At 71.1% G+C, this 55,162-nt stretch carries 56 protein-coding genes (2 of these 56 cut by a window edge); 31 read left to right on the top strand and 25 right to left on the bottom strand.

What is annotated here, in order from left to right:
• Window positions 1–907 carry the 5' portion of a hypothetical protein gene (locus tag EER34_RS03080; protein WP_127473094.1) on the bottom strand. Its footprint begins 110 nt before the window's first position, so the window shows 907 of its 1,017 coding nt (coding positions 1–907); it begins with the start codon at window positions 905–907; its stop codon lies beyond the left edge, outside the window.
• 107 nt (window positions 908–1,014) lie between these two features.
• Here EER34_RS03080 and EER34_RS17385 point away from each other — a divergent pair, with 107 nt between their 5' ends.
• On the top strand, window positions 1,015–1,191 hold the full coding sequence (locus tag EER34_RS17385) for a hypothetical protein (RefSeq protein WP_164743428.1): 177 nt from the start codon (window positions 1,015–1,017) through the stop codon (window positions 1,189–1,191).
• Window positions 1,192–1,194: 3 nt separating this feature from the next.
• Here the strand turns inward: EER34_RS17385 and EER34_RS03075 are convergent, their stop codons facing one another.
• A complete protein-coding gene (locus tag EER34_RS03075) occupies window positions 1,195–1,752 on the bottom strand; it encodes a phosphorylase family protein (RefSeq protein WP_127473093.1) in 558 nt (185 codons plus the stop codon).
• 126 nt (window positions 1,753–1,878) lie between these two features.
• Between EER34_RS03075 and EER34_RS03070 the strand changes: the two genes are divergently transcribed.
• The gene (locus tag EER34_RS03070; RefSeq protein WP_205791330.1) at window positions 1,879–3,384 is read left to right on the top strand and encodes an MFS transporter; all 1,506 of its coding nucleotides are present in this window, start codon (window positions 1,879–1,881) and stop codon (window positions 3,382–3,384) included.
• Here EER34_RS03070 and EER34_RS03065 read toward each other — a convergent pair.
• The gene (locus EER34_RS03065; protein WP_127473092.1) at window positions 3,368–4,867 is read right to left on the bottom strand and encodes a lipase maturation factor family protein; all 1,500 of its coding nucleotides are present in this window, start codon (window positions 4,865–4,867) and stop codon (window positions 3,368–3,370) included. The two genes, EER34_RS03070 and EER34_RS03065, sit on opposite strands and share 17 nt — an antisense overlap.
• 4 nt (window positions 4,868–4,871) lie before the next feature.
• Window positions 4,872–6,335 carry a phytoene desaturase family protein gene (locus EER34_RS03060; RefSeq protein ID WP_127473091.1) on the bottom strand — a complete coding sequence of 488 codons (1,464 nt, stop codon included), beginning with the start codon at window positions 6,333–6,335 and terminating at the stop codon, window positions 4,872–4,874.
• Between the two features lie 153 nt (window positions 6,336–6,488).
• On the opposite strand from EER34_RS03060, the gene EER34_RS03055 reads away from it, so the two are divergent.
• Window positions 6,489–7,067 (top strand): hypothetical protein, encoded by a 579-nt coding sequence (locus EER34_RS03055; RefSeq protein WP_127473090.1) that lies wholly within the window; start codon window positions 6,489–6,491, stop codon window positions 7,065–7,067.
• Window positions 7,068–7,201: 134 nt separating this feature from the next.
• Here the strand turns inward: EER34_RS03055 and EER34_RS03050 are convergent, their stop codons facing one another.
• A complete protein-coding gene (locus tag EER34_RS03050; protein WP_127473089.1) occupies window positions 7,202–9,256 on the bottom strand; it encodes an NAD(+) synthase in 2,055 nt (684 codons plus the stop codon).
• 99 nt (window positions 9,257–9,355) lie between these two features.
• On the opposite strand from EER34_RS03050, the gene EER34_RS03045 reads away from it, so the two are divergent.
• The 4 genes from EER34_RS03045 (at window position 9,356) to EER34_RS03030 (ending at window position 15,261) form a co-directional block, all read left to right on the top strand.
• Window positions 9,356–12,895 (top strand): TM0106 family RecB-like putative nuclease, encoded by a 3,540-nt coding sequence (locus EER34_RS03045; RefSeq protein WP_127473088.1) that lies wholly within the window; start codon window positions 9,356–9,358, stop codon window positions 12,893–12,895.
• 41 nt (window positions 12,896–12,936) lie between these two features.
• Complete coding sequence (locus EER34_RS03040) at window positions 12,937–13,257, top strand: DUF3467 domain-containing protein (protein WP_127473087.1); 321 nt, start codon at window positions 12,937–12,939, stop codon at window positions 13,255–13,257.
• Between the two features lie 190 nt (window positions 13,258–13,447).
• Complete coding sequence (locus tag EER34_RS03035; protein WP_127473086.1) at window positions 13,448–13,993, top strand: hypothetical protein; 546 nt, start codon at window positions 13,448–13,450, stop codon at window positions 13,991–13,993.
• On the top strand, window positions 13,990–15,261 hold the full coding sequence (locus EER34_RS03030) for a type III PLP-dependent enzyme (protein ID WP_240642090.1): 1,272 nt from the start codon (window positions 13,990–13,992) through the stop codon (window positions 15,259–15,261). Before EER34_RS03035 ends, EER34_RS03030 begins: the two co-directional genes overlap by 4 nt.
• Before the next feature lie 6 nt (window positions 15,262–15,267).
• Here EER34_RS03030 and upp read toward each other — a convergent pair whose 3' ends face one another.
• Complete coding sequence (upp, locus tag EER34_RS03025; RefSeq protein WP_127473085.1) at window positions 15,268–15,900, bottom strand: uracil phosphoribosyltransferase; 633 nt, start codon at window positions 15,898–15,900, stop codon at window positions 15,268–15,270.
• A 106-nt stretch (window positions 15,901–16,006) separates the two neighbouring features.
• Here upp and EER34_RS03020 point away from each other — a divergent pair, with 106 nt between their 5' ends.
• Window positions 16,007–16,438: a nucleoside deaminase gene (locus EER34_RS03020; protein WP_127474256.1), complete on the top strand. Its 432-nt coding sequence runs from the start codon at window positions 16,007–16,009 to the stop codon at window positions 16,436–16,438.
• 94 nt (window positions 16,439–16,532) lie between these two features.
• Window positions 16,533–17,267, top strand: coding sequence for a DUF2306 domain-containing protein (locus EER34_RS03015; protein WP_127473084.1), 735 nt, complete (start codon window positions 16,533–16,535; stop codon window positions 17,265–17,267).
• Window positions 17,268–17,269: 2 nt separating this feature from the next.
• Here the strand turns inward: EER34_RS03015 and EER34_RS03010 are convergent, their stop codons facing one another.
• The 5 genes from EER34_RS03010 to EER34_RS02990 form a co-directional block, all read right to left on the bottom strand.
• Window positions 17,270–18,199: an LLM class F420-dependent oxidoreductase gene (locus EER34_RS03010; RefSeq protein WP_127473083.1), complete on the bottom strand. Its 930-nt coding sequence runs from the start codon at window positions 18,197–18,199 to the stop codon at window positions 17,270–17,272.
• A gap of 3 nt (window positions 18,200–18,202) precedes the next feature.
• The gene (locus EER34_RS03005) at window positions 18,203–19,168 is read right to left on the bottom strand and encodes a cation diffusion facilitator family transporter (RefSeq protein WP_127473082.1); all 966 of its coding nucleotides are present in this window, start codon (window positions 19,166–19,168) and stop codon (window positions 18,203–18,205) included.
• A 50-nt stretch (window positions 19,169–19,218) separates the two neighbouring features.
• Complete coding sequence (locus tag EER34_RS03000; RefSeq protein ID WP_127473081.1) at window positions 19,219–20,331, bottom strand: alpha/beta hydrolase; 1,113 nt, start codon at window positions 20,329–20,331, stop codon at window positions 19,219–19,221.
• Window positions 20,332–20,439: 108 nt separating this feature from the next.
• Complete coding sequence (locus tag EER34_RS02995; protein WP_127473080.1) at window positions 20,440–21,114, bottom strand: SRPBCC family protein; 675 nt, start codon at window positions 21,112–21,114, stop codon at window positions 20,440–20,442.
• 1 nt (window position 21,115) lies between these two features.
• A complete protein-coding gene (locus tag EER34_RS02990; RefSeq protein ID WP_127473079.1) occupies window positions 21,116–21,505 on the bottom strand; it encodes an ArsR/SmtB family transcription factor in 390 nt (129 codons plus the stop codon).
• Between the two features lie 83 nt (window positions 21,506–21,588).
• On the opposite strand from EER34_RS02990, the gene proC reads away from it, so the two are divergent.
• Window positions 21,589–22,431: a pyrroline-5-carboxylate reductase gene (gene proC, locus EER34_RS02985; protein WP_127473078.1), complete on the top strand. Its 843-nt coding sequence runs from the start codon at window positions 21,589–21,591 to the stop codon at window positions 22,429–22,431.
• Here the strand turns inward: proC and EER34_RS02980 are convergent.
• Window positions 22,428–23,099 (bottom strand): potassium channel family protein, encoded by a 672-nt coding sequence (locus EER34_RS02980; RefSeq protein WP_127473077.1) that lies wholly within the window; start codon window positions 23,097–23,099, stop codon window positions 22,428–22,430. The two genes, proC and EER34_RS02980, sit on opposite strands and share 4 nt — an antisense overlap.
• Window positions 23,092–24,531 (bottom strand): TrkH family potassium uptake protein, encoded by a 1,440-nt coding sequence (locus EER34_RS02975; protein WP_127473076.1) that lies wholly within the window; start codon window positions 24,529–24,531, stop codon window positions 23,092–23,094. Before EER34_RS02975 ends, EER34_RS02980 begins: the two co-directional genes overlap by 8 nt.
• Before the next feature lie 65 nt (window positions 24,532–24,596).
• Between EER34_RS02975 and EER34_RS02970 the strand changes: the two genes are divergently transcribed.
• Window positions 24,597–25,001, top strand: coding sequence for an ArsR/SmtB family transcription factor (locus EER34_RS02970; RefSeq protein WP_127473075.1), 405 nt, complete (start codon window positions 24,597–24,599; stop codon window positions 24,999–25,001).
• A gap of 17 nt (window positions 25,002–25,018) precedes the next feature.
• On the opposite strand, the gene EER34_RS02965 is transcribed toward EER34_RS02970, so the two are convergent.
• Both EER34_RS02965 and EER34_RS02960 read right to left on the bottom strand, forming a co-directional pair.
• Window positions 25,019–25,825 (bottom strand): ABC transporter permease, encoded by an 807-nt coding sequence (locus EER34_RS02965; protein ID WP_127473074.1) that lies wholly within the window; start codon window positions 25,823–25,825, stop codon window positions 25,019–25,021.
• Entirely contained in the window at window positions 25,822–26,736 is a 915-nt protein-coding gene (locus EER34_RS02960) for an ATP-binding cassette domain-containing protein (RefSeq protein ID WP_127473073.1), read from the bottom strand. The genes EER34_RS02965 and EER34_RS02960 overlap by 4 nt, the downstream gene beginning before the upstream one ends.
• A gap of 122 nt (window positions 26,737–26,858) precedes the next feature.
• Here EER34_RS02960 and EER34_RS02955 point away from each other — a divergent pair, with 122 nt between their 5' ends.
• The 5 genes from EER34_RS02955 to EER34_RS02935 all read left to right on the top strand — a co-directional run bounded on the left by EER34_RS02955 (window position 26,859) and on the right by EER34_RS02935 (window position 28,934).
• Entirely contained in the window at window positions 26,859–27,788 is a 930-nt protein-coding gene (locus EER34_RS02955) for a TetR/AcrR family transcriptional regulator (RefSeq protein ID WP_127473072.1), read from the top strand.
• A gap of 98 nt (window positions 27,789–27,886) precedes the next feature.
• The gene (locus EER34_RS02950; protein ID WP_127473071.1) at window positions 27,887–28,078 is read left to right on the top strand and encodes a helix-turn-helix domain-containing protein; all 192 of its coding nucleotides are present in this window, start codon (window positions 27,887–27,889) and stop codon (window positions 28,076–28,078) included.
• Window positions 28,079–28,160: 82 nt separating this feature from the next.
• Window positions 28,161–28,259: a 30S ribosomal protein bS22 gene (locus EER34_RS02945; protein ID WP_003792170.1), complete on the top strand. Its 99-nt coding sequence runs from the start codon at window positions 28,161–28,163 to the stop codon at window positions 28,257–28,259.
• A gap of 80 nt (window positions 28,260–28,339) precedes the next feature.
• Window positions 28,340–28,633 carry a rhodanese-like domain-containing protein gene (locus tag EER34_RS02940; RefSeq protein ID WP_127473070.1) on the top strand — a complete coding sequence of 98 codons (294 nt, stop codon included), beginning with the start codon at window positions 28,340–28,342 and terminating at the stop codon, window positions 28,631–28,633.
• Window positions 28,634–28,673: 40 nt separating this feature from the next.
• Entirely contained in the window at window positions 28,674–28,934 is a 261-nt protein-coding gene (locus tag EER34_RS02935) for a glutaredoxin family protein (protein WP_127473069.1), read from the top strand.
• Window positions 28,935–28,995: 61 nt separating this feature from the next.
• Here EER34_RS02935 and EER34_RS02930 read toward each other — a convergent pair whose 3' ends face one another.
• From EER34_RS02930 to aspS, 3 genes are all read right to left on the bottom strand, one after another.
• Entirely contained in the window at window positions 28,996–29,175 is a 180-nt protein-coding gene (locus tag EER34_RS02930) for a YegP family protein (RefSeq protein WP_127473068.1), read from the bottom strand.
• Between the two features lie 110 nt (window positions 29,176–29,285).
• Window positions 29,286–30,068 carry a tyrosine-protein phosphatase gene (locus EER34_RS02925; RefSeq protein ID WP_164743427.1) on the bottom strand — a complete coding sequence of 261 codons (783 nt, stop codon included), beginning with the start codon at window positions 30,066–30,068 and terminating at the stop codon, window positions 29,286–29,288.
• A gap of 70 nt (window positions 30,069–30,138) precedes the next feature.
• Window positions 30,139–31,479, bottom strand: a complete 1,341-nt coding sequence (gene aspS / locus EER34_RS02920; protein WP_127473066.1) for an aspartate--tRNA(Asn) ligase — start codon at window positions 31,477–31,479, stop codon at window positions 30,139–30,141.
• Window positions 31,480–31,651: 172 nt separating this feature from the next.
• Between aspS and EER34_RS02915 the strand changes: the two genes are divergently transcribed.
• From EER34_RS02915 to ccsB, 6 genes are all read left to right on the top strand, one after another.
• Window positions 31,652–32,359 carry a DedA family protein gene (locus EER34_RS02915; RefSeq protein ID WP_127473065.1) on the top strand — a complete coding sequence of 236 codons (708 nt, stop codon included), beginning with the start codon at window positions 31,652–31,654 and terminating at the stop codon, window positions 32,357–32,359.
• Window positions 32,360–32,401: 42 nt separating this feature from the next.
• A complete protein-coding gene (locus EER34_RS02910) occupies window positions 32,402–33,031 on the top strand; it encodes a histidine phosphatase family protein (RefSeq protein WP_127473064.1) in 630 nt (209 codons plus the stop codon).
• Window positions 33,032–33,111: 80 nt separating this feature from the next.
• Window positions 33,112–33,666 (top strand): TlpA family protein disulfide reductase, encoded by a 555-nt coding sequence (locus EER34_RS02905; RefSeq protein ID WP_240642222.1) that lies wholly within the window; start codon window positions 33,112–33,114, stop codon window positions 33,664–33,666.
• A complete protein-coding gene (locus tag EER34_RS02900; RefSeq protein WP_127473062.1) occupies window positions 33,663–34,508 on the top strand; it encodes a cytochrome c biogenesis CcdA family protein in 846 nt (281 codons plus the stop codon). The genes EER34_RS02905 and EER34_RS02900 overlap by 4 nt, the downstream gene beginning before the upstream one ends.
• Window positions 34,489–36,198 carry a cytochrome c biogenesis protein ResB gene (gene resB, locus EER34_RS02895; RefSeq protein WP_127473061.1) on the top strand — a complete coding sequence of 570 codons (1,710 nt, stop codon included), beginning with the start codon at window positions 34,489–34,491 and terminating at the stop codon, window positions 36,196–36,198. The genes EER34_RS02900 and resB overlap by 20 nt, the downstream gene beginning before the upstream one ends.
• Before the next feature lie 4 nt (window positions 36,199–36,202).
• Window positions 36,203–37,255, top strand: a complete 1,053-nt coding sequence (ccsB, locus tag EER34_RS02890) for a c-type cytochrome biogenesis protein CcsB (protein WP_127473060.1) — start codon at window positions 36,203–36,205, stop codon at window positions 37,253–37,255.
• A gap of 217 nt (window positions 37,256–37,472) precedes the next feature.
• Here the strand turns inward: ccsB and EER34_RS02885 are convergent, their stop codons facing one another.
• Window positions 37,473–39,467, bottom strand: a complete 1,995-nt coding sequence (locus tag EER34_RS02885; protein WP_127473059.1) for a YhgE/Pip domain-containing protein — start codon at window positions 39,465–39,467, stop codon at window positions 37,473–37,475.
• On the bottom strand, window positions 39,464–42,310 hold the full coding sequence (locus tag EER34_RS02880) for an MMPL family transporter (protein WP_127473058.1): 2,847 nt from the start codon (window positions 42,308–42,310) through the stop codon (window positions 39,464–39,466). Before EER34_RS02880 ends, EER34_RS02885 begins: the two co-directional genes overlap by 4 nt.
• A 127-nt stretch (window positions 42,311–42,437) precedes the next feature.
• On the opposite strand from EER34_RS02880, the gene EER34_RS02875 reads away from it, so the two are divergent.
• Entirely contained in the window at window positions 42,438–43,091 is a 654-nt protein-coding gene (locus tag EER34_RS02875; RefSeq protein ID WP_127473057.1) for a TetR/AcrR family transcriptional regulator, read from the top strand.
• A 50-nt stretch (window positions 43,092–43,141) separates the two neighbouring features.
• Here the strand turns inward: EER34_RS02875 and EER34_RS02870 are convergent, their stop codons facing one another.
• The 3 genes from EER34_RS02870 to EER34_RS02860 all read right to left on the bottom strand — a co-directional run bounded on the left by EER34_RS02870 (window position 43,142) and on the right by EER34_RS02860 (window position 46,869).
• A complete protein-coding gene (locus tag EER34_RS02870) occupies window positions 43,142–44,143 on the bottom strand; it encodes an o-succinylbenzoate synthase (RefSeq protein ID WP_127473056.1) in 1,002 nt (333 codons plus the stop codon).
• A 102-nt stretch (window positions 44,144–44,245) separates the two neighbouring features.
• Complete coding sequence (locus tag EER34_RS02865) at window positions 44,246–45,907, bottom strand: alpha-amylase family protein (protein ID WP_127473055.1); 1,662 nt, start codon at window positions 45,905–45,907, stop codon at window positions 44,246–44,248.
• Window positions 45,904–46,869: a TIGR03885 family FMN-dependent LLM class oxidoreductase gene (locus tag EER34_RS02860; protein WP_127473054.1), complete on the bottom strand. Its 966-nt coding sequence runs from the start codon at window positions 46,867–46,869 to the stop codon at window positions 45,904–45,906. The genes EER34_RS02865 and EER34_RS02860 overlap by 4 nt, the downstream gene beginning before the upstream one ends.
• Window positions 46,870–47,005: 136 nt before the next feature.
• Between EER34_RS02860 and EER34_RS02855 the strand changes: the two genes are divergently transcribed.
• The 5 genes from EER34_RS02855 to EER34_RS02835 all read left to right on the top strand — a co-directional run bounded on the left by EER34_RS02855 (window position 47,006) and on the right by EER34_RS02835 (window position 51,306).
• A complete protein-coding gene (locus EER34_RS02855; protein ID WP_127473053.1) occupies window positions 47,006–47,341 on the top strand; it encodes a PadR family transcriptional regulator in 336 nt (111 codons plus the stop codon).
• 1 nt (window position 47,342) lies between these two features.
• Window positions 47,343–48,302 carry a permease prefix domain 1-containing protein gene (locus EER34_RS02850; RefSeq protein WP_127473052.1) on the top strand — a complete coding sequence of 320 codons (960 nt, stop codon included), beginning with the start codon at window positions 47,343–47,345 and terminating at the stop codon, window positions 48,300–48,302.
• 72 nt (window positions 48,303–48,374) lie between these two features.
• Window positions 48,375–49,172 carry an LLM class F420-dependent oxidoreductase gene (locus EER34_RS02845; RefSeq protein ID WP_164743426.1) on the top strand — a complete coding sequence of 266 codons (798 nt, stop codon included), beginning with the start codon at window positions 48,375–48,377 and terminating at the stop codon, window positions 49,170–49,172.
• 33 nt (window positions 49,173–49,205) lie between these two features.
• Window positions 49,206–50,147, top strand: a complete 942-nt coding sequence (locus tag EER34_RS02840; RefSeq protein ID WP_127473050.1) for a 1,4-dihydroxy-2-naphthoyl-CoA synthase — start codon at window positions 49,206–49,208, stop codon at window positions 50,145–50,147.
• 4 nt (window positions 50,148–50,151) lie between these two features.
• Complete coding sequence (locus tag EER34_RS02835; protein ID WP_127473049.1) at window positions 50,152–51,306, top strand: AMP-binding protein; 1,155 nt, start codon at window positions 50,152–50,154, stop codon at window positions 51,304–51,306.
• 9 nt (window positions 51,307–51,315) lie between these two features.
• Here EER34_RS02835 and EER34_RS02830 read toward each other — a convergent pair whose 3' ends face one another.
• Window positions 51,316–51,699 (bottom strand): VOC family protein, encoded by a 384-nt coding sequence (locus EER34_RS02830; RefSeq protein ID WP_127473048.1) that lies wholly within the window; start codon window positions 51,697–51,699, stop codon window positions 51,316–51,318.
• A gap of 115 nt (window positions 51,700–51,814) precedes the next feature.
• On the opposite strand from EER34_RS02830, the gene EER34_RS02825 reads away from it, so the two are divergent.
• A complete protein-coding gene (locus tag EER34_RS02825; protein ID WP_127473047.1) occupies window positions 51,815–52,795 on the top strand; it encodes a 1,4-dihydroxy-2-naphthoate polyprenyltransferase in 981 nt (326 codons plus the stop codon).
• Window positions 52,796–52,832: 37 nt separating this feature from the next.
• Here EER34_RS02825 and EER34_RS02820 read toward each other — a convergent pair whose 3' ends face one another.
• Entirely contained in the window at window positions 52,833–53,117 is a 285-nt protein-coding gene (locus EER34_RS02820; protein ID WP_127473046.1) for a DUF4229 domain-containing protein, read from the bottom strand.
• A gap of 112 nt (window positions 53,118–53,229) precedes the next feature.
• Here EER34_RS02820 and EER34_RS02815 point away from each other — a divergent pair, with 112 nt between their 5' ends.
• Together EER34_RS02815 and menD are read left to right on the top strand one after the other, a co-directional pair.
• Entirely contained in the window at window positions 53,230–53,688 is a 459-nt protein-coding gene (locus EER34_RS02815) for a PLDc N-terminal domain-containing protein (protein ID WP_127473045.1), read from the top strand.
• 2 nt (window positions 53,689–53,690) lie between these two features.
• Window positions 53,691–55,162, top strand: the 5' portion of a protein-coding gene (menD, locus tag EER34_RS02810) for a 2-succinyl-5-enolpyruvyl-6-hydroxy-3-cyclohexene-1-carboxylic-acid synthase (protein ID WP_127473044.1). The gene runs 343 nt beyond the window's last position; the window shows 1,472 of its 1,815 coding nt (coding positions 1–1,472); the start codon lies at window positions 53,691–53,693; its stop codon lies off the right edge, out of view.

The raw sequence follows: 55,162 nt of genomic DNA, 5'->3' as shown, positions 1-55,162 counted from the left end.
CCTCGCGGCCGACATCGCCCGTCACGACGAGACCCTTGCCCAGTTCGACGAGCACCTCGTCCGGGTACACCTGGCTCAGCATCTCCTCGGTGATCGACGGTTCGATCTCCTGCATGATCGCGGTGATCTCGGGGCGGATCTGCGCGAGGAAGGCGGCTTCGTCGTAGGTGCCTGACGCCTCCTCGCCGCCCTCCTCGGTCGACTCGTCGTCGGGGGTCGTCTCGGACGACGGGAACGGGCTGGGCTCGCCGCCGACCGACTCCGTCGAGACCGCCGCGATGCTCAGGATCACGGCGAGGCTCATGGCCGCGATCCATGCGAGCCCGCCCAGGATCGCGATCGCGATCGCTCCGATGCCGAGGCCCTTTCCGCCCTGCTTCCTGCTGGCGAGGGTGATGATCCCGAGGACGAGCGCTGCGAGCAGCATCACGCCGCCGATCACCGCGAGGACGATCGAGATCCACAGGAGCGGGATGAATGCCGCAGCGACGAGGGCGAGGCCGCCGATCCCGGCGCCGAGCGCGATCCACCCCAGTGTGCGGGGGCGGTCCGCGCCCGAGACGGATGCCGCACCCGGCGGAGTCGCCTGCGCGAGGTTTCCGTACGGGGGTGCTGCATAGCCCGTCTGTCCGTAGGCACCCGGGTCGCTCACGGGCCGGCCGTAGCCCTGCGGCGGATACCCCGCCTGACCGGCGGGCGGGTAGACCTCGGTGGGCTGGGCGTCGGCTGCGGGCGGGAGACCGGCGGGCGGGTAGACCTCGGTGGGCTGGGCGTCGGCTGCGGGCGGGAGGCCGGCGGGCGGGTAGACCTCGGTGGGCTGGGCGTCCGGCGAGGCCGGGTCGGAGTCAGTCTGTGCCGCCGACGGCTCCTCCGGCTGAGGAGGAGAAGGTTCGGTGGGGTTCGACATGGTGATCCTTGCTGAGGGGAGGAGGCACGCGTGGCGTGACGAGCGAGAGCGGACGCGCGGAGCGGCAGGCGCTCATCACGGCCTCCCAGACTATCTAGGCTGTTCTCGTGAACAAGAGCACGCTGTGGACCGTCGTCGGAGTCGTCGTGGCGGTCGTCATCGCCTGGGTGCTGGTGGACGTGCTGTTCTCGCTGCTGTGGTTCATCGGCAAGCTCGTCATCGTCGCCGTCGTCGCGGCGATCGTGTTCTTCGTGCTGCGCGGACTCTTCACGCGCAGGGAGTGACGGCTAGACGCCGTACTCTGCGCGGATGGTGTCGCGCAGCTGGTGGCTGCACGCCGTCACGGTCGCGCGCCAGTCGGTGATCGCATCGTCCTGCGCGCGGTCCGACACGGCCTTGAGCACGCGGATCGGCAGGCCGAACTGCTCGGCGACCCACACGTAGGCGTAGGTCTCCATGTCGACCAGCCCGGCACCGAGCGGTCGGATGACCGAGACGGCCTCCGCGTCGTCGACGAAGTGGTCGCCGGTCGCGATCGTGACGCCTTCGCGGCCGAGCTCCATGCGGGTCGGCAGCGAGACGTGCTGGCCCACGATGCCGTCGATGTCGGTGACGTCGTGCTGGATCGCGGCGTCGATGTCGTACACGTCGGCGTCGAGGCGGGCGTCGATCGCTCCGGCGGTGCCGACCACGACGATCTCTTCATAGGCGCGGGCGTCGAGCGCGCGCGTCAGGGCATAGGTGGCCTGGAGCTTGCCCGGACCGGTCACGAGCCGGTCGAAGCCGGGGAGGTCATCGGGAAAGGCGACGAGTTCGGCTTCGAGGGCCGCGACGAGGAGCTTCACCCCACCATTCTCCCCGCTCCCGGCTGTACGAACGGTGTGGCGCGGGCCCGCGCGAGCCACATCGACCGATCCCGCCGGACGCCCGCGATCCGACCGCACGCGGCGGACGCCGATAGCCTGGGCCGGATGGCGAGCACCGGAGTCTCAGGAACATTCCCGCCCACCGCGGCGATCCCGCTGACCCCGGGCGCGCGCTGGCGGGCGTTCTGGGTGTGCGTGGCCGTCGCCGCGATCACGATCCTCGACCTCACCAAGGTCAACGTCGCCCTGCCGTCGATCGGCGAGGTCCTCGACGCCGGGTCGACCGAACTGCAGCTCATCGTGTCGGGGTTCGTCCTCACGTTCGGCCTCGTCCTCGTTCCCGCCGGGCGCCTCGGCGACCAGCGCTCGCGCCGGATGCTGTTCGTGGTCGGGCTCTCGCTCTACACCGTGACGAGCATCATCTGCGCCCTCGCGCCGACAGCGACGGTTCTGCTCGTCGGACGGCTCCTGCAGGGGGTGGCTGCCGGCATCCAGATGCCGCAGGTGCTCGGGATGGCGCAGGAGCTGTTCCAGGGCAAGGAGCGCGGGCGAGCGTTCGGCCTGTTCGGCGCCACCATCGGCGTGGCGACGGCGTTCGGCCCGACGGTCGGCGGCCTGCTGATCGCGTTGGGCGGTCCGACGGATGGCTGGCGGCTCATCTTCTGGATGAACGTGCCGCTGTGCCTGATCGCGATCGCGCTCGTCCTGTGGATGCTCCCGTCCACGAGGACGCGTTCGCGCCGCAAGGTGCAGCTCGACCCGGTGGGGGTGCTGCTCTTCGGGGCAGCCGTCGTCGCCCTGATGTGGCCGTTCCTGTTCACGACGGGCGCGCCGACCGACAACCCGGCCCGATGGTGGCTGCTGATCGTCTTCGCGCTCTTCCTGACCGCGTTCCTCGCGTGGGAGCGCCGCTACCTGGCTCGGGGCAGGAGTCCGCTCATCCCGCTGAAGCTGTTCCGCATCGGGTCGTACCGCAACGGGACGATGCTGCAGACCGCGTACTTCACGGCCGCCCCGGCCCTCTTCCTGACCACCACGCTCTTCCTCCAGATCGGGCTCGGCCTCGCCCCGGTGTACGCGGGCATGGTCTCGATCGGGTTCGCGCTCGCGAGCGCCGTCACCTCGTGGGTCGGCGGCAACCTCGTCGGCCGCTTCGGCCGGATCGTGGTCGTCTGGGGACTCGCCGCGATGCTCGCCTGCGTCGGGGGCCTGGTGCTCGCCGCCGTCTACGTCGATCCCGCGTGGACCCCGTACGTCATGGCCGCCGTGATGACCGTCGGCGGTGCGGGCGGCGGCCTCGTCATCGCCCCGAACCAGACGCTCACGCTCATGGACATCCCCGTCAAGCAGGGCGGCGTTGCCGGCTCGGTCGGCCAGCTCGGCCAGCGCATCGGCGCGGCGATCGGCACGGCCGTGGCGCTGTCCCTCTTCTATGCGACGATCTACCGCGAGAGCGGGAACGAGGACGCGACCGTCGCCTATCACGACGCCTACGCCTTCGGGATGATCTCGGTGGGGCTGTTCCTCGCGATCGCCTTCATGGTGGCGATCGTCGACCTCACCGCGCGCCGCAAGGGCGAGGCCGGAGCCCGGGTCACCGCGAAGGCCTGAGCGGGTCGCCGAGAGCGATCGGCGTCATCACGACGTGTCGGCGATCGCGCACCCACCTCGCGCCGCTCGCACGGAGTTCGGCGCGGGTCGTGAAGCGATAGCGGTAGGCGACCGCCCGCACCCACGCCGGGCGGCTGCCCGCGAACGGATCGCCGTCCAGGAGGCGGAGGGTCGCGGCATCCGCCTGCAGCAGGCGCAGGAGGAACGCCGTGAACCAGTCGTCCAGCGAACGGCCGAGCGGAAGGAACCACATGAGCCAGTCCAGCCGCAGATGGTACGGGGCGAACTGGCGGGGGATGCGGCGAAGGTCGCCCGGCTTGCCCTTGAACGCGTACTCGCGCCAGACCGCGGTGTCCGGGTCGTCGTCGAGCGTGCCCTCGACGACGATCTCGATCCGCTCCTTCGTGACCGTGCCGAACGCACCGTAGGCGTTGGCGAGCTGCCAGCGGTTGAAGCTCGCGTTCATCAGCTGACGATGCGCGAACAGGTTCTTCAGCGGCCACCAGCTGAGCACGACGTACAGCGCGCCGACCAGGCACGTGACGACGAGCCAGGGGAGCGGCATCCCGTCGACCACCCACGGCGGATCCTCCGACGGCGGTGTCCCAGGCGCGCCGACCCCCGGGAGCCCGATCGCAGAGAACGCGATCACCACCGTCGCCCAGTTGAGCCACGCGAAGTTGCCCGTCACGATGAGCCACAGCTGAGTCGCGATGACGACCGCGGCGGCCGCGGCGCCGACGATCGCCGGTCCGGGCCCCGGTACCCAGAGCCCGAGCAGCGGCGCGAACAGGAACCACGGCACCACCAGCTGCGCGAAGTGGTTGCCGAGCACCTCGCCGCGGTGGAACCAGCGGGGCAGCAGGTGCGCCTGCCGGCTGAGCGGTCCGGGCATCGGCTGCGTCTCGTGGTGGTAGGTGAGGGCCGTGAGGTCGCGCCACTCTCGTCCGCCGCGGATCTTGATCATGCCGGCGCCGAACTCGAGGCGGAACACGAGCCACCAGAACAGGACCACGACCACGGTCGGCGCAGGCTCGGTGGACGATCCGAGGAACGCAGCGAGGAACCCGGCTTCGAGCAGCAGCATCTCCCACCCGAAGCCGTAGAACGTCTGCCCGATGCTCACGACCGACATGTACCCCAGCCACAGCGCGAGGAAGCAGACCATCGGCGCCCAGGGCGTGAGCAGCTGCGGGATGCCGCACACGAGTGCCGCAGCGATGGCGATGCCCGTCCAGCACAGCGCCGCGAGCCGTCGATCGGTGTAGCCCAGCCGGCGGAACAGCGTCGGCCGCAGCATCCGTCCTCGCGGCGATGTGCGCGCCCACTCGAGGAGCTCCGGGGCGGGGAGGAGTCCGCGCTCGCCGAGCAGCGGACGGAACTGGTTCAGCGTCGAGACGAACGCGATGACGAACAGTGCTGCGATGCCCCGCTGGAGCACCTGCCGCGCGAACTCGAAGTCGACCGCTGCGAAGCCGTCCATGCTGTCACGTCCGGAAGAGGTCCTCGGGGTCGACGCGCAGGCCCCGCGTGTCGCGCAGCGCCTGGCGCGCGGCGTACCAGCCGGGCATGCCCGTCACCCCCGGCCCGGGCGGCGAGGCCGCCGACGCCAGGTAGACGCCCCGCATCGGCGTGCGCCACGGAGTCGTCGACACCGTCGGACGCCGGATCGCCTGGGCGAAGGTGAAGGCGCCGCCGAGGATGTCGCCTCCGATGTCGGCCGGGTTGTAGGCGAACCGCTCGGCCGCCGTCATCGTGCTCGTCGCGATGACGCGGTCGCGGAATCCGGGGGCGAAGCGCTCGACCTGACGCGTGATGAGCTCCGTCGCGTCGAGCGATGAGCCGGCGGGCACATGGATGTACGTCCACAGCACGTGCTTGCCTTCCGGCGCCCGCGTCGGGTCGAGCACCGTAGGCTGCACGGCCAGCACGTACGGCCGGTCGGTGACGGAGCCCCGCGCGACCGCGTTCTCGCTCGCCTCCACCTCGGCGCGGGTTCCGCCGAGGTGCACGGTCGGCGCCCGCGCGACATCGGGATGCAGCCACGGCACGGGCCCGTCGAGCGCGAAGTCGACCTTCGCCGCCGCCGCCCCGTATCGATAGCGCCGGATCGCCGCGGCGTACCGGGCGGGGATGTCGGGGTGCGTGAGAGCGAGTCGCGGCGTCGTGTCGAGGAGAAGCAGGTCGCCCGCATCCGGATCGCCCCAGTCGAGGCCGTCGAGGGTCGAGACGAGGCTCCCGGTCTCGATCTCGCCGCCGTGCGCGCGAAGGTCGTCGGCGAGCACGTCGGCGATGCGCTGAGCACCGCCGCGGGGGAACGCCCAGCCGTCGCCCGCGTGGCCGTGGGCGGCGAGGAACAGGCCCGACGCCGCGGCGCCGACGCTCGGCAGACGGGAGTTCGAATGGGCGAGGACCCCGGCGAGCAGGGCATCGGCCTCCTCGGTCGCGAACGTCCCCCGGCCCAGGGCCGAGCCGAGCTGCAGTGCGCGCAGGCCGTAGCGCACGGTGGTGATCGGATGCCGAGGCCACCGCAGCAGCTGCGATCCCGTGAAGTCCACGACGGCGTCGAGGTGCGCGCTCAGCGGACGGAGCGCCGCGAGCCACATCCGGCCGTCGCGGCCGAGGCCGGCGGCGGTGCGCTCGATGTCGCGCCACGCGATCGCCGCCCGGCCGCCGTCGAGCGGCTGGGCGTAGGACGCCTCGGGGCGGATCCACTCGATGCGCTCGCCGAGACCGAAGGCGCGGAAGAACGGCGACGACAGCGCCGCAGGATGCACCGCCGAGCACACGTCGTGGACGAACCCGGGGAGCGTCAGCTCCGCGCTGCGGACGCCCCCGCCGACGGTGGCGGACGACTCGAGCACCCGCACCTCGTAACCCGCCCGCGCGAGTGCGACGGCGGCCGAGAGCCCGTTGGGCCCGCTGCCGACCACGGTCGCGCGTCTGGCCATGGCTCCATCCTGGCACCGATGCGAGGGCATCCGTCACAGGGTCGTCGACGGGAAGGACCGGCGGCGTCGCAATCACTCCGCGCGGCGCACTTCCTCCACGCGACAAGCCGCGACAAGATGAATGGGCGGCTCCGCCGCGGGAAGAGGTGGGACATGGAATCCGTGCTGCTCGACACCCCGGCGGGGATCACCGCCCGCCTCGGCTGGGATCCGAAGATCCCCGAGCACGACCGCAAGCGGACGCTCGCACGCGAGATCGTCTCGGCTCAGCTCGGCGTCGACCCGAAGTCCGTGCTGATCGAACGGGAGGCGCCGGGGAGGTTCGGCTTCCACACCCAGCTGATCGCAGAGGTCGACGGCCAGGAGGTGCCCCTCGGCATCCGCAACGCCAACTTCCGCGCGGCGACGGTCGTCGCGGTCGCCGATCCCGCCGTCCCGCTCGGCCTCGACCTGCGCGATGCGCATCCCGACGAGCCGACGCTGCACGAGATGAGGCGGCACTCGCACCTGTACGACGAGGGCAACCTCGATCAGCTCATCGCCCACTGGACCCGCGTCCAGGCGATCCGTGACGCCGACGGGCGCGGCGCCCGCGTCGCCGCCGACCATGTGCGGCTCGACAGCCCGCTGACCAAGGGGTGGATCCCGGATCGCCGCGTCTACTACCAGCTCGCCGACTTGTCCCGCGACAGCTGGGTCATCACGCTCGCGTACGGCGCCGCGCCGGTCTGAGCGCCGGGCCCGGTGTTCGGGGCGTGTGCCGTCGTTCGGGGCAGGTCATACGCGCCCCGAACGACACGAGGCGCCCCGAACGCCATCGGTGACGCCACGCCACGGAGTCGGGACGCCGCGGGCGCGGCATCCGCTCACTCCTCGACGAGCTCCGGCAGAGCAGCCTTGAGCTCCGCGAGCCACACGGTGGCGTTGCCGTCGGACGGCGCCCGCCAGTCGCCTCGGGGCGACAGCGAGCCCGCCGGCGAGACCTTCGGCCCGTTGGGGATCGCCGAGCGCTTGAACTGCGCGAAGGCGAAGTAGCGCCGCAGGAACACCTGCAGCCACTTCGCGACGGTCGGAAGGTCGTACGCGAACCGGTCGTCGGCGGGGAATCCGGGGGGCCACGCCCCGGCATCCTTGTCGCCCCAGGCCGCGGCCGCGAGGAAGGCGATCTTCGACGGGCGGAACCCGTATCGGAGGATGTGGAACAGCGCGAAGTCGTGGAGCGAGTAGGGACCGATGCGGTCCTCGGTCGACTGCATCTTCCCGTCCTGTCCGGCGGGCACGAGCTCGGGGCTGATCTCGGTGTCGAGCACCGCCTGCAGCACCGCAGCCTCGGCCTCGTCGACGCCTTCCCGGTGCGCGATCACCCAGCGGATGACGTGCTGGATGAGGGTCTTCGGGACCCCGGCGTTGACGGCGTAGTGGCTCATCTGGTCGCCGACGCCGTACGTCGCCCAGCCGAGCGCGAGCTCGGACAGGTCGGAGGTGCCGATGACCATGCCGCCGTGCTGGTTCGCCAGACGGAAGAGGAAGTCGGTGCGGATGCCCGCCTGCACGTTCTCGAACGTCACGTCGTGGACGGGCTCGCCGTCGGCGAACGGATGCCCGATGCCCTCGAGGATCTCGCTCGCGGCGGGACGTATGTCGATCGTCTCGATCGAGGCGCCGACCGACTCGGCCAGGGCGATCGCGTTCGACTTGGTGTGCTCGCTCGTCGCGAACCCGGGCATCGTGTACGCCAGGATGTCGCTGCGCGGCCGGCCCATGCGATCCATCGCACGAGCGACCACGAGCAGCGCATGCGTCGAGTCGAGCCCGCCGCTGACCCCGATCACCGGCTTCGGTCCGCCGATCGCCCGCATTCGCTGCTCGAGGCCCGACACCTGGATGTTGAAGGCCTCGTAGCAGTCCTGGGCGAGGCGGGTGGGATCGTCGGGCACGAACGGGAACCGGTCGAGCGGGCGGCGCAGGCCGATGTCGGTCGCGGGCGGCTCGAGCTCGAAGTGCACCACGCGGAACTGCGGATCGTGCGTGCGGCGGTTGTCGTCGAACGTGCCCTGGCGCAGGCGGTCCTGCCGGAGGCGGTCGAGATCGACGTCGGCGACCGAACGTCGGGGCCCGTCGGGGAAGCGCTCCGTCTCGGCGAGCAGCATCCCGCCCTCGTAGACCATGGTCTGGCCGTCCCACGAGAGGTCGTTCGTCGACTCGCCCATGCCCGCAGCGGCATACGCGTACGCGGCGAGGCAGCGCAGCGACTGCGACTGGCACAGGTCCTTGCGATCCTCGGCCCGCGCGATCGTGATCGGGCTGCCGCTCAGGTTGAGCAGGACGGTGGCGCCGGCGAGCGCGGCGCCCGCCGACGGCGGGATCGGCACCCAGACGTCTTCGCACACCTCGGCGTGCACCACGAGCCCGGGGACGTCGAGCGCCTCGAACAGCAGGTCGGGACCGAACGGCGCCTCGAGCCCGCCCACGCGGATGTACTCCTCCGCCTGGTCGTCGCCGGGCGCGTACCAGCGGCGCTCGTAGAACTCCCGGTAGGTCGGCAGGTACGACTTCGGCGCGACGCCCAGCAGTTCGCCGCGGTGGATCACCACGGCGCAGTTGTAGAGACGGCTGCGGTGGCGCAGCGGTGCGCCCACCACGAGCATCGGGAAGAGATCCTCGGATGCCTCCACCAGCCGCTCGATCGCACGCACGACGGCGTCCAGGACGGCGTCCTGCATCACGAGATCGTCGATCGAGTACCCGGTGAGGCACAGCTCCGGGAACAGCGCGACCGCGACGGAGTCGGCGTCGCACTCGCGCGCCGTGGCGAGGACGGCGTCGGCGTTCGCCGCCGGGTCGGCGATCGCCACGGGGAGGGTGCAGGCTGCGATCCGGGCGAATCCGTGCCGGTAGGCGCTCTCGAAAGGGAGGCTCATGCCCCCAGTCTGGCAGGACGCGTCCGGTGACGGCGAGGGCGTGCCTCCGGGGGAGGAGGTGTCGGATGCCGCGGTTATGGTCATAAGGGAAAGGCGGGCATGCGATACATCGAAGACGAAGGCCGGATCGTCTGGAGCGCGAGCGACCTCAAGGCGGCTGCCGAGTGCGAGTTCGCGTGGCTTCGTGCGATCGACGCCAAGCTCGGGCGCGTGGTCGCGGTCGAAGACCCCGAAGACCTCACCCTCCAGCGCGCCGGCCGGCTCGGCACCGCCCACGAGCTGCAGGTCCTCGCCGACTACGTCGAGCGCTTCGGCACCGGCGTGGTCGAGATCCCCGAGACGCGCTCGTCGCACGCGGACGCGCTCGCCGAGGCGGTCGCATTGACCGATGCGGCGCTGGCCTCCGACGCGGACGTCGTCTACCAGGCAGCCTTCGCGACGAGCGACTTCGTCGGCTTCGCCGACTTCCTCGTGCGCGACGGGGCCGGCCGGTGGGTCGTGCAGGACACCAAGCTCGCCCGCCACGCCCGCGTCACGGCGCTCATGCAGCTGGCCGCCTACGTCGACCAGCTCGACCGCCTGGGCGTGGCGCGCGCCGACCGGGTCGAGCTGCTCCTCGGCGACGGCAGCGTCAGCGTGCACGACGTCGACGACCTGATGCCCGTCTTCGTGCTCCGCCGCGAGCGGCTGGCGGCGCTCATCGCCGATCGCCGGCTCGACCTCGGTGCGGCGGGCGAGGCGATCGCCTGGGGCGATCCCCGTGGCGACCTCGACGTGGTCGCCTGCGGGCGGTGCGCGACCTGCGACGCCGAGGTCGTGGCATCCCGCGATCTCCTCCTCGTCGCGGGCATGCGCCCCGTGCAGCGCGAACGGCTCCGCGCCGGGGGAGTGCGCACGATCGAAGACCTCGCCGCCGCGGCGACCGGCCCCGCCGGCATGAACCCCGATACGTTCGGGATGCTTCGCACCCAGGCGCGCCTGCAGCTCGAGAGCCCTGCCGGCACGCCGCCCCTCATCGCGCCGCCGGCCGCGCACGCCGCGCCGCCGCTTCCGACGTTCGAAGTCGTCGCGCCGACGGCCCTCGGCGCACTGCCCCGTCCCGACCACGGCGACATGTTCTTCGACTTCGAAGGCGATCCGCTGCACACCGAGCCCAATCCGGCCGGGCGCGAGGGCGAGCCGGTGCAGTGGGGCATCGACTATCTCTTCGGATGGGTCGACGACCGCGAGCAGTACAGCGCGCTGTGGGCGCACACGTTCGCCGACGAGCGGATCGCGCTCGAGAGGTTCCTCGACATCGTCACGCTGCGGCGGCAGCAGCATCCCGGCATGCACATCTACCACTACGCCCCGTACGAGCCGAGCCACCTCCTCGCGATGGCAGCCCGACACGGCGTGCGCGAGGCCGACGTCGACAGGCTGCTCCGCGACGGGGTGTTCGTCGACCTCTACCCCGTCGTTCGGCGGGCTCTGCGTGTCGGCTCGCGGTCGTACTCGATCAAGAAGCTCGAGCCGCTGTACATGGGCGACGAGGTGCGCACGAGCGATGTGCAGAAGGGCGACGACTCGATCGTCCGCTATGTCGAGGCGCGCGCCCTCGCCTCCGACGGCGACGACGCGGCGGCCAAGGAGATCTTGGACGACCTCGCCGACTACAACCGCTACGACTGCGTCTCGACCCGGCGGCTGCGCGACTGGCTGGTCGATCGCGCCCGCGAGGCCGGCCTGCGTCCGTCTCCCAATCCCGAGCCCGACGAGAGGGCGTACGAGCCCTCACCCCGCGCGCTCGCCCTCGAGGCGCTCGCGGCGCACCACCCCGTCGACTCCGCCGACGCCCAGTCGCTGCGACTCGGGGCAGCCGCGATCGACTACTACCCGCGCGAGTCCAAGACCTTCTGGGCGACGCACTTCCTGCGCCTGCGCGAGCCGGTGTCCCTGTGGGAAGAGACGCGCGACGTCGCCGTCGTCGATCCCGCGCGCTCGCGCGTCGTCGAGGACTGGCACTTCGCCGAGAGCGGGCGCGGCGGCGAGCGACGCACGATCGAGCTCCGCGGCGAGCTCGCACCGGGCACGCGACTCAGCGAGGGCACCAGCCCCTTCGCGCTCTACGAGCTGCCCGCGCCGTACCCGTTCGAAGGATCGCCGCGCTGGATCCACTCGTACCGGTCCGTGACCGTGCTCGAGGTGCTCGACGACGGCGCCGTCGTCGAAGAGACTGCGGTCGACGGCGTCACGTGGGCTGAGCTGCCGATCGCGCTGACGCCGCCGTCTCCGCCGACCGCGGGCAATCAGCAGTCGGCGATCGACGCGTGGGCCGACTCCGTGATCGACGCTGCTCCCGCGCTTCCCGGCGACCCGGCGACCGACATCCTGTGCCGCCGGCGACCCCGTACGGTCACCGGCACACTGCCGGTGCCGGGCGGCGACGACGTCGATGCGATCGTGCGCGCGGTCGTCGACCTCGACCGCAGCTACCTCGCCGTCCAGGGGCCTCCGGGCACGGGCAAGACCTACGTCGGCTCGCACGTCATCGCGCGGCTCATCGCCGAGCGCGGCTACAAGGTCGGCGTGGTCGCGCAGTCGCACGCGGTCGTCGAGAACATGCTCGAGCGGATCGTCGCGGCCGGCGTCGCGAAAGAGCTGGTGGGCAAGGCGCCCAAGGTCGATCGCGACGAGTACCCGTTCACCCCGCTGCGCAAGAACGGCGTGGCGGAGTTCACCGCAGCCCGGGCCGAATCGGGCTTCGTCTTCGGCGGCACCGCATGGGACTTCAGCCACGAGGGCCGCATCCCGCGCGGCAGCCTCGACCTCCTCGTGATCGACGAAGCCGGCCAGTTCTCGCTCGCCTCGACGATCGCGGTCTCGCTCGCCGCCACTCGACTTCTCCTCCTCGGCGACCCGCAGCAGCTGCCGCAGGTCAGCCAGGGCACCCACCCCGAGCCCGTCGACACCTCGGCGCTCGGGTGGGTCATGGACGGCGCCGACGTCATCCCGCCCGAGTACGGGTACTTCCTCGCCCGCACGTGGCGCATGCACCCGGCGGTGGCCGCACCGGTGTCCGAGCTGTCGTACCGCGGCGAGCTCGCGGCCCATCCGTCGACGGCCCTGCGCATGCTCGAAGGCGTGGACGCCGGGCTCGTCGCGCTGCCGCTGCGCCACCACGGCAATGCCACGCAGTCCCTCGAAGAGGCGGCCGCCGTGGTCGAGATCGTGCAGGGTCTCGTCGGACGGGCGTGGTCCGACATCCGGGTCGACGATGACGGGGTGACGACACCCGTCGCACCCCGTCCGCTCGGCCCGCGCGACATCATCGTCGTCACGCCGTACAACGCGCAGCAGGTGGCGGTCGAGGAGGCGCTCGCCGGCGCCGGGTTCGCCGATGTGCCCGTCGGGACGGTCGACCAGTTCCAGGGTCAGGAGGCCGCCGTCGCGATCGTGTCGCTGGCCGCCTCGTCGGGGCGCGACGCCCCGCGCGGACTCGAGTTCCTGCTGCTGCGCAACCGGCTCAACGTCGCCATCTCGCGGGCGAAGCACACCGCGTACCTGATCCACTCGCCTGCGCTCCTCGACGACCTTCCGCGCACGCCCGAGGGGGTCGCCCGACTCAGCGGGTTCGCACGGCTCGTCGGCCGCGCGTGAGCGCCGCGTAGACTGCGCTCACACCGACCCAGGAGGCATCCATGGCCGATGAAGCACCCCGGCAGTTCGAGATCGACCTGCCCCCCGAGCACATCGGCGGCAATTACGCCGACTTCGCCAATGTGTGGCACACGCCCACGGTGTTCGTCATGGACTTCCTCACCCTCGCCCAGCCGCCGCGCGAGCAGGTCGACCCCGAGACGGGGGAGCACCACACGGTCGTTCCCGCCCGCGTCGTGAGCCGGATCCGCATCCCTCCCGAGCAGGTGTTCGAGCTCGCCAAGGCGCTCACCCAGCAGCTGGAGTTCTGGGAGCAGGAGACCGGTCGCCGCAACCCTCAGGGCCCGCTTCTCGACACCTGATTCAGGAGGGCTAGACGCCTCATCCGAGCCTGTCAACCCCGTACTCGGGGTCGGACCGCGCACGTAGCCTGGCAGAGCGTCTTTGGCGCGGGTGCGGCATTCGTTCGGCGAGGGGCGGATGCCGCACCGTCCTGTCGTGCCGGTATCATCTCTCGCGCCTCTCCCTCTCTCAGGGGGAAGGGGGTGCGAGATGACTGCGATCACGCACGACAGCATCGTCACCGAGTTGAGCCGGACGGATGCCGAGCCCGCGCTGCGCCGCCGCGGCATCGTCTTCTGGATCACGCGGTACCTGCCCGCCGAGATCGTCGGGACCGCCGCGATGGTGATGGCGGGCCTCGGCGTCACGCTGTGGAGCGACAACGCGGCGATCATCGCCCTGGCGGCGCTCCTCGGTGAGGTCGTCGGCTTCTATGCCGTGCTGGCCGCCACGATCTACCTCGAGCAGGCACCGATCACACGGTCGCGCCGCGCCGCCGTCGGACGCACCGGCATGCTCCTCGTCGCCGAGTTCGGCGTGGCCGAACTGCTCGACACCCTCCTCCTCCGGCCCGCCCTGCTGATGGCGGGAATATGGCTGTTCGCCGACCCGATGTGGGGGCTGCTCGTCGGCAAGGTCGTCGCCGACGTGATCTTCTACGCCATCGCCGCCGGCGCCTTCACGATCACATCGAAGGCCGGTCTGCGCGACGGCGGTGCGGCATCGGAGAGTACGGCACCGGAGAGTGCGCCGTGAGCCAGGCGACGCGCGCGGACCGGCGGGCGATGCGCACCCTGATCGAGCGGCGGCGAGCCGAGGCATCCGCCCTGCTCGCCACCGATGCCGGACGCGCCGCCGTCGCGGTGCACGGCACCCCGCTGCTGCTGCTCGACCCCGATCGGGTGCGGCGCCAATACCGGCGGCTGTGCGACGCGCTGCCGTTCGTGAGGTTCCACTACGCGGTGAAGGCGCTCGCGCATGACGCCGTCATCGGCGCGCTCGACGACGCCGGGAGCGGATTCGACGTCGCCACCGCGGACGAGCTCTCGCTGCTCCAGCGCCGCGGGATCGACGCATCCCGCATCATCCACACGCATCCGGTCAAGAAGCCGTCCGAGATTTCGGAGGCCATCGCGGCGGGCGTGCGCACGTTCGTCATCGACAACGAGGCGGAGCTGGGCAAGTTCGCGGATGCCCCGCCTGACGTGCGCCTGCTGGTCCGGCTGGCCTACCGCAGCCCGCACGCGAAGAGCGATCTGTCGAGCAAGTTCGGCGTGGGCCCGTTCGAGGCGGCGAACCTCGTCGCGCGGGCGCGTCTGACCGGTTCACGCATCGCCGGATTCAGCTTCCACGTCGGCAGTCAGCTCGACGATCCCGGTCGCTTCGCGCACGCGGTCGGCGACACGCTCGCGCTCATGGACGACCTGGAGCGACGGTTCGGCGTGAGCTTCGACACGCTCGACATCGGCGGCGGCTTCCCTGTCGCGTACGACGCTCCGACCAGCTCCCTCGAGGACGTCGCGGAGCGCCTGCGACCGATCCTCGAGCCCCACGCGGCACGCCTCGACATCATCGCCGAGCCCGGCCGCGTGCTCGTGGCCGAGGCGATGACGCTCGTCACGAGCGTGGTGGGTGTCGCGGAGCGCGACGACGGCCGCTGGTACTACATCGACGACGGGGTGTACGGCTCATACTCGAACGTCGTCGCGGAGGACGTGCATCCGCTCGTGTTCGCCGAGCGGGAGCTGCTCGGCGGCACGCCGGACGAGGCGTCGCATCGCTGGGCGACGCTCGGCGGGCCGACCTGCGACTCGTCCGACGTGGTCGCGCGGGAGCTGCTGCTGCCCGAGCTCGCCGTCGGCGACCTGCTCGTGAGCCCGACGATGGGCGCCTACACCGCAGTGACGGCGACACGGTTCAACGGTCGCGCGCTCACGCCCATCGCGGTGATGGGGCGCGGCCTCACGACCGGTGAGGTGACGGCGATCGGGGCGTCCGATCCCCGCGCCGCCAGCATCGTCTGACCGGCGTCAGACCGTCCCGTACAGGCGGTCGCCGGCGTCGCCGAGCCCGGGGACGATGTACCCCTTCTCGTTCAGCCGTTCGTCCATCGCGCCGAGCACCAGCGTGACGTCTCGGCCGGCGACCTGCTTGTCGATCGCGGCGACGCCCTCGGGTGCGCCGAGCAGGCAGATCGCGGTGACGTCCTGTGCCCCGCGGGCGAACAGGAACTCGATCGCTGCGCCGAGGGATCCGCCCGTCGCGAGCATCGGGTCGAGCACGAAGCACTGACGATCGCTCAGGTCGTCGGGCAGACGCTCGGCGTAGGTGGAGGGCTCGAGGGTCTCCTCGTTGCGGACCATGCCCAGGAAGCCGACCTCGGCGGTCGGGATGAGCTTCACCATGCCTTCGAGCATGCCGAGTCCGGCGCGCAGGATCGGCACCACGAGGGGGCGGGGCTCGCTGATCTTGACGCCGGTCGTCGTGGTGACGGGGGTCTGGATCTCGATCGGCGACACCCGCACGTTGCGGGTCGCCTCGTAGGCGAGAAGGGTCACGAGCTCTTCGGTGAGCTGCCGGAAGACCGGCGACGGGGTGCGCTGGTCGCGCAGCACCGTGAGCTTGTGGGTGATGAGGGGGTGGTCGGCGACGTGCAGGCGCATACGCCCAGGGTAGTGCGTGACACGCCCCGCCCCGGAGGGGAGTTCGGGTGACGCCTCGCCGTCGTACGCTCGTGCTGTGACCTTCGAGCCCGCCGACCTCGCCGCGATGGACCTCGCGCTCGCGCTGGCGGACGCGGCGGGCGCCGCAGGCGACGTTCCCGTCGGTGCGGTGGTGACGGATGCCTCGGGCCAGGTGATCGGGCGCGGCCGCAACCTCCGCGAGGTCACCCACGACCCGACGGGGCACGCCGAAGTGGTGGCGCTCCGGGAGGCCGCGGCATCCCTCGCCTCCTGGAACCTCGACGGCTGCACGCTCGTGGTCACCCTCGAGCCCTGCATCATGTGCGCGGGGGCGATGCTGCAGGCGCGAGTCTCGCGGCTCGTGTTCGGCGCCTGGGACGAGAAGGCGGGCGCCGCCGGGTCGATGTACGACGTCGTGCGCGACCGACGCCTGCCGTATCGGGCCGAGGTGGTCGCGGGGGTGCGGGAGGCCGAGGCATCCGCTCTTCTCCGCGCCTTCTTCGACGCCCGGCGCTGAACGGGAAACCGCGCTCGACCGGGGGTTCACGCGCGCGCATTCCGGGGGTCTGCCCCCTGCCGGCGTGTGTGCGCCCGCCCCTACCGTGACAGGCGTGACCCGCCTCATCGAACCCGTTCGCACCGCCCCGGTCGCCACGCGCTCCGGCCGTCTCGCCGGCCGCATCGGCTGGACCTTCGTCCTGCTCGCCGCACTGGCCGTCGTCGCCTACTCGGCGGTGCCGTACTTCACCGCGTCGCTCCACGACCTCGCCGGCGAGGAGGTCGGGCTCGCCCCCACGTACGCCGAGACCTCCGTCTTCGTGCAGGGAGCGCTCTACGTCCACATCGCCGGCAGCGCGACCGCCCTCGTCCTGGGCGCTCTGCAGTTCTGGCGCGGCCTGCGCACCCGGGCACCGCGCGTGCATCGCTGGATCGGGCGGATCTACCTGACGGGTGTCGCCGTGGGAGGCGTCGGCGGGCTGATCATCGCCCCGTCGAGCCCTGCAGGGTACGTCGGCTTCTTCGGCTTCGGTGCCCTGGGCGTCCTGTGGCTCGCCAGCGGCTGGCGCGCCTACCGTGCGATCCGCCGACGGGACGTGCCGAGCCATCAGGCGTGGATGATCCGCAACTACGCCCTGACCTATGCGGGTGTGACGCTTCGGGTATGGCTGCCGCTGCTGCTGCTCGCCCCGCTTCTCCTCGGGCAGCCGTGGGAGTTCGACTCCGCCTTCGCGAACGCGTACGCCGCTGTGCCGTTCCTGTGCTGGCTGCCGAACCTCGTGGTCGCCGAGTGGCTCATCCGCCGTCGCGGACTGCCCTCGTACCGGCTGCCGGTCACGCGCGGCTGAAGTCAGCGGGGGAGGTGAGGCAGCACGTCCTCGCCGAGGAAGCCGACCTGGCCGAGATCGCGCAGATCCATGAGCTGCAGATAGACGCGGTCGGCACCCAGCGCGGCCAGCCGCTCGACCTTGGCGATGATCTCGTCGCGACCGCCGACGATGTTCGTGTCGCCGCGCAGCTCGTCGACGGTGCGGCCGATGTTGGACGCGCGGTGGTCGAGCTCGGCCGGGGATGCCGCGGCCAGGGTCGGCAGCGCGACCGAGAGCCTGAGCGACTCCGGGTCGCGGCCGACGCGCTCGCAGGCGGCACGGACTCCGGCGAACTTCTCGGCGATCTCGTGCTCGGGCCGGAAGCCGATGTTGAACTCGGTCGCGAACCGTGCGGCGAGTTCGGGCGTCCGCCGCGGCCCGGCGCCGCCGACGATCACCGGCACCCGCTCCTGGACGGGCCTGGGCAGTGCCGGGGCATCCGTGAGCTCGTAGTGCCTGCCCGAGAAGCTGTAGGTCTCGTCGGCCGGTGTGCCCCACAGGCCGGTGATGAGCTCGAGCTGCTCCTCGAGGAGGTCGAACCGCTTCGCGGGGAAGGGGATGCCGTAGGCCCGGTGCTCGCGCTCGAACCACCCCGTGCCGAGGCCGAGCTCGGCGCGTCCGCCCGACATCGCGTCGACCTGGGCGACCTGGATCGCGAGGATGCCCGGCAGCCGGTACGTCACCGACGACACGAGCGTCCCGAGGCGGATGCGCGAGGTCTCCCGTGCGAGGCCGGCGAGCGTCGTCCAGGCGTCCGTCGGACCGGGGTGGGGGTCGCCGTCGCCCATGTGGAGGTAGTGGTCGGAGCGGAAGTACCCGTCGAAGCCGTGGCGCTCGCCGGCCTGCGCGAACGCGAGCTGGTCGTCGTAGCTCGCGCCCTGCTGGGGCTCGGTGAAGAGGCAGTACTCCACAGGTCAGTCCATGGACCGGATGACGAAGTCCTCGGTCGGAGGAGTCGGATCGTCACCCGGGCGGTAGATGTCGGGCTCGAGGTAGATCACACGCGCCGTGGGCACCGCCTCGCGGACGCGCTTCTCGATGCGGTCGATGTCGGAGGCGACGGACGCGAGCGGCTTGTCGGAGTGGAAGCCGAGCTTGGCCGCCACCATCAGCTCGTCCGGGCCGAGGTAGAGGGTCTTGATGTGGATGAGCTTCTCGATCTCGGGGCCGTCGGTGATGGCGCTCACGATGCGGTCGTGGTCGGCCACCGTCGCCCCCTCGCCGACGAGGAGGCTCTTGGTCTCGATGCCGAGGGTGATCGCGATGATGATCAGCAGCGTGCCGATCATGAGGGTCCCGAGAGCGTCGAACAGCGGGTTGCCCGTGATCCAGGTCATGCCGACCCCGAACAGCGCGAACACGAGGCCGATGAGCGCGCCCACGTCTTCGAGCAGCACGACGGGCAGCTCGGGCGCCTTCGCATGGCGCACGAACGAGACCCACGACTGTCCCTTGGCGCGGATGTGGTTGCTCTCGTGGATCGCGGTGCGCAGCGAGAAGGACTCGAGGACGATGGCGATGACGAGCACCGCGATGGGCACCCAGTAGTTCGTCAGCTCGTGCGGGTGCGTGATCTTCTCGATGCCCTCGTAGATCGAGAACAGGCCGCCGACCGAGAAGAGGATGATCGAGACGACGAAGGCGTAGACGTACCGCTCCCGTCCGTAGCCGAACGGGTGGTCGCGGTCCGCGGCGCGCTTGGCGCGGCGACCGCCGAGGAGGAGGAGCAGCTGGTTGCCCGAGTCGGCGACGGAGTGGATGGCCTCCGCGAGCATCGACGCGGACCCCGAGATGAGCCAGGCGACGAACTTGGCGAGGGCGATGCCCATGTTCGCCAGGAACGCCGCGATGATCGCCTTGCCGCCACCGGAAGCACTCATGCGACGAGTCTACGGATGCAGCGTCCTCCGTTCGGCGCGGGTCCGGGAGGTCAGTCGGCCGAGCGGATGATGATCGCCTCGGTGGGCGGGGCGGGATGCGCCGACGGGCCGACGTAGCCGATCACGGTCAGCAGCGCGTGGCGGAACTCGGCCGGACGCTCGAGGTGCGCGGTGTGACCGACCCCCTCGAGGGCGAGCTCGGTGACGACGCCGCCGCCGGCGGAGTAGGCGGCGAGCACATCGCGCATCTGCGACACCATCGGCTGCGGCGGGGCGACCTCGTCGCCCGGCCACTCCGGGATGATTCCGAGCTTGCCGAGGTTGTTGAATTCGTAGAGCGAGGAGTCCGAGACGATCGGGTCCAGCGTGCCGTGCACCCACAGCACCGGCGGCTTCTCGCCGAGGTCGACGATGCCCGACACGTCGTAGTACTGCGGTGCCATCGAGTTGAGAACCCCGATCCTGCCCGGGGCGAAGCCCGGCCAGTTCTCGCTCCGGGCACTGTCGCCCGGGTAGTTGCCGGTCGCCGTCGACGTCGTGAGCATCGATGCGACCCACACGTCCTCGTTCTCGCTCGTGTACCCGTCGGCGACGTAGCTCGAGCGGAAGACGTTCCGCGGCGACGTGGGTGCCTCGTCCGATTCGTCGTGGTCGATGAGGCGCTGCACGAAGTCGGGATTGGTGCTGCCCCCACCGCAGCCCGCGTCGTCGTCGGTGAGGCGTGTGCCGTCGCGTCGCGTGGGACCGACGCCGTAGGGCGAGACGGGGGACTCCAGCGTCAGACTGAGCACAGGGTGGTCGAGGGCGTACTGCATGACCACGCCGCCGCCCATCGACCACCCGACGAGGTGGGCGCGGCGGATATCGAGCGCTTCGAGCGTCGCATGCACGTCGTCACTGAAGTCGCGCACTCCTCGGGTCGCGTCGATCGGCGCGTGCTCCGTCCCGCCGAACCCCCGCAGGTCGATGGCGATCACCCGGAGATCGGTGGGCAGGTCCTGCATCAGCTCCTGCCAGAACAGGGACGACGAGACGTTCCCGTGGATCAGGACGACCGTGCGATCCGGGGGCGTGCTGGGCTCGTCGCCCGCGCGCTCGAGAATGTTGACGTTCAGTCGCGCAGTCTCGATGACGCGCTCCGTGATGCCGTCGAAGAGGGTCATGGTCGGGTCCTCCGCTGTCCGCGCCGGAGACGTCCTCGCCCCCGCAGTCTCGACTATAGCCCCGCATTCCAACGACGTGAACAGGCTTTCATGTCAGCCCTCCGCCGCTCAGGACTCCGCGGCCTCGTCCGCCGTCTGTCCGGTGTAGAAGAGGTAGGTGCGGGTGGCGGCGCTCGCCGCGGCATCCGGATCCGCCCCGTCGGCGATCTGCGCGGCGGCCCAGCCGTCTGCGGCCGCCCGCGCGAACCGCTTTCCCTCGTCGCCCACCATCCACGCCTCGGCCTCCTCGGGCGCGATGCGCTCGCCGCCGGTCAGGTGCAGCGCGAGGCCCAGCAGACCCTGGTCCCAGCCGACACCCGTGGCCCCGGGCCCGTACGTCTCCCAGAAGCCCGGCGGCAGGCCGGCGATCTTCGCGATGTGGGTCAGCTCGAGCCGGGTCGACTCGTCGTCGATCCGAGTGAGCCCGATCTCGAGCCACGAGACCCCGCCGCCGTACTCCCACGTCACGCGGTACCCGGCGCGGCCGTCGTGCGGGGGAGTGCAGACCAGCACCTCTCCGCCGGCGTTGCCGACGACCTGGTACCGACCCCCGAGGCGGAGTTCGCCGTCGACCGGGGCGAACCACCGCACGATCCGCTCTGCCGAGGTGACGGCATCCCATACGTCGTCGATCGGCGACGGGTAGTCCTGGGCCAGCGTCTGCACGCGTGCCTCGTCGCCGTCTATCTCGGTCGTGCGCACGGCGCGGTCGACCGCGCCGATCTGCGCGTTCACGTCCACCATGTCAGTTCTCCTTGTCGGTGTCGTCGGACGGGCCTTCGGGTTCGGGGGAGGACTCCGCCGGGGCGAGTCGCCGTGCCCGGCGTCCGCGCGCGAGCTCGGTGCCCAAGGCGTCGAGCTTCGGCTGCCACATCCGCCGAAAGGGATCGAACCAGCCGTCCGCTGCCTCGAGGGGCGCCGGGTCGACCGCGTACAGCCGTCGGGTGCCCTCCGGTCGGACGGTCGCGAAGCCCGACTCCCGCAGCACCCGCAGATGCTGCGAGACCGCGGGCTGGGAGATCCCGAACTCGCGCTGCACGGTCTCGCCGAGGTCGCCCGCGCTGCGCTCGCCGTCGGCGAGGAGTTCGAGCAGGCGCCGGCGGACCGGATCGCCGAGGACATCGAGGGCGTGCACGGATCAATGATTGCATTGCGGCTTATATAAGTCAACGATGATTAATAGCGGGTGCCGCGCCCCCGCGCTCATAGGATGGCGCCATGACCGACAGCTCCGCCCTTCCCCCGATCGCGATCCTCGGTGCCGGCTCGATGGGCGGTGCGATCCTGCACGGCCTGGTGGGCTCCGGCCTCGCGGCCGGAGGGGTTACCGCGACCAACCGCTCGGCCGCCAAGGCCGCAGAGTTCGCCGGCCTCGCGGGCGTGACGAGCATCGCGCTCGAGTCGAACCCGAAGGGCAACACGGATGCCGCGGCCGCCGCCGACATCGTCCTCATCGGCGTCAAGCCGGTCATGGTCCCCGACCTCCTGCGCGAGATCGCTCCGGTGCTTCGGCCGGGGACGATCGTGGTGAGCCTGGCGGCCGGCGTGACCGTCGCCACCTTCGAATCGATCCTCGGCGACGATGTCGCGGTGCTCCGCTCCATGCCGAACACGCCGTCGCTGGTCGGCAGGGGAGTGACCGGCCTCGCCGCCGGCACCCACGCCGACGAGGTCGCGGTGGCCGTCGTCCGGCGCCTGTTCGAGACCGTCGGCACGGTCGTCGAGGTGCCCGAGTCGCAGATCGACCCGCTGTCGACGATCTCGGGATCGGGGCCGGCCTACTTCTTCCTCGTCGTCGAGGAGTTCACCAGGGCTGCGATCGGCCAGGGGTTCTCCGAGGCCGATGCCCGGCTGATGGCCGAGCAGACCTTCATCGGCGCTGCGGCGCTGCTGGAGGCATCCGACGACGACCCGGCCGAGCTCCGCCGACGCGTCACCAGCCCCAAGGGCACGACCGAGCGGGCCGTCGCCGTGCTGCAGGAGGCACGGCTCGACGACGTGTTCGCGCGCGCGACCGACGCGGCGCTCGCCCGCGCGAAGGAGCTCGCGGCGGGCGGTTAGCGGTCGAGGGCGGCGAAGCGCTCGATGTCGGAGTTCGTGCCCGACACGATGATGAGGTCGTGGTTGGTGACGACGGTGTTCGCCTCGGCGTAGCGGAAAGGCTTGCCGGGGCTCTTCACGCCGACGACGGTCACGTTGTACTTGGTCCGCACGCCGGACTCGTTCAGGCCCACCCCGCGGATGAACTTCGGCGGGTACATCTTCGCGAGCACGAAGTCGTCGTCGAAGCGGATGAAGTCGAGCATGCGTCCGCTCACCAGGTGCGCGACGCGCTCGCCGGCCTCGCGCTCGGGGTAGATCACGTGGTTGGCCCCCACGCGCGCCAGGATCTTGCCGTGCGACTGCGACACCGCCTTCGCCCAGATCTGCGGGACCTTGAGGTCGACCAGGTTCGCGGTGATGAGGACGGATGCCTCGATCGACGAGCCGACCGCGACGACCGCCACCTGGAAGTCCTGGGCGCCGATCTGCTTCAGGGCATCGATGTTCTTGGCGTCTGCCTGGACCGTGTGGGTGACGCGCTCCGACCACTTCTGGACGAGCTCGAGGCTCTCGTCGATCGCGAGCACCTCGCGATCGAGCCTGTCCAGCTCGCCGGCGCACGCTGCGCCGAAGCGCCCGAGGCCGATCACCAGGACGGGTGCGTCGCTCCTGATCCGCTCAACCAACGATCGGCCTTTCCACCGGCAGCGAGTACAGCTGCGATCGGTTCGTCGCGGCCACCGCCGCGGCGAGAGTCACTGTACCAATGCGGCCCATGAAGATCGTCAGGGCCATCACGTAGACGCCCGGGTCGCTGAGCTCCGCCGTGAGACCTGTCGACAGGCCGACGGTCGCGAACCCCGAGATGACGTCGAACAGGACGTCCGAGACAGGCGCCTGGCTGATCTGGGCGATCGTGATCGTCGAGAGGGCGACGATCGTCGCGCCCCACGCGACGACCGATAGGGCGACGCGCTGCACGTCGCTCGGGATGCGCCGGCCGAAGGCCTCGACGGACTGGCGGCCCTTCGCCTCCGACCACACGGCGAGCGCGAGCACGGCGAGCGTCGTGACCTTGATACCGCCCGCCGTCGAGGCGGAGCCGCCGCCGACGAACATGAGCATGCAGCCCACGATGATCGACGAGCCGTACAGATCGCCGATGTCGACGACGGCGAAACCGCCCGATCTCGTCATCGCGGACAGGAAGAATGCCTGGAATGTGGTGTCCCATGCGTCCATCGAGCCGAAGGTCTTCGGATTGTTGAACTCGAGCGCGAGGAAGGCGGCTGCCCCCGCGAAGAACAGCAGCACGGTGGTGATGATCGTGAGCTTGGTGTGGAGCCCCCATTTGCGGACGTGCCAGTAGTGGCGCCACAGGGAGTAGATGACGGGGAACCCGATGCTGCCGAGGAAGACGCCCGCCATGAGCACGGTCAGCAGGAAGTAGTCGTCTGCGAACGGCACCAGCCCGCCGGGGTTGGGGGTGAAGCCGGTGTTCGTGAACGACATCGCCGCGTAGAACGGCGCCTCCCAGAGGGCATCGAGAGGAGGGACGCCCGCGAAGATCAGGGAGGGGTAGAGCGCGAGCGCGACGAGCGCCTCGATGAGCAGGGTCGACAGAGCGACGGTGCGCAGCAGCGTGCCCACCTCGCCCAGGCGGACCGTCTGCCCCTCGTTGACGGGGCCGCCATGGGTCCGCAGCGGATTCGAGTCGCTCGCGGCGATCAGCTTGGCGCGCAGCCCGAGACGCTTCGAGATGATCAGGCCGAGGATCGAGGCGAGCGTGAGCACGCCCATACCGCCGATGTTCACGCCGATGAAGATGAGGGCCTTGCCGAAGGGGGAGAGCACCGTGGCGATGTCGATCGTGCTGAGGCCGGTCACGCAGATCGTCGACACCGCGGTGAACACGGCGTCGGCCAGCGGAAGCCGGCGCCCGTCCGTGGTCGCTGCGGGCAGGGACAGCAGTGCCGTGAACAGCAGCACGAGGGACGCGAAGACGAGCACTGCGAAGCGAGCGGGCGATGACGTCGTGAGATTCCGCAGGCGATCCCAAGCGGCCTTCAGCACCGACGGCACGCGGCGCACGATCGACCCAGCCGGGTCAGTCGCCATGTCGCCCCTTTCGCCACGAGACTCCCGTCATGGTACTCCGCGGGGCTCTTGACTAATCTGAGCACATGGCGGACATCTTCGACGTGATCGCGGACGGCACGCGTCGCGACATCCTGCGACTCCTGCTCGATCGCGCCGCCTCGGGGGAGCGCGGCACCAGCGTCTCCTACATCGTGCACGAGCTCGGCGCGAGCCAGCCGACGGTGTCGAAGCACCTCAAGGTGCTGCGCGAGGCACACCTGGTCTCGGTGCGCGAGGAGGGCCAGCACCGCTACTACAGCCTGTCGGCCGAGCCGCTCGACGAAGTGGATGACTGGCTCGTGCCGTTCCTCGGCGACGAGGACGCGCCCCAGTACGCGGGGTCTACCCTGCCCGACTCCGCCGCACACGCGGCCGACGTCGTGGGCAGGGCCGCGGCATCCGCGAAGTACGCGATCGAGAACGCCCTCAAGAAGCTCCCCGGCCGCTGACCCCGCAGCGCAAGCGGTCAGCGGCGCCCCGCCTTGCGGCGGAACAGCCATGCGCCCCACGCGAACGAGACCACCAGGATCGCGAGGCACCATCCGATTCCCCACCACGCCTGCCCGTCCATCGGCGTACCCATCAGGAGTCCGCGGATCGTCTCGATGATCGGAGTGACCGGCTGGTTCTCGGCCACCCACTGCAGCCACTCGGGCATCGAGTCCACCGGCACGAAGGCGCTCGACAGGTATGGCAGGAACAGGATGACGAATCCGTATGCGTTGGCGCCCTCAGGGCTCTTCGACGCGAGGCCCAGCGCCGCGAAGAGGTAGGTGATCGCGAGGATCCACAGCGCGATCATTCCGAGCGCCGCGAGCCAGCCGGCCGGATCGGCGGTCGGCCGGAACCCCACCAGCAGCGCGACGCACACCACGAGCCCGGTGGCGACGAGGTTGCGCAGCAGGCTCGCCACGACGTGCCCGGTCAGCACGGCGCTGGCGCGGACGGGCAGCGTGCGGAAGCGGTCGATGATGCCCGCCTTCATGTCGCTCGCGACATACACCGCGGTGCTGGAGGCGCCGAAGCCGGCGCACAGCAGGATGATCCCGGGCACCACGTAGTCGACGTAGCCGCCCGTCGGGTCGATGGCGCCGCCGAACACATAGGTGAACAGCAGCATGAGCATCACGGGCAGCATGATCGCCATCAGCAGCGACTCGCCGTCGCGAAGCGAGTGGCGCAGGCTGCGGCCGACGAACACGCTCTCGGCGGTGAGCCCCGAGATGCGCGGGCGCAGCGTCGGCGCCTCCGGGGCGAGGGTCAGGGCGGTCATGCGATCTCCTTCAGGGATGCCTCGGCGCGGCGCGCGTCGGGTGAGGTGAGGGCGAGGAACACGTCGTCGAGGCTCGGGCGCCGCAGGCTCACGACGCCTTCCGCGCCGGACTCGTCGAGCACGTCGAGGGCGCGGCGGAGGTCTGAGACCGTGCCGTCGGTGGGCACCTCGCGGAGGAGCTCGCCGTGCGCGTCGTGCAGCTCGACGGTGTCGCCGCCGACGCGGGACTTGAGCTGGGCCGCGCTACCGGTCGCGACGACCCTGCCGCCGTCGAGCACGGCGATGCGATCGGCGAGCTGGTCCGCCTCCTCGAGGTACTGCGTCGTGAGGAAGACGGTGGTGCCGGCGTCGGCGAGGGAGCGGATCACGTCCCACAGCTCCCGCCTGCTGCGTGTGTCGAGGCCGGTCGTGGGCTCGTCGAGGAAGAGCACCTCGGGGGTCACGACGAAGCTCAGGGCGAGGTCGAGGCGGCGGCGCATGCCGCCGGAGTATGCCCCGACGCGCCGGGACGCGGCATCCGTCAGGCCGAACCGCTCGAGGAGCTCGCCGGCACGCCGCCGCGCGGCGCGAGGGGAGAGGCCCGACAGGCGTCCGAGCATCACGACGTTCTCCGTGCCGGTCAGCACATCGTCGACAGCGGCGGACTGGCCGGTGAGGCTGATGCGCTGCTTGACCCGCTCGGGGAACGCCATGACGTCGATGCCCGAGACCGTCGCGGTTCCCGACTCGGGGCGCGTGAGCGTGGTCAGCACGTTGATCGTCGTCGTCTTGCCCGCGCCGTTGGGCCCGAGGAGGGCGAAGACCTCGCCGCGTCGGACGACGAGGTCGAGGTCGTCGAGCACGACCTGCTTTCCGAACGTCTTGCGGAGACCGCGGACGTCGATCGCGGGCGGTGCGGTGTCGTGTGCCATGAGGCATCCCTTCTCTGTGTACGAGTGACACGGATGTGTATGGAGGTATCGCGTGTGTACGGAGGAAACTGTTTATGACAGTAACACACTGTTTATTTGATAAACAGTCCTAGACTGACGACATGACGGATGCCACGGACATCGATCTGCCGCGGGGGGTCGCCCTCGCGTGGGGAGTCGCCGCGAACCCCCAGCGGGGCCCGAAGCGCGAGATGAGCGTCGAGCGCATCGTCGACGCGGCCGTCGAGATCGCCGATGCCGACGGACTGGGCGCGGTCTCGATGGCCGCAGTAGCCGCGCGCCTCGGCTACACGCCGATGTCGCTCTACCGCTACGTCACGGCCAAGGAGGATCTCCTCCTGCTGATGCAGGAGGAGGCGACCGGGCTCCCGTCCGACGAGATCCGGCAGGCCGAAGGCTGGCGAGCGTCGCTGCAGGCGCTCTACCGCGAGCAGGTCCAGCGGTACCTCGAGCATCCGTGGGTCCTCGACGTGCCGATCAGCGGGTCGCCGACGACGCCGAACAGCGCGGCGTGGATGGACGCCGGCCTCCACGCGCTCGCCGGCACCCCGCTCTCGCATCAGGACCGCCTCGCAGTGATGCTCCTGGTGACCGGCCACGCGCGGTGGACCGGGATGGTCCTCGCCGGCTACGCCCGCATGCAGCGCGAGGGCGGTCTCGCGGACCACGACATCGCCGCACGCGAGGATGCGATGTTCCGCGCCCTCATCACGGAGGACGGCTACCCCGACCTGCGGGCGGCCATCGACGCGGGGGTCTTCCTCGACGAGTCCGATCCGTTCAGCTTCAACCTCGCCCGCAGCCTCGACGGCGTGGCCGCGTACATCGACGCCGTGCCCGAGGGGCGTGCGGTCGAGCGCGAGCCGTGGCTCCGCGCCGACGACGAGGACATCGCCGACGACAAGAAGTTCCGTGAGGCTCGGAAGGCCGTGCGCGAGGCGGAGAAGGGTCTGCGCGACGCCAAGAAGATCGAGCGCCAGGTTGCGCGCGATGCCCGCGAGCGGCGGGCCCGACTGCGCGGCGGGGCATGATCGACGACTGCCCCAGAATTCTCATCAGTCACACAGGTTTACACGCGTCCCTCGCGACCTCTAGAGTGTCCTCAGCACTCTGGGGAAAGGGGAATGACATGGCGGAACTGCCCGACGTGCGATTCCTGACGGTCGCGGAAGTCGCCGAGCTGATGCGCGTCTCGAAGATGACCGTCTATCGGCTCGTCCACTCCGGCGAGCTGCCCGCGGTGCGCTTCGGTCGCAGCTATCGCGTTCCCGAATCGGCGGTGACCGCCGCCTTGCAACGGCCCATCGCCGACGTCGGCTAGACTGTCACGAGGCATTTTTCGCATCTGCCCGTTCCCGGGCGCGCACGAGCTGCGCCCAGACCCCGACATTGTGAGGTTTTCCGTGGGTTCAGTCATCAAGAAGCGCCGTAAGCGCATGGCGAAGAAGAAGCACCGCAAGCTGCTTCGCAAGACTCGCCACCAGCGCCGCAACAAGAAGTAAGCGGCATCGACACCAAGCGCCTGTCCTCGGATGGGCGCTTCGTGTATCCCCCCGAGCATCCGCCATCCCGAGAGGCCGCCATGCAGTCGATCACCGTCCACCAGCTCCGCGACAGCGCCGACACCCCCGTGATCGACGTGCGCGAGACGTGGGAGTTCGAGGGCGGCCGGGTTCCCGGCGCGGTGAACCTGCCCATGTCGACCATCGGCGAGCACCTCGACGAGCTGCCCGACGGCGCCTTCGCGGTCATCTGCAAGGTCGGCGGCCGGTCGGGCCGCGTCGTCGAGGCCCTGGCCGCGCGTGGCTACGACGCCACCAACGTCGACGGCGGCACCGACGAGTGGATCGCGGCGGGGTATCCGGTCGAGCGCTGAGCGCCGAGCCGAGGCATCCGCTCGCTCCTAGACTCGAAGGGTGACGACTCTCACCCTCATCGGCAAGCCGGACTGCCACCTGTGCGACGTCGCGCGCGAGGTCGTCGAGACCGTGGTGGCGGAACTCCCGGAGGATGCCGTCGAGATCGATGAGCTGTCGATCGCCGACGACCCGGCGCTCTACGCCCTGTGGTGGGAGAAGATCCCGGTCGTGCTCATCGACGGCTCGCTGCACGGCCATTGGCGCGTGTCTCCGGATCGCCTGCGCGCCGCGCTCACCGAGGCGATCCCGGCGGGTTGACGCTCGACGACAGAGGGGCCCGCGTCGCCGCGGACCCCTCGCACCGATCGAACGCCGTGCGCTACTCGCGCTCGACCACCTCCGCGCCGGGAGCGTTGGTCTTGACCGACTCGATCCCGTTCTTCGCCGCGGACTTCGACGAGTACCCCTCACTCGAGGCGATGACCTGGCCGTTGGAGGCCAGAAGGTTGAAGCGCCACTGCCCGCCCTTGTCTTCGAACAGCTCGAACTTTCCCGCCACCGGGAACCCCCTTCGATTCTGATCCGGGCGTCGTCGGATGCCGCGCCCGCGGCCTCTCACACCGCCTTCACGCTAGCGGCGGGCAGGAGCGGGGGGAAGGGCGGTGCAGATCACACGACGAGCCGTGCGCGCAGCGCGGCGAGGTCGCCGTCGGAGAGCCCGCCGGACTGGAGGTAGGGCGCGGCACCGCCGCGCGCGTCGACCCAGGCGAGCGCCTGCTCGATCGCCTCCGGCGGGGTCCCGGTGAGCAGGGTGTCGACCGCCGGTGTGAGCGGGACGCCCATGCCCGCGACCATCGCGCGCATGCGGTCGGCCCAGGACCCGGCGAGATTCGCGGCCGACGAGCTGTAGTCGGCGACCACGGCGGAGCGCTCCGCGCCGACCGCGTCGAGCATGAGGGCGACGGCGACTCCGGTGCGGTCCTTCCCTGCCGTGCAGTGGACGAGCACCGCCGTAGGCGGGTCGTCGGTCGCTGCGGAGACGAGGCGGGCCAGTCGGGCGAAGGATGCTGCGCCCTGCCCGAGCATCGACACGTAGAGATCGCCGAGCGAGGGGATCTGCGCGACCGCCGCGGCGATGGCCGCCTTCGCGGCTTCGGGGTCGTCCGCCACCGTGGCCTGCTGGGCCATGCCCGTCAGCGCCCCCTCGAGGAGGGGGAGCTCCACCATCCGGAAGGGCCGCGAGTCGGGGACGACGTCGGCCGCCATCCCGCGCTCGATGGGGGTGCGGAAGTCCGCGATCACGCCGATGGCGCTCCGGGCGAGCTGCGCGAGCCCATCGGATGTGAGCCCGCTGAGCGCCTCGGACCGGTACAGCACTCCGCTGCGAGTGGTCCCACCGTCGGTGAGGGGCGTGCCGCCGGTGTCGCGGAAGTTCTGCAGGCCTGTGATCATCCGCCCATGGTGCCAGAAGCGCCGGCCCTTGATGTGCATCGAGGGCCGGCGCGGAGGCGCTGAAAGCGGGTCAGGGGGCGAGGCGCGTAGGGCCTCGGAAGAGGTACGTCACCTCGCGGATCGACGACTCGCCGAGCAGCAGCATGAGCACGCGGGCGAGGCCCATGCCGAAGCCGCCGTGGGGCGGGGCGCCGTAGCGGAAGAAGTCGAGGTAGAACTCCAGGTGCTCGGGCTCGAGCCCCTTCTCCTTGGCCTGCTCGATCAGCACGTCGACGCGGTGCTCGCGCTGCGCGCCCGTGGTGATCTCGACGCCCTTGAAGAGCAGGTCGTAGCTCTTGGTGAGCCCGGTCTCCTCGTCGCGCATGTGGTAGAAAGCGCGGATCTCGGGGTGGTAGTCCGTGATGAAGACGAACTGGTGACCGTAGGTCTCCTCGACGTAGGCCGAGATCTGGCGCTCGCCCTCGGGATCGAGATCGCCGTCGGTGCGAGGGACCTCGTATCCGCGGCTCTTGACGATCTCGAGCGCCTCGGCGAGCGGGATGCGCGGGAACGGGATGGCCGGCACCTGCACCTCGAGGCCGAAGAGCTCCTCGATCTCAGCGCCGTGCTTCTCCTTCACCGCGGCGAACGCGGTGGCGAGGAGCTCTTCCTGCATCTTCGCGACGTCTTCGTGCGAGTCGACCCAGCTGATCTCGGCGTCGATGCTCGTGAACTCCGTCGCGTGCCGCGAGGTGAACGACGGGTCCGCGCGGAACGCGGGCGCGATCTCGAAGATCTTGCCGAACCCGGCGACCTGCGCCATCTGCTTGAAGAACTGCGGCGACTGCGCGAGATACGCCGTCTGATCGCCGAAGTACTCCAGCGAGAAGAGTTCCGCGTTGGACTCGGATGCCGAGGCCATCAGCTTGGGGGAGTGCACCTCGATGTAGTCGCGCTCGATCCAGTACGTGCGCATCGCGTGCTCGAGCGTGGTCTGCACGCGGAAGATGAGGTTGTTGCGACGCTGGCGCAGGTCGAGGAAGCGCCAGTCCATGCGCTTGTCGGCGGCGCTGTCGGCGGCGATCGGCGTCTCGGGAAGCGCGGCGCCCGCGATCACGAGGTCGCCGATCTTGATCTCGACGCCGCCGAGCTTGACGCGCTCGTCGTGCTTGAGCTCGCCGGTGACCGTCAGGAACGTGCCGGTGGCGAGGTTCGAGATGGTGTCGGTGAGCGCGAGGGCCGCGGCATCCTGCTCGCTCCCGTCCTCGGTGGGGCGGGTGGCCGGATTGACCAGCTGCACCGCACCCGTCTCGTCGCGAAGGATGACGAACTGCACCTTCTTCTGGTCGCGGACGGTTTCGACCCATCCGGAGACGGAGACGGGGCCGTCGGCGAGGCCCTGCAGCTGGTTGACGAGAACGCGTTCACTCACGAGGCACCAGTCTACGTGGGGCCGGGTTCCCCGCCGTGCCAGGGGTTTCACCGGCAGGCCCTCGCGCAGATCCGGGGGCTCGCACCCAGGAACGGCTCATCCGGATCTCCTAGCGTGGAGGGTGCGCGCCCGGCCGGGGCGCAGCATCCGATCACCGAGAGCGATGCCCCCGATGACCGCAACCTCCCCCGACTCCTCGTGGCTGTCCGCCCTCCTGGACTGGTCCGTCTCGCTGATGGACGTCATCGGTCCTGCCGGAGCGGGGCTGGCGATCGCGCTCGAGAACGTCTTCCCGCCGCTGCCGAGCGAAGTGGTGCTCCCCATGGCCGGACTCGCCGCGAGCACGGGCTCGTTCACGCTGCTCGAGGCGCTCGCCTGGACGACCGCCGGCTCGATCGTGGGAGCCTTCCTCCTCTACGGGCTCGGGGCATGGCTCGGCGTGGACCGGCTCCGCCGCATCGCGGCGCGCGTGCCTCTGCTCCGACCGGACGACATCGACCGCACCGTCGGATGGTTCCAGCGGCACGGCGGCAAGGCCGTCTTCTTCGGCCGCATGATCCCGATCTTCCGCAGCCTGATCTCGATCCCGGCGGGCGTGACGCGCATGCCCCTGTGGAGGTTCGGCCTCCTCACGGCGGCGGGGAGTCTCGTCTGGAACACGGTGTTCGTCCTGACCGGCTTCCTGCTCGGCGAGTCGTGGCACGTCGTCGAGCAGTACGTCGACATCGTGCAGTACGCGGTGATCGGCGTCGTCGCGCTCGCCGCGGCATGGTTCGTCGTCGTCCGCACGCGTGGCGCGGTCGCGGCATCCCGTCGTCGGCGCAGCGCTGCCGAAGACACCGCTCAGCCGCGCGAGCTCGCCTCGTCGCGCGCCGACTGACGCTCAGCCGCCCCACAGATCCGCCCACCGTAGACTGGACGGGTGCCCGCCGATCGCCTCCACCTCGTGCGCCATGGGGAGGTCCACAACCCCCGCCGCGTGCTCTACGGGCGACTCCCGGGATTCGGACTCAGCGCCGACGGCCGCCACATGGCGCGCCAGGCGGCCGAGTACGTCCACTCGCTCGAGCGTCCGCTGGCCGCCCTGGTGTGCTCGCCGTTGCAGCGCACCCGGGAGTCGGCCGAGCCCTTCTCCGAGCTGTTCGGCGCCGAACCGCGCATCGACGAGCGCGTGATCGAGCCGACCAACGTCTTCGAGGGCCGCCGGATGGTCCGCGCCCTCCTCAACCCCTGGAACTGGCGCCACCTCCGCAAGCCCGCGCTGCCGAGCTGGGGAGAGCCGTACCTCGACGTCGTCGGCCGCATGAACGCGGCGATGACGGAGGCATGGGATGCCGCCGACTCCGGCGACGTCGTGATCGTGTCGCACCAGCTGCCGATCTGGATCACCCACCTCGCCGTCGCCGGGCAGCCGCTTCGGCACGATCCGCGCGAGCGCCGCTGTGCGCTGTCGAGCGTGACGAGCTTCGAGATGGTCGACAAGAAGTGGACCGAGATCGCCTACGCCGAGCCGGCGTCGCTGTCGGGCTCGGTCGACGTGGGAGCGGTGTGATGGGCGCAGTCCGAACGGGGCGCGACCGCGCCCCCGGCCGTCGGGGGCGGGCCGTGGCATCCGCTCTCCTCGCCGTCGTGATGGTCTCCGGCCTCGCCGCGTGCGCGAACGACCCGCTCGCCGACCAGTACCGCGCGGGCGACAACAAGGGATTCATCGCGGCCGACGGCTTCGAGGTCGTCGAGATCCCCGAGGGCGAGCGCACCGAGCCGATCGACTTCGAGGGGGTGCTCGACACCGGCGAACCGGTCACGAGCGCCGACTACGCGGGCGATGTCATGGTCGTGAACTTCTGGTACGCCGCCTGCGCGCCGTGCCGTGTCGAGGCCCCGCTCCTGGAAGAGGCCCACCAGGCCTTCGAGGGCGACGACGTCTCGTTCCTCGGGATCAACCTGACCGACGGTGCCGAGGCCTCGCGCGCCTTCGCCGAGACGCACGGGGTCGGCTACCCGAGCGCGCTCGCGACCGTCGACGGCTCGATCAAGCTCGCCTTCGCCGGGCAGACCCCGCTCAACGCCGTCCCCGTGACGCTCGTGCTCGACCGGGAAGGACGCGTCGCCGCGCGCATCATCGGCCGGCTGAGCGAGACGTCGATCCTGGAGACCCTCGTCAGCGACACCCTGGAGGAGTCATGAGCCCGGCCGAGCTCGTCGCCGACGGCTCGCTCTTCGTCGCGATCCCGATCGCGATCCTCGCAGGGCTGCTGTCGTTCCTGTCGCCGTGCGTGCTCCCCCTCGTCCCGGGATACCTCGGGTTCATCGGGGGAGCGGTGTCGCCGCGGCCCGAATCGCGGAGCACCGGGTCCGGTGCGGATGCCGCGACCGCAGACCTCCGCGATCGGAGCCATTCTCCGCGCGAAGCATCGACGCGGGCCGCCGTCGCCGAGCAGACTGCGCCGACCCGCGGCAAGCTGCTGGTCGGCGTCCTCCTCTTCATAGCCGGCTTCACCCTCGTCTTCGTGAGCGTCGCGATGCTCGGAGGAACGCTGGGCCGCTTCTTCGTCCAGTACGCCGACCTCATCACCCGCATCCTCGGCGTCGTGATCATCGCGATGGGTCTCGTCTTCATCGGCGTCTTCGGTCTCGCCCAGCGCATCGCCCGCCCGCAGGTGCGCGGCAACCTCGGACTGATCGGCGCGCCGCTGCTGGGCATCGCACTCGGCATCGGCTGGGCGCCGTGCATCGGCCCGACGCTCGCCGTGATCCTCACGATGGCGTTCGACTCCGGCTCGGCGGCACGCGCCGCGACCCTCGGCCTCGCGTACTCGCTCGGCCTCGGCATCCCGTTCGTGCTCCTCACCCTCGGCTTCGGCTGGGCGACCCGCTCGGTGAGCTTCATCCGCCGCCACATCCGCGTCGTCAACCTCGTCGGCGGAGCGCTGCTCATCGCGCTCGGCGTCCTCATGGTGACCGGCGTGTGGACCCAGATCATGTCGCAGCTGCAGGGGGTGTTCCAGAGTGTCCCGCTCCCGCTCTGAGGCCGGCTCGTCGGCCACGGCCGATCCGCTCCGCCCGTCCGACCACGCCGAATCGGACGTCTCCGGCGACATCACCCAGCCCGCCCTCGGGTTCGTCGGCTGGCTCCGCTGGGGATGGCGCCAGCTCACGTCGATGCGCACGGCGCTCGTGCTGCTGCTCCTGCTCGCGATCGCCGCCGTGCCGGGGTCGCTCGTTCCGCAGCGCAGCGCCGACCCGAACGGCGTCACGCAGTACTTCGCCGACAATCCCGACCTCGCGCCGGTCCTCGACAACCTGAGCCTGTTCGACGTCTACTCGTCGCCGTGGTTCTCGGCGATCTACATCCTGCTGTTCGTCTCGCTCATCGGCTGTGTGATCCCGCGAACGAAGCACCACTGGAAGGCGCTGCGTGCCACGCCGCCGCGCACGCCCGCCCGGCTGTCGCGCCTGGACGTGCACCGCTCCGAACTGATCGAGCTGGCACCCGAGACGGATGCCGCGGCCGCCGCTGCCTCGGCCATAGAGAGCGCGCAGCAGCAGTTGAAGCGGAGCGGCTACCGGGTCGAGCGGTACGACGCCGGCCCGACGCTCTCGGTATCGGCGGAGCGGGGCTATCTGCGCGAGACCGGCAACCTCGTCTTCCACGCGGCGCTCGTCGGCGTGCTGCTCGCCGTCGGACTCGGCGGCGGATTCACCTACACCGGGCAGACCGTGATCATCGAGGGGCGCACGTTCGTCAACACGATGCTCGACTACACGTCGTTCAATCCCGGCCGCTTCGTCGACGAGAACGCGCTCGAGCCGTACGCACTGACCCTGGACCGGTTCGACGTGACCTACCAGCCGCTCGGCGTGCAGGGGCAGGGGCAGGCCGGCGACTTCGTCGCGAACCTCACGACCCAGCACGCCGGCGCCGAGGCCGAGACCGGCGAGGTGCGGGTCAATCACCCCCTGGAGATGGCCGGCGACCGGATCTATCTGATGGGCAACGGGTACGCCCCGACGCTGACGGTGCGCGACGCCGACGGCGAGATCGTCTTCTCGGAGTCGGTTCCGTTCCTGCCGCAGGACACGAACATGACCTCGCTCGGAGTGGTGAAAATCCCTGACGGGCTGACCGACCAGATGGCGCTCCAGGGCTTCTTCTACCCCACGCAGGCGCCGCTGCACACCGGAGCGTTCGCGTCGGCGTACCCGGCGCTCGTCAACCCGGTCGTGTCGCTCAACGTCTACGTCGGCGACCTCGGCATCGACGACGGAACGCCCCGCTCGGTGTACACGCTCGACCCGTCCGAGATGACGCAGCTGGCCGGGCGCGGCACCGACGTCGATCCGATCGAGCTCGCCCCCGGCGAGACGGCAGACCTCCCGGGCGGCTACGGCACCATCACGTTCGAGAACGATGCTCCGGAGGGCGCCCAGGGCTACGACGAGTCGGTGAAGCGGTACGTGTCGCTGTCGATCCACCGGGATGCCGCGGCCGGGTGGGTGCTCCTGTTCGCGGTGCTCGCGACCGCCGGACTGCTCGCAGCGCTGTTCGTGCCGCGTCGCCGCATGTGGGTGAAGGCGGTTCCTCAGGGGAACACGCTGCACATCGAGTACGCGGGACTCGCGCGCGGCGAGGACCCGACCCTCGACGGAGCGGTGGCGCAGTTCGCGCAGCGCCACGGCGCCTCGCTCGAGACCCCGCCGACCCCCCGCGTAGACTGAATCCATGCCCGAAACCTCCGCCCTCTCGCTCGACTCGGTCTCGGTGCTCCTGGTCTGGACGGCGATCGCCGTCTACGCCCTCGCCTTCATCGCGTACGCCGTCGACCTGGCGCGTCGCGGAGCCGTCGCGGTCGACGCGAAGGACGCGCGCGTGCGCGAGCGCGAACTTGTCGGCGTCGGCGTCGGCGGAGGCGAGTCGGTGGCCGAGGTCAGGGCGCAGGAGGAGCGGTCCGAGGCCGCGCTGACGGCGCGGATCGGCGACCGTCAGCGGCTCGTGTGGGCGCGCATCGGAACGTCCCTGACGGTGCTCGGATTCCTCTTCCACCTCGGCGGCGACGTCACGCGCGGAATCGCCGCGGGCCGGGTCCCGTGGTCGAACATGTACGAGTTCGCGCTGACCGGAACGCTTCTCGTGGTCGCGGTGTACCTCGGTGTGCTTCTCCGCTACGACCTGCGATTCCTCGGCACCTTCATCACCGGGCTCGTCGTGGTCCTGCTCGGCGGCACCGCCATCTGGTTCTACACCGACATCGTGCCGCTGATGGATCCGCTGAAGTCCGTCTGGCTGGTCATCCACGTCTTCGTCGCCTCCCTCGCGACCGCCCTCTTCGCCCTCGCGTTCGGCCTCTCCGTACTGCAGCTCATGCAGGCGCGGAGAGAGCGGAAGACGCTCGCGGCCGCCGCGGCCGAGGCATCCGCTCAGCCCGTCCGGACGGGTCCGCGATTCCTGCGGACCCTGCCCGGCTCGGACGCCCTCGAGTCGCTCGCGTACCGCTTCGCGATCCTCGGCTTCATCTTCTGGACGTTCACCCTCATCGCCGGCTCGATCTGGGCCAACGACGCGTGGGGACGCTACTGGGGCTTCGACACGAAGGAAGTGTGGACCTTCGTCATCTGGGTGCTCTACGCCGGGTACATCCACGCGCGGGCGACCCGCGGCTGGCGCGGCTCGCGCTCGGCGTGGCTGTCGATCATCGGCTTCACCGCGGTGCTGTTCAACTTCACGATCGTGAACATGTTCTTCAAGGGGCTCCACGCCTACTCGGGCCTGAGCTGACTCCGTGATCTCCGCACCGCCTCCGGCGGAACGGAGGAGCCGAACGCCTCGCTGCTCCGCCTCCGGACAGCTCCACTGATCCCGGAGGTTCCCCCGACTCGCCAGCCCGTCACCCGCCGCCCCTGCCGGGTGCATCCGGCGTCGGGGAAGGGTTCGTGGCGGTCGGCGTGCGACGGGTCTGCGCGGTGTTGCAGAAGGAGAAGGATGCCGTCGCCGATCAAGCGGTGACGGGCGTCGCGCCCAGCACCGCCCGCGCCGACGTCGTGCGGCGCCGCGCGACGGCGAGGATCGTGGCGCCGAACGCCAGGACCGCCCACACGGTGAGGCCGGCGAGGGCAGCCCCGACTCCGTCGGTGTCGGTGAGCGCCGCCACCATGCCGTTGTACGCCGGAGACGTCGGCATGAGGGCGGCGATCCCGGACAGCACCCCGGGAACCGTGGAGACCACCCCGGTCGCGACGGCGAGCACGCCGATGAGGGCCGAGATCCACCGTCCGGCACCGCCGAACACGGCCACGAGCGCCTGGTTGACGGCGGCGAACGCGACGCCAGCGACGACGCTCACGCCCGCGAACACCCACCACTGCCCCCAGTCGTACGACGCCGCGACCTGCACGACGGCTGCGACGAGGATGCCCTGCGCGGCGCCCAGCGCCGCCCCGGGGGCGAAGTTGCGGAGGGCGAGCATCGCCGACGGCTCGCGGGCGGTGAGAGCGCGCCGCGACACGGCCTGGAGGGCGATGAAGGTGCCGAGGCCGCCGAACCACAGGGCGAGCATCGCCAGCAGCGGGATCGCCGAAGCTCCGAAGAGCGACGTGCCGACGCCGTCGGCCTCGACCGGGTTCGCGACGACGTCCGCGAGGCTCGACGCCTCGCTGTCGGTGTACGAGGGCACGGCGGCGGATGCCTGGTCCAGCCCGTCCGCGAGTGTCGATGTGCCGTCGGCCAGCGCGGCGACGCCGTCGGCGAGCGACGTCGCGCCCGATCCGGCCGAGTCGAGCCCGCCGGCGAGCTGCGACGCGCCGAAGGCGAGCTGGCCTGCCCCGGCCGCGGACTGCGTCGTGCCTGCGGCGAGCTGGTCGAGACCGCCGCTCAGCGCCGACACGTTCGTGCCGATCTCGCGGAGCTGCGCGGCGAACTCCGCGGTCGCCGCGGTGTCGAACTGCGCGAGCCCGTCGGCGGTGCCCTGCGTGAGTGTGACGGCGCCGGGGTTCTGCGCGGTGCCGTCGCCGGTGAGGATCGCGGAGGCGGTGGCAGCCGACGTCAGCGCGGCGCCGAGCTGCTCGCAGAACTCCTGCGACTGCGTGCACGTGGCCATGAGCGCGCCGAGCGTGTCGGTGGCGTCCTGGGCCGATGTCGCGGCCATCCCTGTGGCGGTGGCCGCGCCGTTCGCGGCCTGCGTCAGCTGATCCGGCACGATCCCCGCAGCCTCGAGCTCCGCGGCGCCCTGGTTCACGCCGTCGGCGAGCTGCGCCGCACCGTCGGCCGCGTCCCCGATGCCGCCCGCGATCGTGCCGAGCCCGCTCTGCAGCTCGCCGGCGCCGTCCGCCAGCCCGCTCGCCCCGCTTGAGAGCCCCGGGAACCCGTCGGCCAGCGCGCTCGCGCCGTCCGCTGCCTCACCGGCGCCGTCGGCGAGGTCCTGGGCGCCCGAGGCGGCCTCGCCGAGCTGGTCGCCGAGGGTCGTGAAGCCGAGGAAGACGTTCTCGAGGTACACCTGCGAGAGCTGCTCGCCCATGAGGGATGCCGCGGCCGTCGTCACCTGGGCGGTGATGGCGTCGTCGACGATGAGGCTGTCGGGGGGCGTCTGCACCTCGATGGTCGCCCGCTCCGGGATCTCGCCCGGCTGGGTCGAGGTCGCCGCGGCCGAGAAGTTCTCCGGGATCGTGATCACGGCCGCGTACGTGCCGTCGGCCAGACCCTCTGCCGCCTCGTCGGCGTTCGAGATCGTCCAGGTGAGGTTGCTGGGCTGATCGTCGGAGCCCTCGACGAGCCCGGCGGTGAGCTGGCGCCCCAGCGGGACGAGCTGGTCGTCGATCGTGACCGCCTCGTCCTCGTTCACGATGGCGGCCTGCAGCCCGTCGAGGCGCTCGACCGGGTTGTAGAGCGCGGCGACGAGGATGCCGCCGATCACGACGGGGAGCAGCAGCACGCCGATGAGCGTCAGCCATGTGATGGGTCGGCGCGTGCGCGCACGTTCGATGTGGAGGGTCATGCGGTCACCTCGGCGATGGGAGCGGAAGCAGGGGTCGTGCCGGAGCGGAGCGCCAGCGACGTGACGTCGGAGCGGTGCGCGTCGGCGAGGAGGGAGAGGACCGGCCCGTCGGCCTTCGCGGTCGCGACGACGGTCAGTCGGGAGGATGCCTCGCCCGGCCGCGCGCGGACGGCGGCCTCGGCATCGCGGAGCAGTGCCGCGGCCTGGTCGCGCTCGGCGGCGTCGAGCGTGTCGAGCCCGTCGATCACGACGAGGGTCGTGCGACCGCTCAGGGCGCGTCGGAGCTCTCGCACCGGGTCGCCCGACTCGGCGAGGAGAGCGACGCCCACGTGGGCGCGCACCCAGGCGGCACGGCCGGGCAGCAGGTGCCCCGCGACCCGCAGGAGCCCGTCGTTCGGTGCCAAGCGGCCGGCGACCGCGAGTCCGAAGGCGCGGGTCGCGTGGGGGTCTCCCGTGGCGATGAGCGTGCCGCCGGGTTCGACGCGGAACGTCGCGCCGTCGATCAGCGTGACATCGCCCGTGGCTGCGCCGTCGGCTCGGACGACGACGTCCTCGCCCACCACGGCGGCGGTGGTGTCGGGCTCCGGCCAGTCCGCGAGCGCGAGCTCGCGCTCGACGGCCTCGCCCTCGATGTCGAAGTGGGGGAGCGCGCGATCGAGCCAGCGCGGCATCCACCACGCCTTCTCGCCCATCAGCGCGAGGAGCGCCGGGATGAGCGTCATGCGCACGAGGAACGCGTCGATCGCGATTCCGACGGCGAGGCCGAGCGCGATGGGCTTGATCGACGAATCGCCTTCGGGCACGAACGCCGCGAAGACGGCGAACATGATGAACGCGGCGGCCGTGACGACGCGGGCGGATGCGGTGAAGCCCGACCGGATCGCAGCCACCGCGGTCTCGCGGTCGGAGCCGCCTCGGGCGCGGACGGCGTGGACGTAGTCCTCCCGCATGCGCGAGACCAGGAACACCTGGTAGTCCATCGCGAGGCCGAACAGCACCCCCATGAGCACGATCGGCATGAAGCTGATCACCGGCCCGGTCCGCGCGACGTGGAGCAGGTCGGCGCCCCAGCCCCACTCGAACACCGCGGCCACGACGCCGAAGGCGGCGGCGACCGAGAGCAGATAGCCGAGCGCAGCGGTCAGCGGCACGGCGATCGAGCGGAACACGATCATCAGCAGGATGAACGACAGGCCCACGACGAAGATGCCGAAGGGCACGAGGGCGGCGCCGAGGCGGTCGGAGATGTCGATCGCGACGGCGGTGAATCCGGTCACGGTGAGGTCGACGCCGTACTCGTCGGCCCACTCCGGCGCGAGCGCACGCAGCTCCCGCACCAGCTCCGCCGTGGCGGGGTCATCGGGCGCGGTCGTCGGGATCACCTGGACGATGCCGGTGTCGGCTGTCTCGTTCGGGGTGGCGAGGGCGATCTCCTTGACGCCGGGGACCTTCTCGATCTCGGCGGCGAGGTCGGCCATGAGCCCGAGCGGGTCGTTCGAGGTGACGATCGTGCCGGTGAGGATGAGGGGGCCGTTGAAGCCGGGGCCGAAGTGCTCGGCGGCGAGGTCGTAACTCACCCGCGCCTGGGACTCCTCGGGCTGGACTCCCGCGTTGGGCAGCGCGAGGGCGAGGCTCGATGCCGGGATCGCGAGGATGCCGAGTCCCAGCACGACCGCGATCGTGGTGACGATCGGATGCCTCGTCACCCCGTCGACCCAGCGGGTGGCGAAGCCGCGGCGCACCCGCGCCGGGGTGACGTCGCCGGGGGCGTCCTCGCCGGCCGAACGACGGCGTCGTCCTGCGCCGGCGGGCTTCGGCATCCGCCCCTTGACGCGGCCCTTGATGAAGCCGAGCAGCGCAGGGGTGAGCGTGATGGCCACGGCCACGGCGATCGCGACGGCGACCGAGGCGGCGATGCCCATCGTGGTGAGGAACGGGATGTTCGCGAAGCCGAGGCCGATCAGCGCGATGAGCACGGTGACGCCGGCGAACACGACGGCGGACCCGGCCGTGCCGGTCGCGCGCGCGATGGACTCCTCGGGGTCCATGCCGCCGCGCACCTGGTCTTGATGTCGGGCGACGATGAACAGCGCGTAGTCGATGCCGACGGCGAGGCCGAGCATGAGCGCCAGGAGCGGCGTGGTCGACGAGATCGAGGCGACTGCGGTGGACAGCAGGATCAGGGCCATCGACAGCCCGACGCCGACCAGCGCGGTGGCCAGCGGCAGGCCAGCGACCAGGAACGAGCGGAACGTCACCATCAGCACCAGCAGGGCGATCAGGATGCCGAGGCCCTCGGTGATCGTGATCCCGGGCACCGACATCGAGAACAGGTCGCCGCCGAGGGCGACCTCCGTGCCATCGGGCAGCGCGGCCGCGAGCTCGTCGGAGACCTCCTGCAGGGCGGCCTTGGACTCGGGGGAGACGTCGGTCGCCTGACCGTCGAACTGGAGGCGGATGATCGCGGCCGATCCGTCCTCGGTGACAAGTCCGGACACCATCTCGTCGAACGGGTCGGTGACCGCGAGCACGCCGTCGATGTCTTCGAGCTCGCCGACGGCGTCGTCGATCGCGCCGGCGTAGGGCTCGTCCTCGACGCTGTCGCCGTCGGCGGCGACCAGGACGATCTGGGCACTGGTGCCGCTCGCCTGCGGGAAGGTGCGGTTCAGCTGCTCGAGGCCCGCCTGCGCCTCGGTGCCGGGGATCGAGAACGAGTTGTCGGTGCCCTTGCTGAAGGCGAGCGCCCCGCCGCCGGCGAGGCCGAGCAGGAGGAGCCACGCCACGAGGACCCGCCACGGGTGACGGTAGGACCAGCGGCCGAGGGCATAGAGCAGGGTGGACACAGCGCCTCCGCGTTACGGGATCAGGATCTTTCGATACAGCGCTGTATCGGATACATGAGTGTATCGTAGGGCGGGCCCGCGAGCCCAACCTGAGTAGTCCGTGTGAAGATGAGCGAGAGGAGGACGGATGACAGACACCGTCGCCGTGACCTCGCGTCGTCGCGAGGCCACGCGCCAGAAGCTGCTGGACGCCGCCGCGCAGGTGTTCGCCGAGGTCGGGTTGGACGCGGCATCCGTCGAGGCCATCTGCGAGCGCGCCGGATTCACCCGCGGGGCGTTCTACTCCAACTTCGAGACGAAGGACGACCTGTTCCTCGAACTCGCCGGTCGGGTCGCCCGTGAGCGCGTGGCCGCCGTCCGCGAGCGGGTCGCCGAGCTCGATCGCGCCGGCGGGCTCGACGAAGCGCCCTCGAATGCCTTCGGCATCGTGCAGCAGGTGCTCGACATCTCGGCCGATGACCGGCTCGGCGTCCTGCTGATGAGCGAGATCCGCATCCACGCCCTGCGCTCGCCGCAGCTCGCCGCGGCATATCTCGCCCAGGAGGACGAGATGCTCGAGGGGGTCGCCCACATCATCGACGACATCGGCCGGGCCAAGACCATGCGCTTCCGGCTTCCGGCGCTCGCCGCCGCGCGGCTCATGCTGACGGTGTGGGAGGGCGCCTCGGTGCGATCGGCCATGGCCGGGCTCGACCACGCCGAGATGTCCCTGCGCACGAACGAGGAGCTGGCCAGAGTCGCCGAGCTCATCATCGAGCACCCCGCCGATCCCGCGCGCTGAGCATCCCGCGCCGCCCCGCCGGTCGCCGAGCGAGCGATGCGCGTCGACCTTCAGTCCGGGCCGCTGAGCTCCTCGTAGCAGCGCGCGAGTCGCGCGAGCCACCAGTCGCGTCGGTCGTCGGAAGCCGCGTGCTCAGCGAGCAGCGCCGGGTCGGGGGCGATCCTCCCGACAGGCAGCACCCCGCCCCGCGGCGCCAGAGCGGGCTCGACGATGTCGGCGGTGAAGAGCGACGACGTGCCCAGTCCGCAGTCGTAGTCGAGCTGCGGAAGCGCGCCCGCCAGCGTCACCCCCATCGACAGCCCGATCGACGTGTCGAGTGCGCTGGAGACGACGGCCGGCAGACCCGCCTCGGCCACGATCGCCAGGGCCCGGTTCACGCCGCCCAGCGGCTGGGCCTTCACGATGAGCAGGTCCGCGGCGCCCGCTCGGGCGACCGCCACGGGGTCGGACGCCTTGCGGACGCTCTCGTCCGCCGCGATCGGGATGCCCATGTACTTCACGCGGCGCCGCAACTCGGCCAGCTCGTCGACCGTGGCGCACGGCTGCTCGGCGTACTCGAGGTCGCATTCGGCCAGGGCATGAAGCGCCCGCTCCGCCTCGTCGACGTTCCATGCCCCGTTCGCGTCCACGCGGATGCGGCCCTCGGGGCCCATCGCCTCGCGGACGGCCTGCACCCGTGCGACGTCGTCGGCCAGCCGCTGGCCGGGCTCGGCGACCTTGACCTTGGCCGTCCGGCAGCCGTCGAAGCGCGCGAGGATCGCGGGGACGGATGCTGCGTCCACCGCCGGGACGGTGGCGTTCACGGGGATCTCGGCACGGACGGGCGCGGGCTGCGGCATCCATCCGAAGTCGATCGCCCCCGCGAGCCATGCTGCGGCCTCGGCGTCGTCGTACTCTGCGAAGGGCGAGAACTCGGTCCAGCCCTCGGGGCCCTCGAAGACGACGGCCTCGCGCACGTCGATCCCCCGGAAGCGCGCCGCCAGGGGCAGAGCCACCACGTGCGCGGTCGAGAGGATGTCGGCGAGGGAGGGGGACGGGCGCAGGGTGGTCACGCCTCGATCATGCCCCTACATCGGCCCCCATGTCTGGTTCTGGATGGACCGCGCGTGCGCGCCGCTCTCGGCGCCCGAGCCGCGGTTGCTCAGATCGGCGGGTCAGCCGAGTCGTCCGTCGCCCGGTCGGGCCACCCGCAGCCACCGCCATCCGTACGCCGCGAGGTCGAGCTCGAAGCCGCCGCGTGCCCCGAGGCCGACGCGCTCGCTGCTGAACAGATCGCTCAGCTCGGTGCCCTCGGGCTCGTCGGCGATCGCGAGGCGCACGCGCGTCGGCTCGTCGGCGAAGTTGTGCACGGCGATCATCCGCCCGACGTCGGCGCGCAGCGAGTGCGCCAGGACGGCGGGTGCCTCATGGTCGAGCAGCTCGACCTCGCCCCAGCCGATCTCGGGTGAGATGCGGTAGCGGGCGGCGAGGCGTCGGATGAAGTGCAGCAGGGACTCCTCGTCGTTGAGCTGCTCCGACGCGTTGACGTGCTCCGGGCCGTAGCCGCCTTCGGGCGGACGCGCGGGCAGCCGGGACGGGGCAGCCGTCGAGAATCCGCCGTTGCGCGCGTCGCTCCACTGCATCGGCGTGCGCACCGCCATTCGTCCGGCGATGTCGGCATTCTCGGCCATGCCGATCTCCTCGCCGTAGAACAGCACGGGGACGCCGGGCAGCGAGAACAGGAGGCTGTAGACCATGCGGATCCGCCGCGGGTCGCCGCCGAGCATCGTGGGCAGGCGCCGGGTGATGCCGCGGCCGTAGACGCGCTGGTCCTCGTCCGGGGCGAAGGCCTCGAAGACCTCCTCGCGCTCTGCGTCGGTGAGCTTGTCGAGGGTGAGCTCGTCGTGATTGCGCACGAAGTTCGCCCACTGCGCCTCGGGGGCGATCGGCGGCCGCGCCCGCAGCGCCTTCGCGAGCGGGCGCGGGTCGGAGCGGGCGAGCGAGAGGTAGAGCGCTTGCATCCCGATGAAGTCGAACTGGAGTGTGAGCTCCTCGCCCTTGTCTCCGCCGAAGTAGGTGAGCTGGTCGCGATACGGGAGGTTCACCTCGCCGAGGAGGACGGCCTCGCGCGACCGGCGTCGCAGGAAGCGCCGGATGTCGCGCAGGTACTCGTGCGGGTCGGAGAAGTCGGCCCCCTCCGGAACCTCGAGGAGGAACGGCACCGCGTCCACGCGGAAGCCGGAGATCCCCAGCTGCAGCCAGAACCCGATCGTCTTGGCGATCTCATCACGCACGGACGGGTTCGCGATGTTCAGGTCGGGCTGGTGACGGTAGAAGCTGTGCAGGTAGTACTGGCCGCTCTTCTCGTCGAGCTCCCACAGCGTCTTCTCCTCGCCGGGGAACACGGTGTTGACGTTGTTCGCGGGCGGCTCGTCGCGCCACACGTAGAAGTCGCGGAAGCGCGACGGCCGCGAACGCTTCGCCGCGACGAACCACGGGTGCCGGTCGGAGGTGTGGTTGACGACGAGGTCGACGATGACGCGGATGCCGCGATCCCGCGCTGTGCGGACCACCTCCACGAGGTCGCCGTGCGAGCCGAGGCGCGGGTCGACGCCGTAGAAGTCCGTGACGTCGTACCCGTCGTCGCGATCGGTCGTCGGGTAGAAGGGCATGAGCCACAGGCACGTCACGCCGAGATCCGCGAGATAGTCGATCCGGCGCGCGAGCCCGGCGAAGTCTCCGGTGCCGTCGCCGTCGTGGTCGAGGTAGGTCTCGACGTCGAGGCAGTAGACGACGCTCGTCTTCCACCACAGGTCGCTGGTGTCGGTGATCTTCACAGGATCCTCCGCAGAGCCGGCAGCAGGTCGGCGGCGGCGCGGTCCAGGAACGCGCCCTGGTCCTTGCCGACGTGGTGGACGTAGACGCGGTCGAAGCCGATCCCGGCGAGCTCGGCGATCCGCTCGGCGAGGGCCGCGGCATCCGAATCGACGAGTACGGCCTTGCGCAGCTCGCCCTCATCGGGGTCGGCGACAGCGGCGTCGAAGTCCTCGGGCTGGTCGAAGTCCCACGCGCGAGGCGGCCCGATGAGCCCGTTCGGCCACTGGTCCTCCGCAAGGGCGAGGGCCGCGGCATCCGTCTCCGCGAGCGACACGTGCACCTGCAGGACGCAAGGTCCCTCTCCTCCGCCCGACCGGTAGGCGTCCACGACGCGACGGAGCGCGGCGGGGTCCTGGGCGACGGTCGCGAGGCCGTCCACGCGGCCGGCGAGCCATCCCGCGGTCTCGGCGCTGACCGCCGCGCCGAGCAGCGGCGGGGGCGTGGCCGGGAGCGACCACACGCGTGCGCGATGCACGCGGACGAGCCCGTCGTGCGTCACCTCGTCTCCGTCGAGGAGCCGCCGGATCACATCGATCGACTCGTCGAGGCGGGCGTTGCGCTCGTCCTTCGGCGGCCACGGGTCGGCGGTGACGTGCTCGTTCATGGCTTCACCGCTGCCGAGCACGGCCCAGAAGCGGTCGGGGAACATCTCCTCGAGCGTGGCGATCGCCTGAGCGATCACGGCGGGGTGATAGCGCTGGCCCGGTGCGTTGACGACCCCGATCGAGAAGGATGTCGAAGCCAACGCCGCGCCGAGCCACGACCAGGCGAAACCGGACTCGCCCTGTCGCACGCCCCACGGCGCCAGGTGGTCGGAGCACATCGCGCCGTCGAATCCGGCGCGCTCTGCGTCGACGACGGCGCGCAGCAGCGCGCTGGGCGGAAGCTGCTCGTGGGAGGCGTGGTACCCGAGGAAGACCATCACCCGAGTCTCTCCGGACTGCCGCCGGCCGGGGAGGGGGTTGCGGGATCGCGCGGCATCCACCAAGGGGCGGCGCCTATCCGGAACAGCGATGTGTGATTGACGATAGTGTGTATCACACAGTACAGTGTGAAGCATGAGCGAGACCGAAGCACTCGAAACCCACCTGCAGGAGCTGCGGCGCGGCACCGTCGTGCTCGCGTGCCTGCGACTGCTCGAGGCCCCCGGCTACGGCTATGGGCTGCTCGAAGAGCTCCAGTCGCGCGGGTTCGACACCGACGCCAACACGCTCTACCCCCTGCTGCGCCGTCTCGAGAAGCAGGGGCATCTCACGAGCGAGTGGAACACCGACGAGGCGCGGCCTCGCAAGTTCTATCGCACGAGCGAAGCGGGCTCCCGCCTCGCCGCCGCCCTCACCGACGATTTCCGCGCGATCGCCACGGCGATCGAATCCCTGCCCCAGGAGGACTGACATGACCACCACGACTCTGACAGACCGCTACGTGTCGGCGGCGATGCGCACCGTGCCGGAGGCGCAGCGCGACGACCTCTCCGCCGAGCTGCGCGGCTCGATCGACGATCAGATCGAGGCCCGCGTCGCCGACGGCGAACCACGCGAGACCGCCGAGCGAGCGGTGCTGACCGACCTCGGCGACCCCGACAAGCTCGCCGCCGGGTACACGGAGCGGCCCCTGTACCTGATCGGACCGCGCTACTTCCTCGACTGGTGGCGCCTCTTCAAGCTCCTCCTGTGGATCGTCCCCGCGTGCGCCGCGTTCGGCGTCTCGTTCGCGCTGGTGCTCGACGGGAAGTCGTTCGGCGAGATCGTCGGGACGGTCATCCCCGTCCTCATCGGCGTCGTCGTCCACCTCGGGTTCTGGACGGTCCTCGTGTTCGCGGTCGTCGAGCGCACGGCTGTCCGCGACCGTAAGGACCCGCTCGTCCCCTGGAGCGTCGACCAGCTCCCCGAGGCCCGCCCGCGGGGCGTCGGATTCGGCGACATGATCGCATCCCTCGTCTTCCTGGTTCTCGCCGCCGGCGCGATCCTCTGGGATCTGTTCATCGGGTTCGTGCCGATGCATCCGGGCCTCTCGTTCCTCGACCCGGGCCTGTGGCCGGCATGGATCCTCGCGCTGTTCGCCCTCATGGCCCTCGAGGCCGGCCTCGCCGTCGCGGTGTACGCGGTGCGCCGCTGGACGGTCGGGCTCGCGATCGTCAACGGGCTGCTGAACCTCGCCATCGCCATTCCCGCCGTGTGGCTGCTCACGCAGGGCCGGCTCCTCAACCCGGAGTACTTCCCCACGATCATCGGCGCCGAGGGCGACGAGGTGCAGACGATCGTGACGGTCGTCATCGGCTTCGTCATCGTCGGGATCGCAGCGTGGGACACCGCGGATGCCGCGCTCAAGGCGGCGCGCGCCCGAAAGGGCTGAGCGGCCGCACCGCGGTCAGGGGGCCGGTCCGATCGGGCCGGTCCCTCCGCGCACGCCCCTAGGCTTATTCCCATGCTTCTCGACACCCCGGTCCGCCTCGGCATCCAGCTGCAGCCGCAGCACGCGCCGTACTCGGCCTTCCGCGACGCCGTGCTCCGCCTCGAAGACCTCGGCGTCGACATCCTCTTCAACTGGGACCACTTCTTCCCCCTGTCGGGCGATCCCGACGGGCTCCACTTCGAGTCGTGGACGATGCTGGCCGCCTGGGCGGAGCAGACCGAGCGCGTCGAGTTCGGGTCGCTGGTGAACTGCAACAGCTATCGCAACCCCGACCTCCAGGCCGACATGGCGCGGACGATCGACCACATCTCTGCGAAGGACGGCACCGGGCGCTTCATCTTCGCCACCGGGTCGGGCTGGTTCGCCCGGGACTACGAGGAGTACGGCTACGAGTTCGGCACAGCCGGCTCGCGGCTCGACGACCTCGCCGCCGGCCTGGCCCGCATCGAGGCGCGCTGGGAGAAGCTGAACCCCGCGCCGACGCGGCGCATCCCGGTCATGATCGGCGGCAAGGGCGAGCAGAAGACCCTGCGGCTGGTGGCCCGTCACGCCGACATCTGGCACAGCTTCGTGCGCCCCGACGAGCTCGCCCACAAGATCGGCGTGATCGAGCGGTGGGCCGAGAAGGAGGAGCGCGACACGTCGGGCCTCGTCATCTCCAACGAACTGCATCAGCGGGGCGAGGCCTTCGCCGACGACCTCTACGACGCCGGCGTGCGCCTGTTCACCCTCGGATTCCAAGGACCGGACTGGGACTACGACCTCGTGACGTCGTGGCTGCGCTGGCGCGACGCCAAGAACGGGGCATGAGGCGCGGCATCCCACCGCAATAAGCTGGCTTCCATGGTCTCCGAGCTGTTCGACGAAGACGAATGGATGCCGGCACCCGGCGCCTCGGGCTTCACCGACATCACCGCGCACGTGTCGAAGGACGGGCGCATCGCGCGCATCGCGTTCGACCGCCCCGAGGTGCGCAACGCCTTCCGACCGCACACCGTCGACGAGCTGTATCGCGCGCTCGACTCGGCGCGGCAGGACCCGCGCGTCGGCGTCGTGCTCGTCACGGGCAACGGGCCGAGCCCGAAGGACGGCGGCTGGGCGTTCTGCTCCGGCGGCGACCAGCGCATCCGGGGGCGCGACGGGTACAAGTACTCCGAGACCGACGAGGTCACCGACGTCGCCCATTCGCCTTCCGCGGCTCCGCCGCAGACCCCCGGTCTGCTGGCGCGCACCGGACGCCTCCACATCCTCGAAGTGCAGCGGCTGATCCGGTTCATGCCCAAGGTCGTCATCGCCGTCATCCCAGGGTGGGCCGCCGGTGGCGGGCACTCGCTGCACGTCGTGTGCGACCTGTCGATCGCGAGCGCCGAGCACGGCCGGTTCAAGCAGACGGACGCGGATGTCGGATCCTTCGACGCAGGCTACGGCTCCGCGTACTTCGCGCGACAGATCGGGCAGAAGAACGCCCGGGAGGTGTTCTTCCTCGCCGAGGAGTACTCGGCGCAGCGAGCGTACGAGATGGGCGCCGTCAACCGAGTCGTCCCCCACGCCGAGCTCGAGCGCGAGGCGATCGCGATGGCGCGCACGATCCTCACCAAGTCGCCGACCGCGATCCGCATGCTCAAGTTCGCGTTCAACGCCGTCGACGACGGGCTCGTGGGCCAGCAGGTGTTCGCCGGCGAGGCGACTCGCCTGGCCTACGGCACCGACGAGGCGGTCGAGGGACGAGACGCGTTCCTCGAGAAGCGCGACCCGGACTGGTCGCCGTATCCGTGGCACTTCTGACGCGATGAACCTCGAGCCCGTCACCGGCGACGACCCCCGCGACGTCCTGCGGGCGCTCAAGAGCGCGCTGCACGGCGCCGGACCGGCGCTCGGACTGGGGCTGGTGAGCGAGCTTCCCGGTCAGGTTCGACCCGGCACGGCCGTCGTCGTGACGACCTCGGGGTCGACCGGCGTGCCGAAGAGCGTGGTCCTCAGCCGCGACGCCCTCACCGCCAGCGCGCTGGCCACGGCGGATCGCGTGGGCGAAGGCGCCTGGCTCCTCGCGCTCCCGGCGAGCTACGTCGCCGGGATGCAGGTCCTGGTGCGGTCGATCGTCGCCGACCGGGAGCCCGCCATCCTCAGCGGATCGTTCACGCCGCAGTCGTTCGCGGCGGCCGCCCTCATGATGGCGTCGTCGGAGCGCGGGCTGCGCATCCCGACCTACACGTCCCTCGTGCCGGCGCAGCTCGCGACCCTCCTCGACGCCGCCGAGCAGGACGCCGCCGTGCGCACCGCGCTCCGCTCGTTCGAGACGATCCTCGTCGGCGGGCAGGCGCTGCCGCCGGTGACGCTCGAGCGCGCCGAGGCCGCCGGCGCCCGCGTCGTCCGCACCTACGGATCGACCGAGACCTCGGGCGGCTGCGTGTACGACGGGACGCCGCTGCGGGGAGTGCGCGTGCGGATCGAGCGCGGCGAGGTTCAGGTTGCAGGCCCGACCCTGGCCGAGGGCTATCTCGGCGACGACGAGCTGACGGATGCCGTGTTCCCCCGCGCAGCCGACGGCACGCGGTGGTACCGCACGGGCGATGCGGGGCTCCTCGAGGACGGACTGCTGCGCGTCCGCGGACGGATCGACAACGTCATCGTCTCCGGCGGGGTGAACGTGTCCCTCGACCGCGTGGAGCGGGTCGTCCGCACCGTACCCGGGCTGTCCGGCGCGGTGGTGGTCGGCGTGCCCGACGAGCGGTGGGGCGAGGCATCCGTCGTCGTGGCCATCCGCGGCGAGTCGCTGCGCCGGAGCGAGTCGGTGCAGCTCGAAGAGGCGCGCGCCGCAGTCAAGGACGAGATCGGGTCGTACGCGCGGCCGTCGCGCCTCGTGCTCGTGGACGAGCTCGCGACGCTGCCCTCCGGCAAGCCCGACCGCGAGGCCATCCGACGCGCGGTCGCCGCGCTGCACTGACGACGCCGCTCACGCGGCGGAGAAGTCGCCCGTGTCGACCACGCAGAACCGGTTGCCCTCGGTGTCTTCGAGCACGACCCAGTCCGCATCGTCGGGGTAGTCGTGCCAGTCGACCTCGCGCGCGCCGAAGGAGAGGAGCCGCCGTATCTCGGCCGCCTGGTCCTCCGCGTAGAGATCGAGATGGATGCGCGGGGGATAGTGCTGCGGATAGCCGGTGACCGACAGGGCGACGCTCGCCCCGGGTGCGGCCCAGTTCGCCTTTCCGGGCGGGTCGAGGATGAGCCAGTCTTCGCTCGGCTCGCCGCGGTTCACGTAGCCCAGGGCCGCCCGCCAGAAGGCGCCCGCCCGCTCGATGTCCTCCACCGTCAGCACGATCGTCCCGATGCTCAGCATGGGTCCGATCATTTCGTGACGGCCGGTCCGCGGCCAGGGGCTTGCGTGCCCGCCCTTCCACAGTCCGGGCCTTCGGATCGGCGCCACATCGGGTCGCCCTCTAGGATGGCGACTCGTGGCAGGCACTCCCAGCAAGAAGCGCAAGCATCCCGGTCCGAAGAAGCAGCCGTCGCGGGGGAACCCGCAGCGCGTGCGCGAGTCGCGCGACCCGCGCACCGTCGAGCCGGTGACCACCGGCGACTGGATCGCCGCGGCGCGCCTGCGTACGCTGCCCCTCGCGGTGACGCCGATCGTGATCGGCACGGCAGCGGCGATCCTCGTCGTCGACCGGTTCCACTGGGTGATCGCGCTCTTCTGCCTGATCGTCTCGGTGTCGCTGCAGATCGGCGTCAACTTCGCCAACGACTACAGCGACGGCATCCGGGGAACCGACGACCACCGCGTCGGCCCGGCGCGGCTGACGGCGTCGCGCAGGGTCAGGCCTCGCGCCGTCCTCAGCGTCGCGCTGCTGTTCTTCGCGATCGCCGCAGTCGCGGGCCTCGCGATAACGATCCGGACGCAGCAGTGGTGGCTCATCGCCGTCGGCCTGGTGTGCATCGTCGCCGCGTGGTTCTACACCGGGGGCAAGCGGCCCTACGGCTACTACGGCCTCGGCGAGCTGTTCGTCTTCGTGTTCTTCGGGCTGGTCGCCACGCTCGGCACCACGTGGGTGCAGGCCTTCGCCCTGCCGCAGGAGGCGTGGTTCGGCGCGGTCGCGGCGGGGCTCCTCGCCTGCGCCGTGCTGCTCGCGAACAACCTGCGCGACCTCGACCAGGACCGTGCCGCGGGAAAGCGCACCCTCACGGTGCTGATCGGCCGCACGGCGACCCGGTGGCTGTTCACCGTGTTCGTGCTCGTGCCGTTCGGGATCGCGATCTTCCTCGCGCTGTTCTACCCGATCGCGTGGCTGACCCTGCTCGTGCTCCTGGCGGCGCTGCCGGCGATCCTCATCGTGTGGACCTACCGCGACCCGCGCGAGCTCGTCGTGGCACTCGGCCTCACGTCGCTCACCTCGATCGCCTACGGGGCGTTCCTCGCCTGGGCCTTGATCGGCTGACCGGACTCCGGCCGGGCACAGGCTCCGGGTGCGCGCGTCAGTCCGCGGAGCGGGTCTCGGGGGCGTCGGTCACGGCGTCCTCGACGTCCTCGTCGCTGGCGGCCCGCTTCGTGCGTGCGCGTCGCTCGGCGAGTCCCGAGGTCATGTCGTCGAGTGGCCGCCGCAGGAAGAGCATCGACAGGCTCAGGCCGATGAGGGCGGCGAAGATCGCCGCAAGCCAGTAGTACTCCTGCATGACCGGGAAGAGCATGAGGATGCCGAACGGCACGAGGAAGGCGAGGAGCCGCAGCACCGTGTAGACGAGGGCTGAGCGCGCTTTCACCCGTCCATCGTAATCGAGGCGATCCTGGAGCGATCCCGGACGAAATGCCGGCCGAGGCGACGGTTCGGTCACGAGAGGGCCGCGGCCCACCGCGCCCGCCTAGGATGGGGTCATGACACGGGCCCTGCTGATACTGGCCCTGGTGGCGACCGCGTTCTGGGTCTTCACCATCGTCGACTGCGCGGTCCAGCCGCCCACTCGGCATCGCGGCGTGAGCAAGCCGGTCTGGATCCTCATCGTGGTGCTGATCCCGGTGCTCGGCGGTCTCCTCTGGCTTCTCGTCGGCCGCGTGCGCCGCTCGGCGATCGCTGCCCGCCGCGCCCCCGACGACGACCCCGAGTTCCTCGGCAGCCTGGGTGCGATCACCGACCAGGATGAGCGCATCCGCCGCCTGGAGGAGGAGCTCGCCCAGCTCGACGCAGAGGACGACGACCCTCGCTGGGCGGCAGACGCCCCCGGCCAGGCCGCGCCGGGCACGCCGAAGGCCGCGTCCCCCGACGCTCCGCCCGATCCGCCCGTGCGCCCCGCCGACGGCGACGACGAGCGCGGTCAGCGCGGAGCCGTCAGCTGACCGTGTCGCACGGCCGAGGCGGGCTCGCCTCCGCCGCCACCGACGCCGCCGCGGCCCTTCTGAGCAGGCTCGTCGAGCTCGGTGTCGAGCACGTCGTGCTCAGCCCCGGGTCCCGTTCGCAGGCTCTGGCGCTCGTCGCCGCCGAGCTCGAGCGACGCGGTGGCCTCCGACTGCACGTCCGCGTCGACGAGCGCGTCGCCGGGTTCACCGCACTCGGCATCGGGCGGGAGTCCCGGGTGCCCGCCGTCGTGGTGTGCACGTCGGGCACCGCGGTCGCGAACCTGCTGCCGGCCGCGCTGGAGGCGCATCACGCCGGTGTGCCGCTCCTGCTCCTGACGGCCGACCGTCCGCCCGAGCTGCGCGGCGTGGGGGCGAACCAGACCACCCGTCAGCCCGGCATGTTCGCGCCGAGCGTGCGGTACGAGGCCGACCTTCCCGTTCCGGAGGCCTGCGACGCGGAGGGCGACGAGGAGCAGAGCCTCATGCTGCGCCGCGTGGCCGAGGAGGCCTTCGAAGCCGCGCTCGGCGCCGGCCTCCGCTCCCCGGGTCCCGTGCACCTCAACCTCCCCTACCGCGAGCCGCTCGCCGGCGACCTCCCCGCGTGGTTCGGCGTGCCGACCTCCGAGCTCGCGGCGACCGCCGAGGACGACCCCGACGGACCCCCGCCGGCCGAGGCCCACGCCGAGGACGAGGCATCCGGAGCCCTCTACCAGGGCGGGGGAGGCATCGGCGAGTCCGATGTGCCCGTCGATCCCGACGACCACCCGTTCGTGCTCGTGCGCGGTCCCCGCACCGTCGTCGTCGCGGGAGCCGATGCCGGCTCCGACGCCGAGGATCTGGCGCACGCCGGCGGCTGGCCTCTGATCGCCGAGATCGTCAGCGGGGCGAGGTTCGGACGCCACCTGGTGCACGGCTATCGCGCGCTGCTGCGCGACCCGGAACTCGGCGGCCGCGTCGAGCGCGCGGTCGTGCTCGGCCACCCCACCCTCAGCCGCGAGGTCGCGGCGCTCCTGTCCGACCCCGAGGTGGAGGTCATCGCGCTGCGCGGCCCCGGCGAGCCGCTCAACCTCAACGCGGCCACCACCGCTGTCGACACCGTCGCGGTGGCCACCGGCGACCCCGATCGCGACTGGCTCGGCGCGTGGCTACACGCGTCGCGCGAGGCATCCGTCGACCTGGCCCCGCCCGCCCCCGATGCCGAAGGCCTCACCTCCGCCGTCCCCGAGGAGCGGCTCGGAGCGATCGCCGCCGAGCTCGCGGCGGTGCGCGCGCCCCTCGACCGCGCCGCGCTCGCCGACGCGGTCTGGCGGGCGACGTGGCCGCACGACCGGCTCGTCTTCGGCTCGTCGCGCCTCGTACGGGTGGCCGACGACCTCCTCGGAGGCAAGAAGGTCCCGGTGCACGCCAACCGCGGGCTCGCCGGCATCGACGGCACGGTCGCCACGGCCACCGGCATCGCCCTCGCGAGCCAGAC

The organism is Microbacterium sulfonylureivorans (assembly GCF_003999995.1).
Taxonomy (GTDB): domain Bacteria; phylum Actinomycetota; class Actinomycetes; order Actinomycetales; family Microbacteriaceae; genus Microbacterium; species Microbacterium sulfonylureivorans.
Note: the sequence above shows the minus strand (reverse complement) of the source record. Positions and strands in the feature narration are given on the sequence as shown.

What these genes read in the sequence shown, in the direction of transcription:
- EER34_RS02815 (WP_127473045.1), top strand. Translation starts at nt 53,230, where the DNA reads ATGACACGGGCCCTGCTGATACTGGCCCTGGTGGCGACCGCGTTCTGG.
- EER34_RS02995 (WP_127473080.1), bottom strand. Translation starts at nt 21,114, where the DNA reads ATGGTGGACGTGAACGCGCAGATCGGCGCGGTCGACCGCGCCGTGCGC.
- EER34_RS02835 (WP_127473049.1), top strand. Translation starts at nt 50,152, where the DNA reads ATGAACCTCGAGCCCGTCACCGGCGACGACCCCCGCGACGTCCTGCGG.
- EER34_RS03050 (WP_127473089.1), bottom strand. Translation starts at nt 9,256, where the DNA reads ATGAGCCTCCCTTTCGAGAGCGCCTACCGGCACGGATTCGCCCGGATC.
- EER34_RS02900 (WP_127473062.1), top strand. Translation starts at nt 33,663, where the DNA reads ATGAGCCCGGCCGAGCTCGTCGCCGACGGCTCGCTCTTCGTCGCGATC.
- EER34_RS03045 (WP_127473088.1), top strand. Translation starts at nt 9,356, where the DNA reads ATGCGATACATCGAAGACGAAGGCCGGATCGTCTGGAGCGCGAGCGAC.
- EER34_RS03060 (WP_127473091.1), bottom strand. Translation starts at nt 6,335, where the DNA reads ATGGCCAGACGCGCGACCGTGGTCGGCAGCGGGCCCAACGGGCTCTCG.
- EER34_RS02850 (WP_127473052.1), top strand. Translation starts at nt 47,343, where the DNA reads ATGACCACCACGACTCTGACAGACCGCTACGTGTCGGCGGCGATGCGC.
- EER34_RS02840 (WP_127473050.1), top strand. Translation starts at nt 49,206, where the DNA reads ATGGTCTCCGAGCTGTTCGACGAAGACGAATGGATGCCGGCACCCGGC.
- EER34_RS02905 (WP_240642222.1), top strand. Translation starts at nt 33,112, where the DNA reads ATGGTCTCCGGCCTCGCCGCGTGCGCGAACGACCCGCTCGCCGACCAG.
- EER34_RS03020 (WP_127474256.1), top strand. Translation starts at nt 16,007, where the DNA reads ATGGACCTCGCGCTCGCGCTGGCGGACGCGGCGGGCGCCGCAGGCGAC.
- EER34_RS02830 (WP_127473048.1), bottom strand. Translation starts at nt 51,699, where the DNA reads ATGCTGAGCATCGGGACGATCGTGCTGACGGTGGAGGACATCGAGCGG.
- EER34_RS02975 (WP_127473076.1), bottom strand. Translation starts at nt 24,531, where the DNA reads ATGGCGACTGACCCGGCTGGGTCGATCGTGCGCCGCGTGCCGTCGGTG.
- EER34_RS02960 (WP_127473073.1), bottom strand. Translation starts at nt 26,736, where the DNA reads ATGGCACACGACACCGCACCGCCCGCGATCGACGTCCGCGGTCTCCGC.
- EER34_RS03065 (WP_127473092.1), bottom strand. Translation starts at nt 4,867, where the DNA reads ATGGACGGCTTCGCAGCGGTCGACTTCGAGTTCGCGCGGCAGGTGCTC.
- EER34_RS03055 (WP_127473090.1), top strand. Translation starts at nt 6,489, where the DNA reads ATGGAATCCGTGCTGCTCGACACCCCGGCGGGGATCACCGCCCGCCTC.
- EER34_RS02885 (WP_127473059.1), bottom strand. Translation starts at nt 39,467, where the DNA reads ATGACCCTCCACATCGAACGTGCGCGCACGCGCCGACCCATCACATGG.
- EER34_RS02845 (WP_164743426.1), top strand. Translation starts at nt 48,375, where the DNA reads ATGCTTCTCGACACCCCGGTCCGCCTCGGCATCCAGCTGCAGCCGCAG.
- EER34_RS03040 (WP_127473087.1), top strand. Translation starts at nt 12,937, where the DNA reads ATGGCCGATGAAGCACCCCGGCAGTTCGAGATCGACCTGCCCCCCGAG.
- ccsB (WP_127473060.1), top strand. Translation starts at nt 36,203, where the DNA reads ATGCCCGAAACCTCCGCCCTCTCGCTCGACTCGGTCTCGGTGCTCCTG.
- EER34_RS02970 (WP_127473075.1), top strand. Translation starts at nt 24,597, where the DNA reads ATGGCGGACATCTTCGACGTGATCGCGGACGGCACGCGTCGCGACATC.
- proC (WP_127473078.1), top strand. Translation starts at nt 21,589, where the DNA reads ATGACCGACAGCTCCGCCCTTCCCCCGATCGCGATCCTCGGTGCCGGC.
- EER34_RS02955 (WP_127473072.1), top strand. Translation starts at nt 26,859, where the DNA reads ATGACGGATGCCACGGACATCGATCTGCCGCGGGGGGTCGCCCTCGCG.
- EER34_RS03000 (WP_127473081.1), bottom strand. Translation starts at nt 20,331, where the DNA reads ATGACCCTCTTCGACGGCATCACGGAGCGCGTCATCGAGACTGCGCGA.
- EER34_RS02950 (WP_127473071.1), top strand. Translation starts at nt 27,887, where the DNA reads ATGGCGGAACTGCCCGACGTGCGATTCCTGACGGTCGCGGAAGTCGCC.
- EER34_RS03035 (WP_127473086.1), top strand. Translation starts at nt 13,448, where the DNA reads ATGACTGCGATCACGCACGACAGCATCGTCACCGAGTTGAGCCGGACG.
- EER34_RS02855 (WP_127473053.1), top strand. Translation starts at nt 47,006, where the DNA reads ATGAGCGAGACCGAAGCACTCGAAACCCACCTGCAGGAGCTGCGGCGC.
- EER34_RS03005 (WP_127473082.1), bottom strand. Translation starts at nt 19,168, where the DNA reads ATGAGTGCTTCCGGTGGCGGCAAGGCGATCATCGCGGCGTTCCTGGCG.
- EER34_RS03070 (WP_205791330.1), top strand. Translation starts at nt 1,879, where the DNA reads ATGGCGAGCACCGGAGTCTCAGGAACATTCCCGCCCACCGCGGCGATC.
- EER34_RS02940 (WP_127473070.1), top strand. Translation starts at nt 28,340, where the DNA reads ATGCAGTCGATCACCGTCCACCAGCTCCGCGACAGCGCCGACACCCCC.
- EER34_RS02965 (WP_127473074.1), bottom strand. Translation starts at nt 25,825, where the DNA reads ATGACCGCCCTGACCCTCGCCCCGGAGGCGCCGACGCTGCGCCCGCGC.
- upp (WP_127473085.1), bottom strand. Translation starts at nt 15,900, where the DNA reads ATGCGCCTGCACGTCGCCGACCACCCCCTCATCACCCACAAGCTCACG.
- EER34_RS02925 (WP_164743427.1), bottom strand. Translation starts at nt 30,068, where the DNA reads ATGATCACAGGCCTGCAGAACTTCCGCGACACCGGCGGCACGCCCCTC.
- EER34_RS02875 (WP_127473057.1), top strand. Translation starts at nt 42,438, where the DNA reads ATGACAGACACCGTCGCCGTGACCTCGCGTCGTCGCGAGGCCACGCGC.
- EER34_RS02915 (WP_127473065.1), top strand. Translation starts at nt 31,652, where the DNA reads ATGACCGCAACCTCCCCCGACTCCTCGTGGCTGTCCGCCCTCCTGGAC.
- EER34_RS02860 (WP_127473054.1), bottom strand. Translation starts at nt 46,869, where the DNA reads ATGGTCTTCCTCGGGTACCACGCCTCCCACGAGCAGCTTCCGCCCAGC.